57 protein-coding genes, 1 tRNA gene and 1 pseudogene (1 of these 59 running past the window's edge) are annotated in these 55,451 nt (G+C 67.9%); 26 read left to right on the forward strand and 33 right to left on the reverse strand.

All coding sequences use genetic code 11. The features are described 5' to 3' along the window. Both ACM2XV_RS00310 and ACM2XV_RS00315 read left to right on the forward strand, forming a co-directional pair. Positions 1-505 (forward strand): histidine phosphatase family protein (locus ACM2XV_RS00310; RefSeq protein ID WP_487025583.1); only part of this gene is annotated, 505 nt, incomplete at its 5' end. Continuing rightward, positions 502-1,275 (forward strand): SCO1664 family protein, encoded by a 774-nt coding sequence (locus ACM2XV_RS00315; RefSeq protein ID WP_487025584.1) that lies wholly within the window; start codon positions 502-504, stop codon positions 1,273-1,275. The genes ACM2XV_RS00310 and ACM2XV_RS00315, both read left to right, overlap by 4 nt. Before the next feature lie 24 nt (positions 1,276-1,299). Here ACM2XV_RS00315 and ACM2XV_RS00320 read toward each other — a convergent pair whose 3' ends face one another. Beyond that, positions 1,300-2,184, reverse strand: coding sequence for an oxidoreductase (locus tag ACM2XV_RS00320; protein ID WP_487025585.1), 885 nt, complete (start codon positions 2,182-2,184; stop codon positions 1,300-1,302). A 304-nt stretch (positions 2,185-2,488) separates the two neighbouring features. Between ACM2XV_RS00320 and ACM2XV_RS00325 the strand changes: the two genes are divergently transcribed. Then, a complete protein-coding gene (locus ACM2XV_RS00325) occupies positions 2,489-2,731 on the forward strand; it encodes a hypothetical protein (protein WP_487025586.1) in 243 nt (80 codons plus the stop codon). 94 nt (positions 2,732-2,825) lie between these two features. On the opposite strand, the gene ACM2XV_RS00330 is transcribed toward ACM2XV_RS00325, so the two are convergent. Continuing rightward, positions 2,826-3,404, reverse strand: a complete 579-nt coding sequence (locus tag ACM2XV_RS00330) for a TetR family transcriptional regulator (RefSeq protein WP_487025587.1) — start codon at positions 3,402-3,404, stop codon at positions 2,826-2,828. 77 nt (positions 3,405-3,481) lie between these two features. Here ACM2XV_RS00330 and ACM2XV_RS00335 point away from each other — a divergent pair, with 77 nt between their 5' ends. Further along, positions 3,482-3,904 (forward strand): hypothetical protein, encoded by a 423-nt coding sequence (locus ACM2XV_RS00335; RefSeq protein ID WP_487025588.1) that lies wholly within the window; start codon positions 3,482-3,484, stop codon positions 3,902-3,904. Between the two features lie 18 nt (positions 3,905-3,922). On the opposite strand, the gene ACM2XV_RS00340 is transcribed toward ACM2XV_RS00335, so the two are convergent. Next, positions 3,923-4,690, reverse strand: a complete 768-nt coding sequence (locus tag ACM2XV_RS00340) for an SDR family oxidoreductase (RefSeq protein ID WP_487025589.1) — start codon at positions 4,688-4,690, stop codon at positions 3,923-3,925. Positions 4,691-4,852: 162 nt separating this feature from the next. Here ACM2XV_RS00340 and ACM2XV_RS00345 point away from each other — a divergent pair, with 162 nt between their 5' ends. From ACM2XV_RS00345 to ACM2XV_RS00360, 4 genes are all read left to right on the forward strand, one after another. Continuing rightward, positions 4,853-5,734: a helix-turn-helix transcriptional regulator gene (locus ACM2XV_RS00345; RefSeq protein ID WP_487025590.1), complete on the forward strand. Its 882-nt coding sequence runs from the start codon at positions 4,853-4,855 to the stop codon at positions 5,732-5,734. 13 nt (positions 5,735-5,747) lie between these two features. Continuing rightward, the gene (locus ACM2XV_RS00350; protein ID WP_487025591.1) at positions 5,748-6,659 is read left to right on the forward strand and encodes a LysR family transcriptional regulator; all 912 of its coding nucleotides are present in this window, start codon (positions 5,748-5,750) and stop codon (positions 6,657-6,659) included. Between the two features lie 10 nt (positions 6,660-6,669). Then, on the forward strand, positions 6,670-7,392 hold the full coding sequence (locus tag ACM2XV_RS00355) for an SDR family oxidoreductase (protein WP_487025592.1): 723 nt from the start codon (positions 6,670-6,672) through the stop codon (positions 7,390-7,392). 100 nt (positions 7,393-7,492) lie between these two features. Next, positions 7,493-8,107 (forward strand): TIGR00645 family protein, encoded by a 615-nt coding sequence (locus ACM2XV_RS00360; protein ID WP_487025593.1) that lies wholly within the window; start codon positions 7,493-7,495, stop codon positions 8,105-8,107. A 39-nt stretch (positions 8,108-8,146) separates the two neighbouring features. Here the strand turns inward: ACM2XV_RS00360 and ACM2XV_RS00365 are convergent, their stop codons facing one another. Both ACM2XV_RS00365 and ACM2XV_RS00370 read right to left on the reverse strand, forming a co-directional pair. After that, positions 8,147-9,184: a zinc-binding alcohol dehydrogenase family protein gene (locus ACM2XV_RS00365; protein WP_344778346.1), complete on the reverse strand. Its 1,038-nt coding sequence runs from the start codon at positions 9,182-9,184 to the stop codon at positions 8,147-8,149. A gap of 90 nt (positions 9,185-9,274) precedes the next feature. Further along, the gene (locus ACM2XV_RS00370) at positions 9,275-9,697 is read right to left on the reverse strand and encodes a winged helix-turn-helix transcriptional regulator (protein ID WP_487025594.1); all 423 of its coding nucleotides are present in this window, start codon (positions 9,695-9,697) and stop codon (positions 9,275-9,277) included. 232 nt (positions 9,698-9,929) lie between these two features. Between ACM2XV_RS00370 and ACM2XV_RS00375 the strand changes: the two genes are divergently transcribed. The 5 genes from ACM2XV_RS00375 (at position 9,930) to ACM2XV_RS00395 (ending at position 16,397) form a co-directional block, all read left to right on the forward strand. After that, the gene (locus ACM2XV_RS00375; protein WP_487025595.1) at positions 9,930-10,949 is read left to right on the forward strand and encodes a LacI family DNA-binding transcriptional regulator; all 1,020 of its coding nucleotides are present in this window, start codon (positions 9,930-9,932) and stop codon (positions 10,947-10,949) included. A gap of 94 nt (positions 10,950-11,043) precedes the next feature. Further along, positions 11,044-12,405: an ABC transporter substrate-binding protein gene (locus ACM2XV_RS00380; RefSeq protein ID WP_487025596.1), complete on the forward strand. Its 1,362-nt coding sequence runs from the start codon at positions 11,044-11,046 to the stop codon at positions 12,403-12,405. A gap of 22 nt (positions 12,406-12,427) precedes the next feature. Next, on the forward strand, positions 12,428-13,342 hold the full coding sequence (locus tag ACM2XV_RS00385; RefSeq protein WP_487025597.1) for a carbohydrate ABC transporter permease: 915 nt from the start codon (positions 12,428-12,430) through the stop codon (positions 13,340-13,342). Continuing rightward, a complete protein-coding gene (locus tag ACM2XV_RS00390) occupies positions 13,339-14,223 on the forward strand; it encodes a carbohydrate ABC transporter permease (protein WP_487025598.1) in 885 nt (294 codons plus the stop codon). Before ACM2XV_RS00385 ends, ACM2XV_RS00390 begins: the two co-directional genes overlap by 4 nt. Then, positions 14,220-16,397 (forward strand): beta-galactosidase, encoded by a 2,178-nt coding sequence (locus tag ACM2XV_RS00395; protein ID WP_487025599.1) that lies wholly within the window; start codon positions 14,220-14,222, stop codon positions 16,395-16,397. Before ACM2XV_RS00390 ends, ACM2XV_RS00395 begins: the two co-directional genes overlap by 4 nt. Positions 16,398-16,706: 309 nt before the next feature. On the opposite strand, the gene ACM2XV_RS00400 is transcribed toward ACM2XV_RS00395, so the two are convergent. The 6 genes from ACM2XV_RS00400 to ACM2XV_RS00425 all read right to left on the reverse strand — a co-directional run bounded on the left by ACM2XV_RS00400 (position 16,707) and on the right by ACM2XV_RS00425 (position 21,546). Beyond that, positions 16,707-17,561 (reverse strand): DUF3037 domain-containing protein, encoded by an 855-nt coding sequence (locus tag ACM2XV_RS00400; RefSeq protein WP_487025600.1) that lies wholly within the window; start codon positions 17,559-17,561, stop codon positions 16,707-16,709. An 11-nt stretch (positions 17,562-17,572) separates the two neighbouring features. Then, entirely contained in the window at positions 17,573-18,337 is a 765-nt protein-coding gene (locus tag ACM2XV_RS00405) for a hypothetical protein (RefSeq protein WP_487025601.1), read from the reverse strand. Positions 18,338-18,385: 48 nt separating this feature from the next. Then, positions 18,386-19,045, reverse strand: coding sequence for a PD-(D/E)XK motif protein (locus ACM2XV_RS00410; RefSeq protein ID WP_487025641.1), 660 nt, complete (start codon positions 19,043-19,045; stop codon positions 18,386-18,388). A 186-nt stretch (positions 19,046-19,231) separates the two neighbouring features. Then, on the reverse strand, positions 19,232-19,954 hold the full coding sequence (locus ACM2XV_RS00415) for a hypothetical protein (protein ID WP_487025602.1): 723 nt from the start codon (positions 19,952-19,954) through the stop codon (positions 19,232-19,234). 27 nt (positions 19,955-19,981) lie between these two features. Then, positions 19,982-20,896, reverse strand: coding sequence for an SMP-30/gluconolactonase/LRE family protein (locus ACM2XV_RS00420; RefSeq protein ID WP_487025603.1), 915 nt, complete (start codon positions 20,894-20,896; stop codon positions 19,982-19,984). A gap of 29 nt (positions 20,897-20,925) precedes the next feature. Then, entirely contained in the window at positions 20,926-21,546 is a 621-nt protein-coding gene (locus ACM2XV_RS00425) for a TetR/AcrR family transcriptional regulator (RefSeq protein WP_487025604.1), read from the reverse strand. 67 nt (positions 21,547-21,613) lie between these two features. On the opposite strand from ACM2XV_RS00425, the gene ACM2XV_RS00430 reads away from it, so the two are divergent. Next, entirely contained in the window at positions 21,614-22,474 is an 861-nt protein-coding gene (locus ACM2XV_RS00430) for a 3-hydroxyacyl-CoA dehydrogenase family protein (protein ID WP_487025605.1), read from the forward strand. Between the two features lie 56 nt (positions 22,475-22,530). On the opposite strand, the gene ACM2XV_RS00435 is transcribed toward ACM2XV_RS00430, so the two are convergent. Together ACM2XV_RS00435 and ACM2XV_RS00440 are read right to left on the reverse strand one after the other, a co-directional pair. Then, complete coding sequence (locus ACM2XV_RS00435) at positions 22,531-23,031, reverse strand: DUF302 domain-containing protein (RefSeq protein ID WP_487025606.1); 501 nt, start codon at positions 23,029-23,031, stop codon at positions 22,531-22,533. Positions 23,032-23,040: 9 nt separating this feature from the next. After that, complete coding sequence (locus tag ACM2XV_RS00440; protein ID WP_487025607.1) at positions 23,041-23,805, reverse strand: aquaporin; 765 nt, start codon at positions 23,803-23,805, stop codon at positions 23,041-23,043. 255 nt (positions 23,806-24,060) lie between these two features. On the opposite strand from ACM2XV_RS00440, the gene ACM2XV_RS00445 reads away from it, so the two are divergent. Continuing rightward, a complete protein-coding gene (locus tag ACM2XV_RS00445; protein ID WP_487025608.1) occupies positions 24,061-24,882 on the forward strand; it encodes an alpha/beta fold hydrolase in 822 nt (273 codons plus the stop codon). A 130-nt stretch (positions 24,883-25,012) separates the two neighbouring features. Here ACM2XV_RS00445 and ACM2XV_RS00450 read toward each other — a convergent pair whose 3' ends face one another. From ACM2XV_RS00450 to ACM2XV_RS00465, 4 genes are all read right to left on the reverse strand, one after another. Next, positions 25,013-25,525, reverse strand: coding sequence for a GNAT family N-acetyltransferase (locus tag ACM2XV_RS00450; protein WP_487025609.1), 513 nt, complete (start codon positions 25,523-25,525; stop codon positions 25,013-25,015). Positions 25,526-25,626: 101 nt separating this feature from the next. Further along, positions 25,627-26,112, reverse strand: coding sequence for a hypothetical protein (locus ACM2XV_RS00455; RefSeq protein ID WP_487025610.1), 486 nt, complete (start codon positions 26,110-26,112; stop codon positions 25,627-25,629). Beyond that, the gene (locus ACM2XV_RS00460; RefSeq protein WP_487025611.1) at positions 26,109-27,086 is read right to left on the reverse strand and encodes a PrsW family intramembrane metalloprotease; all 978 of its coding nucleotides are present in this window, start codon (positions 27,084-27,086) and stop codon (positions 26,109-26,111) included. The genes ACM2XV_RS00455 and ACM2XV_RS00460 overlap by 4 nt, the downstream gene beginning before the upstream one ends. A gap of 29 nt (positions 27,087-27,115) precedes the next feature. After that, on the reverse strand, positions 27,116-28,303 hold the full coding sequence (locus tag ACM2XV_RS00465) for an NAD-dependent formate dehydrogenase (protein WP_487025612.1): 1,188 nt from the start codon (positions 28,301-28,303) through the stop codon (positions 27,116-27,118). Positions 28,304-28,528: 225 nt separating this feature from the next. On the opposite strand from ACM2XV_RS00465, the gene ACM2XV_RS00470 reads away from it, so the two are divergent. Continuing rightward, on the forward strand, positions 28,529-28,918 hold the full coding sequence (locus tag ACM2XV_RS00470) for a nuclear transport factor 2 family protein (RefSeq protein ID WP_487025613.1): 390 nt from the start codon (positions 28,529-28,531) through the stop codon (positions 28,916-28,918). A 23-nt stretch (positions 28,919-28,941) separates the two neighbouring features. Here the strand turns inward: ACM2XV_RS00470 and ACM2XV_RS00475 are convergent, their stop codons facing one another. Both ACM2XV_RS00475 and ACM2XV_RS00480 read right to left on the reverse strand, forming a co-directional pair. Then, a complete protein-coding gene (locus ACM2XV_RS00475) occupies positions 28,942-29,307 on the reverse strand; it encodes a nuclear transport factor 2 family protein (protein WP_487025614.1) in 366 nt (121 codons plus the stop codon). Positions 29,308-29,338: 31 nt separating this feature from the next. Further along, the gene (locus ACM2XV_RS00480) at positions 29,339-29,677 is read right to left on the reverse strand and encodes a nuclear transport factor 2 family protein (protein WP_487025615.1); all 339 of its coding nucleotides are present in this window, start codon (positions 29,675-29,677) and stop codon (positions 29,339-29,341) included. Positions 29,678-30,224: 547 nt separating this feature from the next. On the opposite strand from ACM2XV_RS00480, the gene ACM2XV_RS00485 reads away from it, so the two are divergent. Further along, positions 30,225-31,277, forward strand: coding sequence for a PAS domain-containing sensor histidine kinase (locus ACM2XV_RS00485; RefSeq protein WP_487025616.1), 1,053 nt, complete (start codon positions 30,225-30,227; stop codon positions 31,275-31,277). Between the two features lie 61 nt (positions 31,278-31,338). Continuing rightward, complete coding sequence (locus ACM2XV_RS00490) at positions 31,339-31,695, forward strand: response regulator (protein WP_487025617.1); 357 nt, start codon at positions 31,339-31,341, stop codon at positions 31,693-31,695. Here the strand turns inward: ACM2XV_RS00490 and ACM2XV_RS00495 are convergent. Then, on the reverse strand, positions 31,676-32,350 hold the full coding sequence (locus ACM2XV_RS00495; RefSeq protein ID WP_487025618.1) for a response regulator transcription factor: 675 nt from the start codon (positions 32,348-32,350) through the stop codon (positions 31,676-31,678). The two genes, ACM2XV_RS00490 and ACM2XV_RS00495, sit on opposite strands and share 20 nt — an antisense overlap. 166 nt (positions 32,351-32,516) lie before the next feature. Here ACM2XV_RS00495 and ACM2XV_RS00500 point away from each other — a divergent pair, with 166 nt between their 5' ends. After that, positions 32,517-33,536, forward strand: a complete 1,020-nt coding sequence (locus ACM2XV_RS00500) for a DUF4331 family protein (RefSeq protein ID WP_487025619.1) — start codon at positions 32,517-32,519, stop codon at positions 33,534-33,536. 25 nt (positions 33,537-33,561) lie between these two features. Continuing rightward, positions 33,562-34,677, forward strand: coding sequence for a Nickel transporter NicT (gene nicT, locus ACM2XV_RS00505; RefSeq protein WP_487025620.1), 1,116 nt, complete (start codon positions 33,562-33,564; stop codon positions 34,675-34,677). Here nicT and ACM2XV_RS00510 read toward each other — a convergent pair. Together ACM2XV_RS00510 and ACM2XV_RS00515 are read right to left on the reverse strand one after the other, a co-directional pair. Then, positions 34,643-35,998: an MFS transporter gene (locus ACM2XV_RS00510; protein ID WP_487025621.1), complete on the reverse strand. Its 1,356-nt coding sequence runs from the start codon at positions 35,996-35,998 to the stop codon at positions 34,643-34,645. The two genes, nicT and ACM2XV_RS00510, sit on opposite strands and share 35 nt — an antisense overlap. 72 nt (positions 35,999-36,070) lie before the next feature. Next, positions 36,071-37,063 (reverse strand): LLM class flavin-dependent oxidoreductase, encoded by a 993-nt coding sequence (locus ACM2XV_RS00515; RefSeq protein WP_487025622.1) that lies wholly within the window; start codon positions 37,061-37,063, stop codon positions 36,071-36,073. 358 nt (positions 37,064-37,421) lie between these two features. On the opposite strand from ACM2XV_RS00515, the gene ACM2XV_RS00520 reads away from it, so the two are divergent. Continuing rightward, a complete protein-coding gene (locus ACM2XV_RS00520) occupies positions 37,422-37,619 on the forward strand; it encodes a hypothetical protein (protein ID WP_487025623.1) in 198 nt (65 codons plus the stop codon). On the opposite strand, the gene ACM2XV_RS00525 is transcribed toward ACM2XV_RS00520, so the two are convergent. Beyond that, the gene (locus tag ACM2XV_RS00525) at positions 37,616-40,402 is read right to left on the reverse strand and encodes a helix-turn-helix transcriptional regulator (RefSeq protein WP_487025624.1); all 2,787 of its coding nucleotides are present in this window, start codon (positions 40,400-40,402) and stop codon (positions 37,616-37,618) included. The two genes, ACM2XV_RS00520 and ACM2XV_RS00525, sit on opposite strands and share 4 nt — an antisense overlap. Positions 40,403-40,574: 172 nt before the next feature. Between ACM2XV_RS00525 and ACM2XV_RS00530 the strand changes: the two genes are divergently transcribed. Both ACM2XV_RS00530 and ACM2XV_RS00535 read left to right on the forward strand, forming a co-directional pair. Then, positions 40,575-40,913 carry a winged helix-turn-helix transcriptional regulator gene (locus ACM2XV_RS00530; RefSeq protein WP_487025625.1) on the forward strand — a complete coding sequence of 113 codons (339 nt, stop codon included), beginning with the start codon at positions 40,575-40,577 and terminating at the stop codon, positions 40,911-40,913. Beyond that, positions 40,910-42,133 carry a beta-ketoacyl-[acyl-carrier-protein] synthase family protein gene (locus tag ACM2XV_RS00535; protein WP_487025626.1) on the forward strand — a complete coding sequence of 408 codons (1,224 nt, stop codon included), beginning with the start codon at positions 40,910-40,912 and terminating at the stop codon, positions 42,131-42,133. The genes ACM2XV_RS00530 and ACM2XV_RS00535 overlap by 4 nt, the downstream gene beginning before the upstream one ends. A gap of 33 nt (positions 42,134-42,166) precedes the next feature. Here the strand turns inward: ACM2XV_RS00535 and ACM2XV_RS00540 are convergent, their stop codons facing one another. The 3 genes from ACM2XV_RS00540 to ACM2XV_RS00550 all read right to left on the reverse strand — a co-directional run bounded on the left by ACM2XV_RS00540 (position 42,167) and on the right by ACM2XV_RS00550 (position 44,491). Beyond that, positions 42,167-43,180, reverse strand: a complete 1,014-nt coding sequence (locus ACM2XV_RS00540; protein WP_487025627.1) for an SLAC1 family transporter — start codon at positions 43,178-43,180, stop codon at positions 42,167-42,169. Continuing rightward, positions 43,177-44,184, reverse strand: a complete 1,008-nt coding sequence (locus ACM2XV_RS00545) for an aldo/keto reductase (protein ID WP_487025628.1) — start codon at positions 44,182-44,184, stop codon at positions 43,177-43,179. Before ACM2XV_RS00545 ends, ACM2XV_RS00540 begins: the two co-directional genes overlap by 4 nt. Before the next feature lie 109 nt (positions 44,185-44,293). Next, positions 44,294-44,491 carry a hypothetical protein gene (locus ACM2XV_RS00550; protein ID WP_487025629.1) on the reverse strand — a complete coding sequence of 66 codons (198 nt, stop codon included), beginning with the start codon at positions 44,489-44,491 and terminating at the stop codon, positions 44,294-44,296. Positions 44,492-44,643: 152 nt separating this feature from the next. Between ACM2XV_RS00550 and ACM2XV_RS00555 the strand changes: the two are divergent. Both ACM2XV_RS00555 and ACM2XV_RS00560 read left to right on the forward strand, forming a co-directional pair. Further along, positions 44,644-45,090 (forward strand): annotated as a pseudogene (locus tag ACM2XV_RS00555) (recombinase family protein); the annotation flags it as partial. A gap of 212 nt (positions 45,091-45,302) precedes the next feature. Beyond that, positions 45,303-46,145, forward strand: a complete 843-nt coding sequence (locus ACM2XV_RS00560; RefSeq protein WP_487025642.1) for a hypothetical protein — start codon at positions 45,303-45,305, stop codon at positions 46,143-46,145. 212 nt (positions 46,146-46,357) lie between these two features. Here the strand turns inward: ACM2XV_RS00560 and ACM2XV_RS00565 are convergent. Beyond that, a tRNA-Pro gene (locus tag ACM2XV_RS00565) sits at positions 46,358-46,431 on the reverse strand. Positions 46,432-46,666: 235 nt separating this feature from the next. Here ACM2XV_RS00565 and ACM2XV_RS00570 point away from each other — a divergent pair. Next, positions 46,667-47,281 carry a GNAT family N-acetyltransferase gene (locus tag ACM2XV_RS00570; protein ID WP_487025630.1) on the forward strand — a complete coding sequence of 205 codons (615 nt, stop codon included), beginning with the start codon at positions 46,667-46,669 and terminating at the stop codon, positions 47,279-47,281. A 62-nt stretch (positions 47,282-47,343) separates the two neighbouring features. Here ACM2XV_RS00570 and ACM2XV_RS00575 read toward each other — a convergent pair whose 3' ends face one another. The 6 genes from ACM2XV_RS00575 to ACM2XV_RS00600 all read right to left on the reverse strand — a co-directional run. Next, positions 47,344-48,903: a chitinase gene (locus ACM2XV_RS00575; RefSeq protein WP_487025631.1), complete on the reverse strand. Its 1,560-nt coding sequence runs from the start codon at positions 48,901-48,903 to the stop codon at positions 47,344-47,346. After that, positions 48,900-51,182: a glycosyltransferase family 2 protein gene (locus ACM2XV_RS00580; protein ID WP_487025632.1), complete on the reverse strand. Its 2,283-nt coding sequence runs from the start codon at positions 51,180-51,182 to the stop codon at positions 48,900-48,902. Before ACM2XV_RS00580 ends, ACM2XV_RS00575 begins: the two co-directional genes overlap by 4 nt. 319 nt (positions 51,183-51,501) lie before the next feature. Beyond that, a complete protein-coding gene (der, locus tag ACM2XV_RS00585; protein WP_344774631.1) occupies positions 51,502-53,016 on the reverse strand; it encodes a ribosome biogenesis GTPase Der in 1,515 nt (504 codons plus the stop codon). A gap of 14 nt (positions 53,017-53,030) precedes the next feature. Beyond that, complete coding sequence (gene cmk, locus ACM2XV_RS00590) at positions 53,031-53,723, reverse strand: (d)CMP kinase (RefSeq protein ID WP_487025633.1); 693 nt, start codon at positions 53,721-53,723, stop codon at positions 53,031-53,033. After that, positions 53,720-54,802: a prephenate dehydrogenase gene (locus tag ACM2XV_RS00595; protein ID WP_487025634.1), complete on the reverse strand. Its 1,083-nt coding sequence runs from the start codon at positions 54,800-54,802 to the stop codon at positions 53,720-53,722. Before ACM2XV_RS00595 ends, cmk begins: the two co-directional genes overlap by 4 nt. Then, positions 54,799-55,451, reverse strand: partial view of a pseudouridine synthase gene (locus ACM2XV_RS00600; protein ID WP_487025635.1) — the 3' portion only. 145 nt of this gene lie beyond the right edge of the window; the window shows 653 of its 798 coding nt (coding positions 146-798); its start codon lies beyond the right edge, outside the window — the gene reads right to left on this strand; its stop codon occupies positions 54,799-54,801. Before ACM2XV_RS00600 ends, ACM2XV_RS00595 begins: the two co-directional genes overlap by 4 nt.

Genomic DNA, 55,451 nt, shown 5'->3' on the forward strand with positions numbered 1-55,451 from the left:
CGTGCGCGTGGTCTCGAGCCCGCTGCTGCGCTGTCGGCAGACGGCGCGCGCGATCCTCGCGAGCCAGGCGGGCTCGCCCGAGGCGCCCGTCGAGCGCGGTCTCACCGAGGCCGACTACGGCGAGTGGCAGGGGCGCGCCCTGAACGAGCTCATGCGCGAGCCGCTGTGGTCGGTGGTGCAGTCGCGGCCTTCGGCGGCGACGTTCCCCGGCGGCGAGTCGATGATCGCCATGCAGACCCGCGCGCTCGACGCGGTGCGCCGCCACGACGACGCGGTCGAGGCCGCGTTCGGCCCCGGGGCGGTGTGGGCGGCGGTCTCGCACGCCGACATCATCAAGTCGGTGCTCATCGAGGCGCGGGGCCTGCCGTTGGACCGGTTCCAGCGGGTGGCCGTGGCGCCGGCATCCATCTCGGTCATCCGCTACGCCGCAGGCGGCGCGCAGGTGCTCGCGTCGAACACGAACGCCGACGATCTCGCCCGCGTGCTGAACGAGGCAGAGCGATGACGGATGCCTCGGCCGACGTTCCCGGCGGCGAGCTGCGGCTCCTCGCCCGCATCCCGTCCGCGTCGAACGCGGCGTTCCTCGGCGCGATCGGCGAGACCCGCGTCATCTACAAGCCGAGCGCCGGCGAGAGGCCCCTCTGGGACTTCCCCGACGGCGACCTCGCCCAGCGCGAGCGCGCGGCCTACCTCGTCTCGGAGGCGCTGGGGTGGCGCATCGTGCCGCCGACGGTCGTGCGCGACGGGCCGCTCGGCGAAGGCATGGTGCAGCTCTGGCGAGACCCGGCCGAGGTGCCGCGCGCCGTCGAGCTGGTCGCGCCGATCGCCGCCGCCGGAACGGGGCGGCGGCGGGTCTTCGACGTGATCGGCGACCCCGATTTCCCGGTCGCGATCGCACACGAGGACTCCCCCGCGCTGCGCCGCATCGCGATCTTCGACGTGATCGTCAACAACGCCGACCGCAAGGGCGGCCACATCCTCGAGATGGCCGACGGGCACCGCCACGGCGTCGACCACGGGCTCACCTTCCACATCGACGACAAGCTGCGCACGGTGCTCTGGGGCTGGGCGGGCGATGAGCTGGCGGATGCCGAGCTCGACGGCGTCTCCCGCGTGCGGGCGGCCCTGTCTGCCGAGCTCGGCGCCGCCCTCGCCGAGCTGCTCAGCCCCTACGAGCTCGAGATGCTCGACCTGCGCTGCGAGCTGCTGCTCGCCGAGGCGCGCTTCCCTGCCCCGACCGGCAGCTGGCACGTCGTGCCCTGGCCGCTGATCTGACGCGGTCGGGCGGCCCGCCTCGTCTCACCCGTCGCTTGTGGCCGCGAGCAGCGGCACGACGATCTCGCTGATGGGCGTCGGGATGCCCCGGGCCCTGCCCTTCCGCGCGATGACGCCGTTGCGGATGTCCCATTCGAGCGGCCGGCCGGCCTCCCGGTCGGCGAGGATCGAGGTGCCGAGATCGGCCGGCATCGCACGGAACCCGTCGAGGATCTCCTGCGGCACCTCGTCGCCGAGCCGGGCGCCCTCTGCTCGCGCGATGGCGAGGCACTCGCGCAGATAGGCGAGCGTGAGAGCGCCGACGTCGGCACGGCGGTACATGCCCGCACGGCGGCCGGTGAGCGCCATCAGCCCAGCGGCGGCGTTCTGCAGCAGCTTCCGCCAGGCCAGCGAGGTGAAGTCGGCGGCGAGCTCGATGGAGCACAGGCTGCCGTGCAGCGCCTCGCCGATCGGGCGCGCGGCCGGCAGGTCGGGCAGCGTGAGCCGCGCCTCCGCCCGCAGCCACACCGAACCGTCGGGCTGCGCCTGCGCGGGGAACCACACCACGGAGGGGACGACGGCCCGGGCGGCAACGCGCGCGCTGACGATCTCCTCCTGCTCCACGCCGTTCTGCAGCACGCAGACGACCGTGTCGGGCCCGCAGAGCGACGTGAGCCACGGGGCGGCGGCGGGCACCTGCGTCGCCTTCACGGCGAGGAAGACGAGGTCGAGCGGGCCGTCGACGCTCGCCGGGTCTGTTCGCACGGGCCCGGGCACCGCGATGCGGCCCGTCGGGCCGTCGAGCTCGAGCCCCTCGCGCGGGGTGCGGCCGCAGAGCAGCGGAGTGCGCCCGGTCTCGTGCAGCGCGGCGGCCACGGTGGTGCCGATGGCGCCCGGGCCGACGACGGCGATGCGCGGGCTCACAGACATCCGCTCGCCCTGCTTCTCGTAACTGAACTCACGTCGTCTAGATCACCACACGAATGCGAGCCGATCGCACTCGCGCGCAGAGAACTGGCACTCAAGGCCCGAGAGTGCTAATTTGGATCTCGGTCGGCCGGTCCGGGAGTTCGGGTCGACCAGCCGTCTGACGGGCCGAGTCCAGCTCGTGAGCAGCAGACGCCGCCACCGCCGCCGCGGTGCAGGGCGATCTGGCATCCGATGCGGACCGACCCGGGCTCCGGGCCGGCACCACAGCCGCTTGTCGAAGCCTGCCGCCAGTGAAGGAGGATGCGTGACGGCCCTCGCTCCCAACACCTCTCGGATGCCCCGCCCGAGCTCTCGGTTCCAGGGGCCGCCGATTCCCGTGCGCAGCCTGCCCGCCGAGCTCCTCGATGTCGACCTCGACGTGGTCCACCCCGCCGACGACCCCGACTTCGGCCCGAGCGATGACCTGCTGCTGCGGTGCAGCGCGGTGCTCGGCGGCATCATCGCCCTCGCACTGCTGGCCGGCGAGATCGTGACCTATCTATTCTGAGCTCGGCTCTGGGCGCGGGCGGCTCCGGCGGCGACGCGCATCGCGTCATCACGGCGGCGCTGCGCGAACGCACCGCGCACCGACAACGCGAAAGCTAGGCGCCGAGCGCGCGCGTCGCATTGGCGAGCTCACCCATGACGCGGCGGGCGACCTCGGCGAACGGCCGCGTGTTGCCCGGCTCGCCCCACTCGCTCGTCGACCGGGTGAACCCGAGCAGGGCGAGCTCGCCGGCCGCCGCCGCAACGACGTCTCCGACGCCGCGAGCGTGCAGCGCCGATGCGATGCCATCGGCGATGGCGCGCTGCTTCAGCAATTCCCTCTCGTGCAGGTGCGGGCTCGACGCGATCACTGCCGTGCGCTTCGGCGCAAGCTCGCGAAAGTCGTCGGTGAACCACACGTCGCCGAGACCAGCAAGCGCCGCCTCGACCGCGGCGAGTGGGGGCAGCTCACTCGGCGCTTCGCGAACACCGTCCGCGAAGCGTGCCGCCAATGCGTCCTGACCGCCGGAGAGGACGTCGCTCTTGTCTCGGAAGTAGCGGAAGAACCCGCTCCGAGCCAGGCCCGCGGCGGCAGCGATCTCGTCAACCGTCGTCGCATCGAAGCCCCTCTCGGCGAACAGTCTGATCGCAGCACGCTCCAGTCGACCGCGCGCATCAGGCTCCCAACGAGGCATGAGGCCAGCCTAGTCATAGGACCATGTCTCATGGCGGAGTATGGTGACAGGACATTGTCCTATCACTGAGGAGAGTCATGAGCGACACCGATCGCCCTCGCATCTTGAACATCGGGCTGCATCCCGACCTCGTCACCGAGCTCGAAGCAGCCCGCGAGAGGTTCCCGGCCGTCGACGCCGCGGAGGTCCGTCGCGGCCTCGAGGCCTCGCGCGCCGCCGTCGACGAACTGGGGCTGGAGTTCGACAGCTTCCTCGTCACGCACGGGATGCAGGTCGAGCGAGAACTCCGCCAGACGCTCCGCAGCCGCCAGTACGCGCTCATCGTGATCGGCGGCGGCGTGTGGCTGAACCCCGCGATGACGCAGCTGTTCGAGGTGCTCATCAACACCGTGATGAGCACCTCCCCGACCTCGACGCTCTGCTTCAACACCGGCCCCGATACAACGATCGACGCCGTCCGTCGCTGGTGGCCGGAGCCGGCGAAGCTGCCCGCGATCTAGCGCTTCCGTTCGGCCTGTTCAGCTGACCTGGCTGGTCGGCATCACGATGACCTCCTGCAGGTTGACGTGCGCCGGCAGCGCGACGAGGAAGCCGACGAGCTCAGCGATGTCCTCGCCGCGCAGATCCACCCCTGCCTCCGTCGACGCGGCCATGTGCGCGCGCACCGCGTCGTGGGTGACGTGCTCGATGAGCTCGGTGGCGACACCGCCCGGCGCGATCGACGCGACGCGCACGCCCTTCGGGCCGAGCTCCATCCGCAGGTGCGTGCTCAGGTGCGAGACGAAGGCCTTGGTCGCGGAGTACACGGCGAACTCGGGGAACAGGTTGTGCGCCGCGATCGACGAGGTGGTGATCAGATCGGCCGGATGCCCCGCGGCCGCCGTCTCGACGAGCTGGTCGACGAATGCGCCGATGGTCGCGACCGCGCCGGTCACATTGACGGCGATCTGCGCGGCCCACTCGGCCTCGCGGTGGTCGAGGATCGGGTTGGGCAGCATGATGCCCGCGTTGTTGAAGACGATGGCGGCGTTGCCGAGCTCGGCCTTGACGCGCGCCGCGGCGGCCTTCACCGCGTCGGCGTCCGCGACGTCCACGGCGAGCGCGAGAGCGGTGCCGCCCCCGGCGCGGACGTCCGCGACGATCGTGTCGAGTCGCTCGGCGCGGCGCGCGAGCAGGGCGACGGATGCCCCGCGGGCCACCAGCAGCCGGGCGGTCTGCTCGCCCATTCCCGAGGAGGCGCCGGTCACGACGGCGACACGGCCGGAGAGATCAGTGGCGAGAGCCATGAAGAGTCCTTTCAGAGAGGTCGGCGGGCGGGAATGCGCCCGCTCTCCACTTCAGCAGCGGGTTCGCGCGCAGACCACGCTTTCGCGGGCAGCCGTGTTCCTGGTACCGGCCGTACGCGTCAGACCCGGGCGGTGCTCACCCGAGCGGCGCACACTGGAGGCATGACGATGCCGAGCGGGCTGCGCGAGTTCCTCACTTCTCGACGCGCCGCCATCGATCCGGCATCCGTCGGCCTGCCGCGCTCCGCCGCTCCACGACGGAAACCCGGGCTGCGCCGCGAGGAGCTCGCGGCGCTCGCCGGGGTGAGCGTGGACTACATCGCGAAGCTCGAGCAGGGGCGCGTCGGCCAGGTCTCCGACCAGGTGCTCGACGCGATCTCGGATGCCCTGCGCCTCGACGAGCTCGAACGGCGCCACCTGCGCGCGCTCGCCGCGCCGAAGCCCCTCAGGCAGGCGGCGGCGCGCTCTCGGCCGCGGCTGGTCGCTCGGCCGAGCCTGCGGGCGCTCGTCGACAGCTCGCCGGGCCCCGCGATGATCCAGGGGCCGCGCATGGAGATCCTCGCGAGCAACACCGCGATGCGCGTGGTGCTCACCGATTGGGACGCCATGCCGGCGGCCGAGCGGAACATCGCCAGATGGCTGTTCCTCGCGCCCGAGGCGCGCAGCCGCTACGTCGAGTGGGAGTCCGTCGCGGCGACCACGGTGGCATCCCTGCGTGCGAGCCATGACCCACGCTCCCCCGACCCCGAGCTGGAACGCCTCGTCGGCGAACTCTCGCTGGCATCCCCCGAGTTCGCGACGTTCTGGGCCGACTACCGCCTGTTCAAGCACACGCACGGCACGAAGAAGTTCTTCCACGAGGCCGTCGGTGAGTTCACGCTCGCATACGACACCCTCGACATCCCCGACTCGGGCGGCCAGACGCTGTGCGTCTACACGGCGGCGCCCGGGTCGCCCTCCGAAGAGAAGCTGACGCTGCTGCTGAGCTGGGCGACGAGCACCACGACCGCCGCAGCCGCCGAGACGCAGGATTCGCCGATCTGAGACGATTGTCGGCGTGAGCGAGCTGAGCCTGCGACGGGTCGAGTACTTCGTCGCGGTCGCCGATGAGTTGAACTTCGGCCGCGCCGCCGAGCGGCTGCACGTCACGCAGCCCGTGCTCAGCCGGCAGATCGCGCTGCTCGAGCAGGAGCTCGCCGTGCAGCTCTTCGAGCGCTCGACGCGGGGCACCGCCCTCACCGCGGCGGGCGCCGCCCTGCTGCCCGACGCTCAGGCGATGCTGCAGTCCGCCGCCGCGGTCCAGCGGCGCGCTCGGCAGGCCGCGCGCGGAACGGACCGCCTGATCGTCGGGGTGATGCCCGGGCTCATCGCGACGCCGATTCTGCAAGGCCTGCGGGCGTCCTTCCCCGACCTCGAGGTCGACACCGTGCGCACGAGTTGGGACGACCAGGCCGCGACGATCCTCGACGGCCGCGTCGACCTCGGCCTCGTGCGGCTGCCCATCGACCCACGCGGGCTCACGGTCGAGCCGCTGTTCGCGGAGCGGCGGCTGGCGATGCTGCCCCGCTCGCATCCGCTCGCGGAGCGCGCGAGCGTCGACATCGACGAACTCGCTGAGCTGAAGCTGCTGCAGTCGCCGGATGCCGTGCCCGAGTGGCGCGACGCCAGACGGCGACGCGGGTTGCCGATAGTGGCGGATGCCTCGTACCCGCATGCCGTCGAGGTGAAGCTCGAGCAGGTCGCGCTGGGGCTCGGGGTCTCGGTCTTGCCGGCGTCGACCGCGCGGTTCTACTCGCGCACCGATCTCGTCGCGCTCGAGGTGCCCGGCCTCGGCCCGAGCGAGGTGGGCGCCGCATGGGCGACGCACCATCGCTCGCCGGCGCTGACGCGCGCGGTCGAACTCGCTCATGCCCTGCGGGCATCACTCACGACGGAAAGGGTCTTGGACGGGGAATCCGCCTCTCGCTGACGCTTGAGACATGACAGTTTCAGCCTCCTCCCGCATCGTCCTCATCGGCGCCACCAGCGGCATCGGGCTCGCCGTGGCGCGCCGCGCCGCGGAATCCGGCGCCCACGTGACCATCGCCTCCCGGCGGCCGGAGTCCATCGAGCGCGCACTCGGTGAGCTGCCCGCCGGAGTCGTCGGCCGCGCCGTCGACGCGAGTTCCAGTGCGGCGGTCGCCGACTTCTTCGACGAGATCGGCGAGTTCGACCACTTCGCCTACACGGCGGCCGAGAATCTCACCGGGCTTCCGCTCTCGGAGTACTCGGTCGAGAGCGCGCAGAACTTCTTCGCGCTCCGGCTGTTCCACGCGCTCGATGCCGTTCGCCTGGCGGTGCCGCATCTCACGCCCGGCGGGTCGATCACCCTGATGAGCGGTACCGCGGCGTTCAAGGGCGGCACCGGCTGGACGCTCGGCACCGCCGTCTCCGGCGCCGTCGCGTCGGCGATGCGCAGCCTCGCCGTCGAGCTCGCACCGCTGCGCGTGAATGCGGTCGCGCCCGGCGTCGTCCGCTCGCCGCTGTGGTCGCAGCTGAGTGAGAGCGATCGTGAGCAGATGTATGCCGGCCTGGCGGAGTCTCTGCCGCTCGGGCGGGTCGGCGAGCCCGACGACGTGGCGAAGGCATTCCTCGCGCTCATGGATCAGGACTACGTCACCGGCACGGTCGCGGTCGTCGACGGCGGAACGCTCGTCGGCTGAGTCGCGAGTCGCGGCGGCGGTCGCGTGCCGATTCGCCTGAAGACCGGATTCCCGTCAGAATGCAGGCAAGACGCCCTCAGCGCGGGAATCGGAGGACCCCATGGCAGACGACGCCGGCACGAACGCACAGCGTCCCGATGGAGCCCCCGAGCGCCGAGGCGCCCGCGACGCACCGCGCATCGAGCAGGTGCTCGAGTCGTTCCTCTTCAGCAGCCGATGGCTGCTGGCGCCGCTCTACGTGGGCCTGGTCGTGGCACTGGTGGTGGTCCTCATCAAGTTCGTCCAGGAGCTGTGGCACCTCCTGTCGCACCTGCCCGAAGAGACCGGAACCGACGTGATGCTCGGCATCCTCGGGCTTCTCGATCTCGCGCTTCTGTCCAACCTGGTCTTCATCGTGATCCTGGCGGGCTACGAGAACTTCGTCTCCCGGATCTCCGCCGCGCACGAGAACGAGGACCGCCCCCGCTGGATGGGCCACATCGACTTCTCCGGTCTCAAGATGAAGCTCATCGGCTCGATCGTGGCGATCTCTGCCATCGGACTGCTGCGGGACTTCACCGACATCGGGAAGTCGAGCGCGCTCGACGACACCGAGCTGACGTGGCGGGTGGTGTTGCACATCACCTTCCTCCTCTCCGGCATCGGGTTCGCTTTCGCCGATTGGCTGGCCGAGAAGCGCCAGGCGCTGACTCTCGTCACCCACTCGGAGGACTGAGGCTCTCGCCCTGCCGACGCCGCGGCGGAGGTGCCGCGCTCAGGCCGGGTCGGCTACGACGATCTTCCCGATCGCGCCGCCGGACTCCACGATGCGATGAGCTTCGCGAAGGCTTGCCGCGTTGAGCGGCGCGAGCGTCTGCGTCAGGGTCGTGCGGATCCGGCCCGCGTCGACGAGCTGAGCGAGTTGCTCGAGGGCACCGTGCTGCGCGCTCAGGTCCCAGTTGTAGCGGGCGCGCGCGAACATGAACTCCCAGTGCCACGAGATGGCCTTGTCCTTCAACGCGATGAGGTCCAGATCGCGCTCGTCGTCGATAGCGACGATGTGGCCGAATGGCCGGACGACTTTCGTGAACAACGGGATGCGCCCCTTGCTCTGCGCGGTGAACACGTAGTCGACACCGCCCGGCGCGGCCGCGAGCACCTGGCGGTCGAGATCGGGAGCGCGATGATCGACGATCACATCCGCGCCGAGCCCCTCGACCCAGGTGCGAGTCTCGGTTCGGGATGCCGTCGCGATCACGCGCACGTCGGTCAGCGCCTTGACGAGCTGGATCAGGATCGACCCGACGCCGCCGGCCGCGCCGAGCACGAGCATCGTCCCGGTCGAGTCCGCGCCAAGACGGAGCTTGTCGAAGAGAGCCTCCCACGCCGTGAGCGCGGTCAACGGCAGTGCAGCGGCCTCGGCGAATCCGAGACTCGTCGGCTTGTGGCCGACGATCCGCTCATCGACGAGTTGCCGGCGAGCGTATGAACCCGGCCGGTCGAGGCTTCCGGCGTAGTAGACCTCGTCACCCGAGCGGAAGCGCGTCACCTCGTCCCCCACTGCGACGACCGTGCCTGCGGCATCCCAGCCCAGCACTCGGTCCTTGTGCGCGCGATTGCCTGAGGCGCGGATCTTGACGTCGACCGGGTTCACCGAGACGGCCTTCACGTCCACCAGGACGTCATGCCCCGTAGGCAGCCCTGGCGCCGGAAGCGAGACGTCGACGAGGCTCTCCGGACCGTCGATCGATCCGCCTGCTCGAGACACCACGGCCGCGACGGCACCCGTGTCGATGATGTGATTCGTGGTCATTCGGACCGCCTTTCTGCTCTGGCATCCGCCCCGCGGCGCAGCCGCTCACGACACTAACCAGCAGAATGTGCTTACCCGCAAGGTGACCTACTATCCGATGGATAGTGCTCCTGCGCCCGCTCCGTCGTCGTCGCGTGCCGCGACCGTGCGGGCGTGCTCGTAGTGGGAATCCGCCCACTGGCGAAGGGCGAAGACCGGTCCGAGCGCGCTGTAGCCGACATCGGTGAGCTCGTACTCGACATGCAGAGGCACCGCGGGCAGCACGGTCCGATCGATGAGCCCGAACGCCTCCAGCCGACGCAGCGTGGCGGTGAGAACTTTGGGGGAAACGCCCGCGAGCCGCCGCTGCAGCTCGCCGAAGCGCACCGGCCCGTCGGCCAGCGCGCCGATCGCGAGAGCCGCCCACTTGTTCGCCACGACATCGAGCAGATCGCGGCACGGGCAGTCGGCCGAGTACACGTCGCCTCGCGTCTTCCTCGTCGGCTCGACAGCCGAGCCCTCATACGCCGTCATCGCACAACCTCCGCCCGGGAACCGCCGCTATTGGTTCCCGATGGATAGTAGAACGAGGCGGGCGCGACCTTGGCACCCTTCGGCGGTTCACGCGTGTCGGGAACGCGAGCCGGGACGCCCCGGCACCGAGGAGCGCCCGAGGCGCAGCGGCTGCACGTCCGGTCACATCGCGGTTGACTACGTAGTCATTCGATCCTATGGTGACACGAGACCCCCGCAAAGGAGCGCAAGTATGCCGTCCAATGGAGTGCGCCGCGTGTCGATGATGGACATCGCGCGGCACGCCGGCGTGTCGCAGAAGACGGTGTCGCGCGTCGTGAACGACGAGCCGAACGTCTCTCAGACGGCGCGTGAGGCCGTCCGCCAGGCGATCGCCGAACTCGGATTCCGGCCGAATGCAGCCGCCCGCGCGCTGGTGACGCGACGGAGCCGGCGGATCGGCATGGTGACCGTGACCACGACTGCGTTCGGGCCGGCGTCGATCCTCGAGGGCGTCGAGCGTGCGGCCCGGTCCGCGGGCTATGCGCTCAGCATCGCGCGCACGGTCGGCGAAGACCTCGATGACTATCACGCGGCCATCGAGCGACTCGTCGACGAGGGGGCCGAGGCGATCGTCTTGTCGGAGCCGTTCGACCTCGGTCATCCCGAGCTGCCGATCCCCGACGGCCTTCCTCTGCTCAGCTTCGACGCGCCGGACGCGAGATATCGTCGCGATGAGCTCGTGGTCGGCGCCGACGAGGTGATGGGCGCACGCAGCGCGACCGAGCATCTGCTGGCGCTCGGGCATCCTCGCGTGCACCACATCGCCGGCCCGCCGACCTGGGCTGCAACCGGGCGGCGCATTCGCGGCTGGCGCGCGGCGCTCGACGATGCCGGCGTCGACGCCCCGAGCATCACGTCCGGGGATTGGTCTCCCGCGGCGGGCTACGAAGCCATGCGCGAGCTGCTGCGCCGGGAGGCGGTGACCGCGGTCTTCGTCGCGAACGATTCGATGGCGATCGGCGCCATGCGCGCGGTCCAGGATGCCGGGCTCTCCGTCCCCCGAGACGTCAGCATCGCAGGATTCGACGACACCCCCGAGGCCGCCTATCTCGCCGTGCCGCTGACAACGGTCAGGCAGGACTTCGCAGAGGTCACCCGGCTCGCTATGCACCGCCTGTTCCGCACGATCGATGGCCACCCACCGACCGAGCGACACCGCCATATCCCCACCCAACTCGTCGTGAGGGAGTCGACCGCCGCTCCTGCGTGACGCGCGCGATCGTCGGTGTGCGCTCTTCGACGTGCGCTCTCCGCCCCGCGAATTGACTACGTAGTCACCCACCCGATCCAGACAAGGAAGTCCGATGACAGCACCACCCACCCCTCCCCTCGGCGCCACGCGACGCCAGTTCCTGCGCTGGTCCGCAGCGTCCGCTGCCGCGCTCTCGGTGCCGGGCCTGCTCGCCGCCTGCGCGGGATCGGGCGATGTCCGCACTCTGCGATCCGGCCGGGTCACCCTCGACTTCTGGACGCACGACGACGGTTATGTTCAGTTCTTCACGGACTCGATCGGCGTCGCCGACGCGGCCACGCGCTACCGCTACCGGCTGGACGTCACCAAGATCGGTGCCGCCGACCTGGTGACCAAGCTGCTTGCCCAGGCGGTGGCCGAGGCGGGAACGCCCGACGTGGCCGGCTTCGAGATCGGTAATTTCGCGCGAATGCTGCGCGGTGACATCACCGAGGAGCTTCTGGTCGACCTCTCGGCGATCCGCGACCGCTTCGGCGACGACCTCATCCAGGCGCGAGTGGCTCCGTTCAGCAAGAACGGCAAACTGTACGCGCTCGACTCGGATTCCCCCCTTGTCGTGCAGTACTACCGCGAGGACCTGTTCCGGCGGGACGGCCTCGCGCTCGAGACCCCTGAGACCTGGAGCGCGTTCCTCGACGACGCCGAGAAGGTCGCACGCAAGCGCGGAACCAAGTTCGGCGCGGTCGGCGTCGGCAGCGACTTGGGCCAGGTGCTGCAGGGCTTCCAGATCCCCCTGATGCAGAACGGCGGGAACCTCTTCGATGCCGACGGCCGGTTGGCGATTGAGACGCCGGAAGCGGAGCGTGCGCTCGCCTTCCTGGTGGACGGGATCCGGCGGGGCGTCTTCACCACCGTCACCGACCTCTATGGCGGAAGCATCCAGGCGGCGCTGAAGTCGGGGGAACTCGCCGCGATCGCGATGCCGAGCTGGTACGCCGCCTACGGCATCAAGCCCAATGTGCCCGATCAGTCCGGCAAGTGGCGCATTCGGGCGCTGCCGCGCTTCACGGCAGACGGCAGCCGCACCTCGGTCGGCGGCGGCACCGGATTCGGTGCGCTGCGCGGCAAGCCCAATACCCAGGCCGCGACGCAATTCATCGAGGCGATCTACCTCAGCAAGGAGCAGCAGGTCGCACGCTACAAGGCCCTCGGCTATCTGCCGACGCTGCGAAGCGTCTACAAAGACCCGGAGTTGCTCGGACTCGAGGACACATACTTCGGCGGGCAGCGCCTGTTCCAGGTGTACGCCGATGTCATCGACGAGATCCCGCCGTACTACCAGAGCGCCGACATGAGCATCCTGCAGACGGTGCTGAGCGGGTCGCTGCTGGATGCCTATCGCGGGCGCCGCACCCCATCCGAAGCGCTCTCGGAAGCCGCAGACGCCTTCCACGGCCAGACCCGGGCCGCATGACGGCCACGACCGGAGGAACTCAATGACTATCATCACCGGCGCCGCCGCCGGGCACCGACACCGCGACCCGGCCTCTGGCGGGTGGGCCCCCTATCTGTTCATCGCGCCCTTCTATGTGCTCTACGTGCTGTTCATGATCGTGCCCGTCGTCGCGGCGGTGTACCTGTCGATGACCGAGTGGGTCGGGCTCGGAAGGCCGTCCTTCGTCGGCTTCAAGAACTACGCCGACTTGGTGGCGGACACGAGCTTTCGGACGGCGCTCGGAAACTCCGGCATCTACGTGCTGGTCGCCGTCGTCATCGTGGTCCCCTGTGCGTTGCTGATCGCTCAGGCTCTGAATGCGCGGGGCCTGCGGTTGCGCGACCTGTTCCGCGTGACCTTCTTCGTACCGATGGTCCTCTCGCCCATCGTCATCGCGCTGGTCTACGGCCTCCTCCTCGACACGAACTACGGCATCGTCAATAACGTCCTGCGTGCTCTGTTCGGAGTCGGATCCGTGGATTGGCTCGGCGATCCCGGACTGGCGAAGGTGGTGATCTCGTTCGTGCTGCTCTGGCGCTGGGTGGGCTACCTCAGCATCTTCTTCCTCGCAGCACTGCAGGCGGTCCCCGCGGAACTCTACGAAGCCGCCGAGCTCGACGGGGCCGGGCCGATCCGGTCCTTTGCGACGGTCACCCTGCCCGCGATCAGGCCGGTGAGCTCCTTCGTCGTCGTGACCAGCTTCATCAGCGCAGCGCAGCTGTTCGACGAGCCGTACCTGCTCACTCACGGCGGGCCGGGCGAGGCGACGCTCTCGGTCGCGATGTTCATCTACCGCGCTGCCTTCGAGCGGCAGCAGTTCGGCTACGCCGCAGCCGCCGGCGTCGTGCTCTTCATCATCGTGTTCGCGGTGAGCCAGATCCTGAACCGCGCCCTCGCCATCGGGAGGACCCAGTGACCGCCATCACCTCACGCCGCAACGCATCGCAGCCCGCGCCCCGCATGGGCGGCCGCCGCCGGCGGTCGACAGGGGGAAGCATCGCGCTGTACGCGGCGCTCGTGGCATTGCTCGTCGTCTTCCTGTTCCCGCTGGCGTGGGCGGTCGCGAGTTCTTTCAAGCCTCGCGGCGACATCTTCTCGTCGACCTCACTCATCCCCGTTCCCGCGACGCTCGACAACTACAGCCGCCTGCTGTCCACGCAGCCGTTCTGGGGGTGGTTCGGCATCAGCGTCGCGGTCGCCGTGATCGCCACGGCGGTGTCGGTGTTCGTCTGCGCCCTCGCAGGCTACGCGTTCGCGAAGTTCCGCTTCGCCGGCAAGCGCGTCCTGTTCACCGTCATGTTCTCTTCGCTGAGCATCCCCTTCGCGGTGATCCTCGTTCCGCTGTTCATCCTCGTGGTCAAGAGCCACCTGTCGAACCCATGGTTCGCGCTCATCGTGCCGTGGGTTGCTCCCGCCTTCGGGATCTTCATGATGCAGCAGTACATCGTGCAGTCCGTGCCGGACGAGATCATCGAAGCGGGGCGGATCGACGGGAACACGGAGTTCCAGATCTTCCGTCGCATCGTGTTGCCGTTGCTGCGTCCGTCGCTCGGCGCACTTGCCGTGTGGAGCTTCCTGCAGAGCTACAACTCGTTCATGTGGCCGCTGGTGCTGGTCTCGAACTCCGACCAATACACCCTGCCGGTCGGCCTGAACACGCTCTTCCAGGCCGAGAACCGCGCATTCGACCTCGTGCTCGCGGGCGCCGTGCTCGCGAGCGTCCCCACCGTGCTCGTCTTCCTGCTGCTGCGCAAGCAGCTGCTTGAGGGACTGTCCGCGGGAGCAGTGAAAGGATGACCCCCCACCTCATGACATCGCCGCGCAATCCACGTCGTGCGTTCCCCGCTCTCGGCGAGAGGGTGCTGTTCGGAGCGGCGTACTACGCCGAATATCAGCCGGTCCCGCGTCTCGACGACGACCTCGACCTCATGCAGCGCGCCGGCTTCTCCGTCATCCGCGTCGGAGAATCGGTGTGGTCGACCTGGGAGCCGGATGACGGTGTCTTCGGCCTGGACTGGTTGCAGCCTGTGCTCGACGGCGCCCATCGCCGAGGCATCCACGTGATTCTCGGCACGCCCACGTACGCCGCTCCGATGTGGCTCGCGCGACGCTACCCCGAGATCAACGCGCAGCGCGCGACCGGACAGCCCATGGGCTGGGGCGCCCGACAGGAGATCGACTATGCGCATCCGGCCTTCCTGTTCCACGCCGAACGGCTGATCCGACGCATCTTCGCGCGATACGCGGACCACCCGGCCGTGATCGGCTACCAGGTGGACAACGAGCCCGGCAACGAGATCTTCCACAACCCGCAGGTCTTCCAGCGCTTCGTCGACCACCTGCGGCGCACCTACGGCGACGTCGAGACCCTCAACGCCGAGTGGGGGCTGACGTACTGGTCCCACCGGCTGTCGACGTGGGCCGATCTGTGGACTCCAGACCTGAATGCCCAGCCGCAGTACACGCTCGCGTGGCGCCGATTCCAGGCGGGGCTCACCACGGCTTTCATCGGCTGGCAGGCCGACATCGCGCGGGAATACGCACGCCCGGACCAGTTCGTCACCACGTGCTTCTCGTACGAGCGTCCGACCCTGCAGGACGAAGCGGTCGCCGCGCACCTCGATGTCACGGCGGGCAACGCCTACTACCGGATGCGTGACCGGCTGGCTCTGCCTGCCGGCTCGGCCCGAGGCGAGCAGGGCTGGACGACCGACGGCACCTGGGCGCTGTATGCCACCGCGGACCGCATGTACGGCTCACGACAGGAGCCGTTCCTCATCACCGAAACGGATGCGTCGTCGATCGGCATGTCCTGGCAGAACGAGCCCGCCTATGACGGGCAGTGGCGCCAGGCTGCCTGGGCCCTCGTCTCGCGCGGCGCCACGATGATCGAGTACTGGCACTGGCACAGCCTTCACTACGGGGCAGAGACCTACTGGGGCGGGGTGCTTCCGCACAGCCTGGAGCCGGGGCGGACCTACGAGCAGATCGCGGCGCTCGGCGCCGAGTTCCTCGCTGCCGGCGATGCGGTGGCCGGGCTCGAGCCCGATCACGATGTGACCGTGCTCTGGTCGAACGAATCGAAGTGGGCGCTGAGCGAACACCCGGCGCTCGGCGGGGGCCGGGGGCCCAACGAGCGGACCTTCCAGACGATCGTGGACGCGTACCTGCGCGGCGCCTTCGACGCCGGGCTCTCGTCTCGGATCGTTCACGCCGGGTCGCTTGCCGACGAGGATCCGGCCGAGTTCGCGGAAGCGCACTCTGTGCTCGTCGCCGCAGGGCTGACGATCCTCGACGACGCGACGTTGAGCTGGCTGCGCGACTACGCAGAGGCCGGCGGCCATCTCGTCGTCGGCATCAGGACCGGCTACGAGGATCACGAGGCGCGCGCTCGCACCCAGCGCAAACCTGCGTTGCTCTCGGCAGCGGCCGGCGCGTGGTACGACGAGATCGCGACGATCGACGATCCGGTTCCGGTTCGCGGGGCCGACGGGCTCTCGCTGCCTGACGATGCTGCGGCCGAGTGGTGGATCGACGGCATCCGGCCGACCGGTGCCCAGGTCCTCGCCGGCTACGAGCATCCGCATTTCGGTCGCTTCGCCGCCGTGACGACCCAGCGCGCCGGATCCGGCCGTGTGACCATGGTGGGCACGGTGCCGAACCCTCAGCTGGCGGCCGCCGTGCTGCGCTGGGCGACCTCCGGAAGCGGTCCGATCGACGCGGGCTCAGACTGGCAGGCACAGGCCCCGAGCCAGACGGTGACCGGCGCCCGCAACACCCGGGGCGAGCACTTGCGATTCGTGCACAACTGGTCCTGGACGCCGTCCGCCTTCACCCTGCCGTGCGGCGCGACTGACGTCGTCACAGGCACGTCGTTCCCGGCGGGGGCGACGATCGAGCTGCGCTCATGGGACGTGCGGGTGCTGCGCGAAGACGAGGGCGCCCCGGCGACGGACGAGCGGCACGGTTGACCGTGAAATGGAAGCGAGCGCGGGAGGCACCCGTCTCTCAGCCACGTGACCGCAGCCGGGTGTGCTGATGACCGCCTGAGCACGCGCGAAAGGGCCGGAATTCCGTGGAATTCCGGCCCTTTCGTTGGTCGGGCTGACAAGATTTGAACTTGCGACCCCCTGACCCCCAGGTGGTAGGAGTAGGTCTCATAGCCCGCCTGACCTGGGGTTTTCTGTTTCAGGAGTGCGATCTGCGCGTCACATCTTGCAGGGTTTGCAGGCTGTTGGTCACTTCATTGGTCCACTTCGCGAGGCGCACCAAACCTGCAACTACTGACCTGCGAGCACCGCCACGCGCGAATGAAACTCGTCCACGGAGTGAGCCGTGATGTTGTTCAACTGCCACGCCTCTTGCGCGGCCTCGAAGATGTCAGAACGCCACTGCCGTTCGCGGTCGGAGGTCGGCGGGTCGTAGACGACTTCGATCGGGGCGTCCGCTGGCAGCGTCGCGGTACGTGAACTGCCAAGTTGCAGGTTGGCCCCGTCGGCACGCAGCCGACTCACTAGGTAGTTCCAGGACTGGATTTCACGATCGAGGGGATCAAGCGACGCGACGTTGAACGCCCACACATTGGTCAGAGAGTTGGTCCGCCTATCGGAGCGCAATAGGTCGAAGCTCCCCCGTTGCTTCCCAATCCGCACCTTTGGCTGAACGAACAGGTCGTGGCCGATCACCAGGCCGCCTTCGAACACGAGGGTGTCGCGCACGTCCGCGCGGAGGGATTGCCGTGTCAGGCCCCGACGTCTGCGGGTGGGCTCGCGCTCCACGAGATGTGGGAAGAGCATCTCAACCCCTGCACGTGCCGACTCGACATCGATGGGGGCGGGATCGGAGAACTGGACGGAATTGGCCTGGCGAGAGCGCAGTTGTGCGATCCAGCCGCTGCCGACCGACTGCTCGCCGAACCCTACGCTGCCGTGGTGCTCGATGGTTCGGCGGAACCATGTGATCCAGTTGGTGAGTTCGCGCAGGTCGGAACTGAGGTTGCCGTGGTTTCGGACGTACCGCGGGTCGAAGCCGACAGCCCAGTCGCCGCCGTCTCGGCCGCAGACGAGACCGACGTTGGTGAACTCGCCCCGTGCGATGTTCGGGACGAATCGGATGATCCAGTACTGGTAGCTCACGAGGCACCTCCCTAGGAGTGTCGGCTCTGGTTAGCGGCAGCGCGCAGTCGCTCGGCTACGCCCTCTGTGCGTAGGAACAGTATGGACGCCAGCTCCGACAGTTCCTGCGGTGTGGTCTCCCACTCTAGCGGAACGCTGCTGGCGACAGCCTGGATCATCGCCAGGCTCAGGCCGTCGATCCGGTCTGCCGCTTCACGCAGTCCGCTCGCGGATGCAACGCCCGGGTCCAGGTCGAACTGCCAGGGTGTTGTGGCGATCTTCTTCAAGGCGTCGATCGTCCAGTCGGACTCGCCAGCGAGCCAGAAGCCATGGTCGAACGACCAGATGCTGTAGTCCTCTGTGGTCCGGTGCAGCCACTGCGGATCGACGCCCATGCATAGGTCCCACAGCGCGAGAATGTGAGCCTGTCGACGCCGGTTATCGTCCAGCCGAGAGTATGTGCCCCATTCTTCGGCGACGACTACGTCTTCGACGTTCAGTGAGCCGTGCCCGGTGCCCCCGCGCAAACGATGCCCCTCTGTGTACTCCCAGTTGAAGGCTCCCGGGATCTCGATAAGCACGTTGACAGGAACTGGAGCCTCGATGAGTCGGCCAATGCCGTAGGCGACTGCTTCAGCGACCAGTGTTCGGGAACCTTGCGGGTTGCGCGGCGGCTTGACCCAGTATTGCTGGCCGTCCGAGGCCAATCCGAGGAACGCCGCCGATCCCGAAGTCCCACGCCGTAGCGGCGCGACCAATGCCACCTTTGGTGGTGGGGAGAACTCGGGAAGGGTCACATTCGGAGCATATAGAGGGGCGCTGGCATCTCGTCGTAGGCATGCATGTCAGAGCCCAAGTATCATCTTGGCCACCTGATTTGCCCCCTCGAGGGGGTTCCCGGCGCTGATCGGACCATTAGTGGAGAGGTTCACCCGAAATCTCACCGAATCGTCCGCAACGTGTCGAAACGCGGCAACGTCGTGACGACGCAGGACACCGATCGCAGTGTCATCCATGTCGTAGGCGCGGAAGAAGGTCGTAAGGAACGGGATCGAGTACGTCGGATCGGCTGCATGCGTGGTGTGGTTGTAGCCGATCCACGAGCTCGCGCCATACTCGGCAACGTGGGCGATGAAACGCTCGATAACCGGAGACGATGCTCCGGTATCGGCCATGCGCATGGTGATGCGCCCAACGAGGCTGGGGACTGTGAAGCTGTTGCTCGCGTCGCTCTCGGCTCGCTGGAGGCCGATGCTCAGCAGGAACAGCCGGTGTTCGTCGCCTTCATCGTCGCGTTCGACCTGATGCACGCCCTCAACGAGGTGTGATGAAGCGTTGCCTGTCGTGGTCTTGACCTCGATCCCCGTGCCGCCAAGGATGAAGTCGCGTGAGGATCGCTGCCAGCCGCGCCAACCAGCGATGATCTCTGCGACGCGAGCGTCATCGGCTCGGCGGCATAGCGCCTCCAAGAGAAGCAGTTCACCTGCAAGTCCGAGGAGCGCCAGGAGACACGCCCTAGGCGACGACGAGTCGTTCGATTGACGTTCTGGCCGCTCAAGTCAATTGCTGGCGCACCGGCTGAGGCGCCTTTCCGCGACAGAAGACTTGCCCAAGCTGGATGAATGGTGGCCGGAACCCTCATGTCGCGGCCTGCATTCCGGGCGTCCGGAGGCCACGGGGCAGGTGTCGCGCTAAAGACGAACTGCGACATCGGCGATGTCGATCGCGACCCCGACTGGGACGTCAAGGGGCAGGTTGTCCTCGCCGACTGCGTACGCTCGCCGCTTGGTAGGGATGACGAGGCCGCCGAAGGTTCGGGGCTCTGTCGCATAGTTCGCCACCAGGCGGCCCCCGGAGACATCCGTCACATAGTCGTGGCGGCGGAGCAGCCCGTCAGGCCCGAAGTAGAACGTCTGCACAGCCGAGTGGCTTTCGACTTCAGCGGGGAAGGTGACTTCCAGCCGTCGCCAGGTCTCCCCGTTCTCTTCCCACGGGGAGATCTCACGGGTGGTGAACCCTTTCATGGTGAAGAGGAACGGTGTCGTGAGATACGTCCAGATCGCGTACCCGGCGAAATAGAGGAGCTGCAGTTCGTCCCACGGCGTCTGCAGGGTGTGGCCTGCGAAGGACTCGCGGGCTCGGTCTCGGCGCGTCAGCACATCTCCGCGTCCGTCCGTGATGGCGACGCTTCCCTGGTCATAGACGCCCACCAGGTCGTGCCCGGTGAACGGGCGGTACTCGACGTGCGGCTGGTGCGCCTCCACGTCGATCCGGACGTTCTTCAGCACGCCGGCCTGTTGCTTCCGCTCCCACATTGCACCGGTGATGGAAGCCTCGACGACCAGGTGGTCGACCCGATCCCAGCGCTCACGCCCGCCGTGCGCCACGAGGGCGGTCTCCAGCAGGTCACTCATAGTTTATCCTCTCGGTCGTGGTGGCGGTTAGCGAGCCAGGGCAATGCCTGTGGCGCCACCTGCCAGGGCGGCGATCAGACGGACGGCGCCGGAGCGCAGGTCGACCGCCCGGATAGAACCAGAGAGGTCGGAGACGTAGGCGACCTGCCCCGGCAGGTCGAGCGCCAGGCCGATCGCCTCGCCGAATCCGGACGCAACGATGGTCGGCTGCTCGCCCCTGGCGTCGGGCGCCGGGATCGGCGCCCGGTTAAGCGTGTTCCCCTCGGGCGGGTTGCCGCGGTCCGTCCAGTAGAGCACCTGGTTCTCGCGGTCGAGGTCGAGGTCGATCGGCTCCGGTAGGCGTTCCCAGAGCACCTCGATGTCATCGCGCGTGACGGCGGTCTCGCCGTCCGGGATCTCCAGTGCGGCACGGAGGATGCGCCCCTTGCCTCCGTCGGACGGGCCCTTCTGGGTCCAGTACAGCCACCCGTTCTCGGCGTCGACAGCGATGCCGACGCACTCCTCTTCGTCCAGGGGAAGCCCACGGTGGGCGGTGAGCACCAGCGGCGTCACGCCGGACCCGTCGCGCTCGCTGCGGTAGACGCCGTGACCCTCACGGTCGGTCCAGTACAGGCGGCCGGTGGCCGGGTCGGTGGCGAGTTGCTTGCCGGTGGTGAACGTGCCCCGCGGGACGACGATCTCCGCCTCGCCGCCAGTCATCGGCACCCGCTGGATCGAACCGTTGCGGTGGGTGAAAGGAGGCTCGCGATCCGGTGTGAGCGGGGTGTCAGGCACCCCCATCAGAGTGAAGTAGACGAATCCCTCGGCCTCGTCGACGACGATTCCATCGGGTGCCTCATCGATGCCCGTGATGAGGTCCTCAACTTCGCCGGTCTCGATGTCGATGCGATGCACGCCGCCGCGGATGATGTCGAGGGCGTAAAGCTGCGCCGTGTCAGACATGGGAGTCTCTCTTTCTACTCGCTGAATGGTCAATCGATGGAGATGGACGGATCCGGCTCGGAAACGCCGGCCAGGGCGGCCCGGAGGGCGTTCCGCCGGAGGACGTGCTCGGTGTCGTCGGCAAGCGGAAGCTGCAGCACTGCCCCGACGTGAGCCGCGATGACAACGCGTGCCGCGTCGGCCGGCGACATGATGAGCCGACGCCCTGCCGACGTGACGGTGTGCTGGATGAAGGGCTCGAGTCCGCTGCGCAGCGCTTCACCGTGCGCCCGTAGGCCCTCGGCGATTTCAGGCCGGGCCCGCGCTCGCGCGGCGAAGCTCGCCCGTATCGCATACCAGTCGGGGTCGGCGGGGATCACGTCGAGGAGTGCGCTGACTGCGTCGTCCAGTGATGCTGCGGCAATGCCGGGGCGCGGCGCCTGCGCCAACCGGACGAGCAGGTCGTCGGTACGCATCTCGTACACGGCGAAGAACACGTCTTCGACGGTGTCGAAGTTCGAGTAGAAGGCGCCTCGGGTGAACCCCGCCTTGCGACAGATGTCGTCGATTCCGACTGCCGTCGTCCCACGCTCCGCGAAGAGCTCTGCTGCGGATTCGAGCAGCCGGGCGCGCGTATTGGATCGCTTCCGCTGCGCCGGCGCTTCGGCCACTTCCGCCTCCCGTTCGATTCCAGTACAGTTTATACTGAATTCATTCTATATCGAAAGGGAGGCTGTCATGCCTTTTACACTCCCGACCCGCACGCATGAACGCCCCGTCGTCGTCATCGGCGCCGGCACGCTCGGCCGTCGCATCGCCACCGTGTTCGCGGCCGGAGGGAGCGACGTGCGCATCGTCGACACCAACCCAGCCCAGCGAGAGGCTGCCATCGCCTTCACCATCGAGCAGGTCCCCGCGCTGACCCGGAAGTCGGGGCGCGCGGCCGGTACGGTGACGGCTCATGATGAGGCCGGTCCCGCCGTCTCGGGCGCCTGGCTGATCATCGAGGCGGTCCCCGAGCGGCTGGAGATCAAGCGGCCGCTGTTCGGCGAACTGGATCGGACAGCCGACGGCGATGCGATCCTCGCCACCAACTCGTCGTCGTACGCGTCACGGCTGGTCGTCGACGAGGTGACGCATCGGGAGCGGGTGCTGAACATGCACTTCGCACTGCCGCCTCAGAACATGGCGGTCGAGCTGATGTCCGACGGTGAGACCGACCCCGCGATCATCGAGTTCTTGACCACCCGGCTTCAGGACTTCGATCTGCTGCCCTTCGTCGCCCGGAAGGAGAGCACCGGATTCATCTTCAACAGGATCTGGGCGGCCATCAAGCGTGAGTCGCTCGAGGTCGTCGCCGAGGGCGTCAGCACCTCGGAGGACGTGGACGCGATTATGGTCGCGAACATGGGGCTCACCGATGGGCCGTTCCGTCTGATGGATCGCGTCGGCCTCGACGTCGTCCTGGACATCGAGGAGCATTACGCTGCCGAGAACCCTCACCTTCCGACGGGCCCGCGCGAGCTCCTCCATCGATATGTCGACGCCGGAAAGCTCGGGGTGAAGTCAGGAGAGGGCTTCTACACCTACGGGCAGTAGGTGTAGGGACGACGTCGCCGGCCTGTGCTCAGGTCGGCGACGTGGGGCATTACCGCTCACACTGCCGCGCTGAGCAAGGCGATGACGCTGTCATCCAGATCGCGGGCGTGCTCGGCAGCCTCGGCTGAGAGGTCGCCACGCACCGCGCTGGTGAGGGTGTCGTAGCGCAGGTGGATACCGTCGGCCGCCTCGAAGAGGAGGATGGTCACGGGGGCGAACGCGCCGGCCGCGGGAGAAGTGCGAACCATCGACTCCATCGTCACTGGGTTCCCCGCGATGATGCGGACTTCCCGGAACGGTGTCGCCTCCGGGTCCTTGCCCACGACGCCCCCGAGGTCGAGCTCGAGGAACACCATCAGCCCGGAGGGACCCGCCTCAGCGGCCACGGCCCTCCTGAACTCGTCCCAATCGGTCAGTCTCGCGATGCGTCCGGCGAATGCGGCGAAGTCAGGACGCCCGAGGCCGGCATGCACAGCATCCAGCACACTCTTGAACGGCCTCCTGCTGACGAACTCGATCCGCTCCAGCGAAACGATGGTGCGTGAAAGACGTGACACGATCTCCTCCTATCTGACGGACCGGCCGGCGGCCGGACGGCGAGTGCCGAAGAGCGGCCCGTGGGACAGCCCGGCGATTACGGCCCCCACCAGCGGAGCGACGACACTCATCCAGAGCTGCGCGAGCGCGGTTGAACCGCCGTAAATCGCTGTTGCGATGCTGCGGGCGGGGTTGAAAGACCCGTTGGAGACGGGGATGGCGATCAGGGCAACGAGAAGCAGGGTGAGACCGATGGCGACAGGAGCAGTTGCCGGGTCGGAGCGTTCACCGGTTACCGCGAGGACCACCCACAGGAAGACGCAGGTGGTGATGACCTCGACGAGAAAACTGGACAAGAGCGGGAAACCGCCGGGCGACAGAGGCCCCCATCCCGTGGAAGCGAAGCCGTCGGCTTGCGCTTCGGCGAGGAATCCGTCCGGGCCGCCGGCCGCGATGACGACCACTAGCGACGATCCGATGAGGCCCCCTGCGAGTTGCGCCGCCAGGTATCCGGGAACACCTCGCCACGGGTGCCTGCCGGCGACGGCAAACCCGATGGTGACGGCGGGATTGAAGTGGCCGCCGGAGATCGGTCCGAACGCGTAGGAGCCGATGAGAACGCTCACGCCGAGCGCGAAGGCGACGCCGAAGAACCCGAGGTTCAGACCCCCGTGACCGTGGTCGAACCCGGCTCCGAAGATCGCGGCGCCCACGACGCTGAATACCAGAATGGCGGTTCCTGCTGCTTCCGCCGTGAGCCGGGCAGCTACGGTCGGACGTGCCACCGCGGTCATGGGTGCGGTTGTTCGGGTCATCTGTTCCTCGCTGTGTCGGTGTGATCGCCCCTGTTGGCGGGCCGGCCCGTAGTGGCGCCACTGTTGAGGATCGCAACGAGGTTCCCGGATCGGAATCGGTCATTTGACTGCATCGAATGACCGCATCGATCGCGGTTGAGTCGTTTGACTGATTCGTCGGTCACCGCTCGATTCGGAGAGTGGGGTGGACGCGAGACCGTCACATTCACACCCCACCTGGAAAGGAACAGGCACATGCCATACATCACCACCACCGACGGGACCGAGATCTACTACACCGACCAGGGCACCGGTCAGCCGATCGTGTTCAGCCACGGCTGGCCGCTGAGCTCTGACGCCTGGCAGGTGGAGCTGAAGGTGTTCGCCGACGCGGGTTACCGAACCATCGCCCACGACCGCCGCGGTCACGGCCGTTCGTCCAAGACGTACACCGGTAACGACATGACCCAGTACGCGAAGGACCTCGCCGAGCTGATCGAGCACCTTGACCTCCGCGATGTCATCCTCGTCGGGCACTCAACCGGTGGCGGTGAGGTCGTACGCTACGCGGCGCAGTTCGGGAAAGGCCGGGTCGCGAAGGTGGTCACCGCCGGCGCTGTGCCCCCGATCATGCTGAAGTCCGAGACGAACCCGGAGGGCACCCCGATCGAGGCCCTCGACGCTATCCGCGAGGGCGTGCTGAAGGACCGTTCGCAGTTCTACGAGGACCTGGCGGTGCCGTTCTACGGCGGCAACCGTGACGGCGCCAACCTGTCGCAGGGCCTCATCGACGACTTCTGGCGTCAGGGCATGCTGGTGAACCTCGCCGCCGCGTACGACTGCGTGAAGGCGTTCTCCGAGACCGACCAGACCGAGGACCTGAAGTCGATCGACGTCCCGATCTTCATCGCACAGGGCGACGACGACCAGATCGTCCCGATTGCGGCTGCGGCCGAGAAGTCGATCAAGCTCGTCAAGGACGGGACGCTGAAGGTGTACCCGGGCGCTTCCCACGGCATCTGGGGCGCCTACCAGGAGCAGCTCGACAAGGACATCCTCGAATTCATCAGGAAGTAGCTCGCGGGAACAGCGAAGAGCCGCACTCCTTCTGGGGTGCGGCTCTTCGCCGTGTCGGTGCTTCGCCGCAGCTGCTGGAGCTTTCGTTCCCTGTTGCCGGTACGAGCACAGCGCACCAACGCGGACTGAATCACCGGTGTACGCGGTACTTGAAGCCGATGTGCGAGCCGGTGAACCCGAGCCGTTCGTAGAACCGGTGAGCGTCCACCGTTTGCGCGTCTGAGGTCAGTTGAATCAGATCCGCACCGACGGCGGGGGCAGCTTGTTGGAGAACCCAGGTCATCATCGATGTTCCTATGCCAAGAGACCGCGCGGAACTGGCTACGCGAACTGCCTCTACGAGCAGCCTGGTCGATCCGCGGCGGGCCATGCCCGGGATCGTTGTGAGCTGAAGGGTACCTACGATCTGCTCTGCCTCGGTGGTGGCGACGATGATTTCGTTCGCGGCGTCGCTTCGGATGGCGTTGAATGCCTCCTCGTACGCGTTCCTGTCGCCTTCTGCTGCCAGGTCACCGCGTTCTGCGCTGATGCGGTCATCCGCTAGAAGGGCGATCAGCGAATCAAGGTCGGACTCCTCGGCCCGACGCAACCGGATGGGACGTCCCCCAACGGGACTCACCGGGAGAACGAGGTCACGGATCATGGGCACCAGCCTGGCACGCCGTGTGACCGGCCTGGTCAATTGGCCAGGCCACGCATCGGACGCCTGCGCACGTTCCGCAGCTGTCGCCGATCCCCCGGTTGTCAGTTCTGCACTTCGCCGGGGGCGTAGTCGCGGTACATCGGTTGCTGGTCGGTGAGGACGGGGACGTCCAAACGGAGCCCGGTGTGGCCCTGGTAGGTGAAGTACACCGGGTAGAGGGAGCCTGGTTCCGCGGTGAAGCCGTCGAAGATCACCGTCTGGGTGTTCTCCGCTCCGATCTGGACGACGCCTCCGACGGTGAGGTTCACCGTGCTGGTGGCTTGCGGCTGCCCGTGAGAGATCTGAAGGTGGATGTCCTGCTCGCCTTCGTTGACGAATGAGGCGACGAGGTTCGCTTGGTCGTCGTCAGCGATGAGCACAGCGTTCGCGACGTACACGGATCCGACTTGGCCGCTGACACCGTCGGAGGTTTCCCCGTTGGTTTTCGTCGACTGCGGAACCCAGAGGTCGCAGCTGGTGAGGACGGCCGCGATCGCGAGGGCGCCGGCGATCGCTGTGCTGCGACGGCGGAACTCGACGCTGTTCACTTCGCCTCCTCGACCTGCACGCGGTTGTCCCGGCGGCGGTAGTGCCGCAATGTCAGCCAGAGGGTGAGCACACCGGTGATGGACACGACTGCGATGCCGACGATGTACAGGACTGTCGTTGTCGCGGACACGGCCTCAGCGGTTCGGGCGAGGATGAACCCTGCTTCGAGCTCTTTGATCGCGCGGCCGTTGATGAGCACAGCGGCGACGGAGGCCAGCTCTGATGACGAGTCCCAGAGCGCGTGGAGAAGCGCTGCGCCTGCGTAGGCGAGGAGGACCCACCAGGACCAACGGAACCTCTTGCGGCCGGCGGCGACGCCGAAGATCACAGCTCCGAGGATGGCCGTCCACAGCACATGGCCGACAGGGGCGAGGATGGCTCGGACGACCTCGGTTTCCAGCAACGATGTCAGGTCGATTCCCTGGGAGGTGATCGCTGCGTTGAATGCGTAACCGGCGGATTCGAACGCGGCGAAACCAGCACCGATGGTCGCACCGAGCAGGGCACCCTGTTTCGCGGTCTTCGGCACCACCCGCCAGCCGAAGATCACCAGGAGGACGCCCTTCACGAACTCTTCGATCAAGCCGACGACGCCGTAAACCCAGAAGCTCTGCGACAGGTCGGCTTCGAGCAGGGATGCGCCGAGGACACCGAAAATGCCGCCGACGAAGAACGCGAGGATGAGCTGCAGGGTGCTGATATTGCCGGTGACTCGTTCGATGACGAACAACACCACAGTGCAGGGGACGAGGAAGCTGCCGACCAGGATCAGGGTCGGCACGAGGTTCGAGTTGCCCGTCACAGTGGTCACGACGACGGTGACCACCCACAGCGCCAGACCGACCAGCAGCGTCTTCCACCACCAGCCGTGGTGGTGGTGCGGGTGGTCATGGTGGCGTCGGCTGCGGTGCTTTCCGAAGTGTTCGTCGGTGGGAGGTGCCGCCGGCGGGTGGGTGTCTTTGGGGGTGCTCACTGCTCTCCTCCTCCGTGTGCTGGTCGGTCTCAGCGTCCGCTGCTTCCGGGGCTTGCTTCACCGTCGGCGGTGTACGATTTCGCGCCGGTTCCGGCGAGTTTCCCGCCGTCGACGATGAGGTATTCGTCGCGGATGGGTTCTCCGATGAGCCAGTCTTCGAGGATTTCGCGGGTTCCGGCGGCGTAGCGTGCTTGCGCGGAGAGGCTGGACCCGGACATGTGTGGGGTCATCCCTTCGTGCGGCATGGTCCGCCAGGGGTGGTCGACGGCGGGTGGTTGCGGGTACCAGACGTCGCCGGCGTATCCGGCGAGCTGTCCGCTGCGGAGCGCGCGGACGATGGCGTCTTGGTCGGTGATTTCGGCGCGGGCGGTGTTCACGATGTAGGAGCCGCGGCGCATGCTGTTGAGGACGTCGTCGTTGAACAGGTGGTAGGTCTCCGGGTGTAGCGGGGCGTGGATGGAGACGATGTCGACGTTGGCGGCGAGGCTGCGGGCGCTGTCGTGGTAGGTGAGGTTGAGCTGCTGTTCGATGTCGGCCGGGAGTCGGTGCTTGTCGGTGTAGTGGAGCTGCACGCCGAATGGGTGCAACCGTTCAAGGACGGCGCGGCCGATGCGTCCGGCGGCCATGACACCGACGTCCATCCCTTCGAGGTCGTATGACCGTCGGACGCTGTCGGCGATGTTCCAGCCGCCGTTGATCACCCACTGGTGCGCGGGGAGGTAGTTGCGGACGAGGGCGAGGATCTGCATGACGGCGTGCTCGGCGACGCTGATGCTGTTGGAGTAGGTGACTTCCGCGACGGTGATGCCTCGGCTGATCGCCGCGTCCAGGTCGACGTGGTCGCTGCCGATGCCGGCGGTGATCGCGAGTTTCAGGTTCGGCGCTTTCTGGATCCGTTCCGCGGTGAGGTACGCGGGCCAGAACGGTTGGGAGATGACGATGTCCGCGGTGGGGAGCTCCCGTTCGAAGACGGAGTCGGCGCCGTCTTTGTCGGAGGTGACGACGAGTTGGTGTCCGGCGCGTTCGAGGAAGCTGCGGAGGCCGAGTTCGCCTGAGACGGAGCCGAGGAGTTCTCCGGGTGTGAAGTCGATGGCGGACGGGCTCGGCAGCGTCTGGCCGCCTGGATACCCCGCGAGGGCCGGGATGCGGTCCCTTGCGTATTCCGGTGGATAGCCGGTCACTGGATCCGGGTAGAGCACGAGAAGCACCTTGACCATGTGGGTATCGCCTTCCTTTCGTGGGCGGGGCGGGCGCGTTGCCAGCCACTATCCGACGATTTCGCAGGCGCTCCTCGGTGCGAATCCGTCAGTTGACTCGAACGTGCCGCTTCGGGCGTTTGCCTCGATCGGGTATCGCAGTCGAGTCATCCGACTGATCCGCTTCCAACTGACATTCGGCATCGTGGCCTCGACGCTGACGGACACAGCGACCAAGGAGGCATCATGTCGGAGCGGTACCGCGATCTCGCTTCCCTCGGCATCACCCGCATCGAGAATGAGCTGCTTGTGCGTGACTTTCTCGAAGTCCTGAGCATGCGGGATGCCGCCGCTCTGGACCCGTTCCTTCACCCGGACGTGCGGTTCAACGGTTCATCGACGTCACAGGCGGCGGGCAAGGCAGCAGTGCTGCATGTCTGCGAGCAGCTGTTCGCCAACTTCCCCGTATACGAAGTTCAGGCGGTCGCAATGAGCAGCGTCGGCCGAGTCGTCCTCGTGGAGGAGGCGGTGCGCGTATCGATAGACGCCTCGTGCAACGCTCACTGGCTGATCGGTTTCGCGTCGTTCGAGGTCGTCGGATATCAGATCGTGAGCTGGCGTCAGCTGCACGGTTGATCCGAGGGCGTTACGAGTGCCTCTCAGCGCACCGGGTATAGCTGGTTCCAGGATTTGATCATGAACTCCTCGATCCGATAGCAGCTGATCACGGTCACTGGTTCCACCGCTCCGCCTTCCACCGGCATCGCCATCTCCTGCTCGCTGAGTACCGCGTCGTCCGTGACCAGCACCTGCAGCACCCGGATCGGAGCGGTCAGGGTGGCGCCGAACAGCGAACGGCACGCCCGCATGGCGCTCGCCCGCCCGTGGATCTCCCTCGCCAGTCCGGACGTGAACGTCACGTCAGGGTGCAGCAGCTGAGCGACCTCATCGAAGTTCCGATGCTCGATGCCATAAAGGAAATCCCGAACGATCAGTTCCAGCTCGAGGCGTTTGATCGCGGTCAACGTACGTGATCCCATGTTTGCCGCCCCCATCTCATGCGCTGATCTGCAGCCGGACAATTCGGACGCCGTCGTCGTCAAATGTGAACGTTATGGGCGTCTCACCGCCATCGACTGGCATGCGAGCGCGCATCGCGGTTCGGCTCGGTGACTCGGACACGAACAGCACGTCCGAGAGGGCGACAACCGTTCGCTGGAACTGTTCGAGGCACCATCCGTTCACCGCATCAGCACCGGTGACGAGTTGTCCCCCGTCATCGATGACCACGTCGGCATGAAGACAATCTCGAAACGCCTGAGAGTCCCGCTCGATGATTGCTTGCACTGCCCGTAGCACAGCGCCGGGGACCGTTTGCGACAGGATGCGAATCACCTTGCTCTCCTTCGACATCAACGCCTTCGGCAGCGGACCAGGTCGACTGTTGATGGCGCCTCCATTCGAGGCTCGCAAGCACCGAGGGAGTACGTCTTGAGTCGGATGACTCGGGACCAGACGCTCGAGATGTCGGGCGTAGGGAATACCCCACGACGGCTTCCCGCAAACGGGGAGCCGGCCCGATTGTCGGCGCCCGCCGCGGCCGCGACGCTTGAACCGCTTGCTTACATCAGCGGAAAGGAGCTCGCGATGCAGAATCTGGACGGGTGCGTGAACGGCCTGGAACCGAACTCGTATGTGACGCGGTGCGCGGACCCCGCAGAGGGCTGGGGGCACTACGTGAGCAACGCACTCGGCTCCGATACCGAGCCTGGACGAGGAACGTTCGTCCGCGCGGAGGAGCCGCACACCTCGGCGGGAAGCTACGTGGATACGCAACCTCCTCGCGGTCAATAGGGTCATTTTCCCGTGGAGCCCGTGGCGCCCGGTTCGCGACGATCGGATCAGACAACCCTTGTCGGCGCACTGAACGGGAGGAGCGGATATGCACGGCGAGTCGCTCCAGGAGTTCCCGCTCCTCATTCTCGAAGCGGTGCCTCAACCGGTGTGGGTGGTCGATGCCGCCGGGGACATCCTCTTCGCGAACCGGGCGGCCGTCGACGCCCTCGGATACGAAGACGGGTCGGAGCTCATCGGCCTGCCCAGCCACACGACGGTCCATCACTCGCATGGGGATGGTTCGCCCTTCCCCGCTGACCAGTGCCGGATGCTGCGGCCGGCGCTGACAGGCGTCCAAGAGCGCGGCGACGACTATTGGTTCGCCCGCAAGGACGGCACCCTTTTTCCCATCGCATGGTGGTCCGCGCCCATCGAGCTCGCGGAGGGTCGCGGCGTCGTCACCGCCTTCACCGACCTCACCGAGCGCCGCCGCGCTGAAGACTTGAAACGCGAACTCGCAGAGGCGAGGATCCGGGCCGCCGATTCTCGGGAAGCGCAGCGGCGCGTCATAGAGGCCACCGCGGAGGTGCGGCGCAGGACGGCCCAGGATCTCCATGACGGCGCGCAGCAAAGACTGGTGAGCCTCGCCATCCTTCTGCAACTCGCCTCCGAGCAGGTGGCTACCGCACCGGACGACGCGACGGCGCTGCTCAAACATGCTTCGGCGGAGACGAAGGCGGCGATCGACGAACTCCGGGAGCTCGCCGCCGGAATGTATCCGGCGACGTTGGCATCAGGCGGCCTTCCCGCGGCGATCGACTCGCTCGCCATGCGTTGCGCGATCCCCGTGGTGACCGATGTGCGCCTCGAGCGCCGACTCGACCCCGCCGTGGAGGCACACGCGTACTTCATCGTCAGCGAAGCCCTCACCAACGCCACCAAGCATGCCGCGCCCTCGCGCATCGACGTCGTTGCGCGAGCGGACCGCGCACTGGAATTGACCGTCGCAGATGACGGTGTCGGCGGTGTCGACGCACGGCGTGCCGGCACCGGGCTCACGGGGATGCGCGACCGCGTCACGGCGCTCGGCGGACGTCTGACGGTGACGTCCCCGCGAGGAGGCGGGACGACGTTGCGGGTGACGGTTCCGCTTGGCTGACGGAAGGTTGTGGGGTTGCCCCCATTTCAGTGCAGTCGGGCGGCAGGCATAGTTGTGTTCCATGTCGCTCAGCATCGTGATCGTGGACGATGATCCCGCCTTCCGTGCGGTGGCCTGCTCACTCCTGGCCGCACGAGGTTTCACCGTTCTGGCGCAAGCAGGCGACCTCTCCTCCGGCTTGACCGCGATCGCGGAACGCAACCCTGACGCCGTGCTTCTCGACCTGCAGATGCCGGACAGCGACGGCCTGACCGCGAGCCCGAGCATCCATCGCGTCAGCCCGGACGCGCGGATACTCCTCACCAGCGCCGGCGAACGCGTCCCTTCGGAGAGTGAACTCGCGACCGCTGGAGTGACGGCGTTCCTGCCGAAGGAACGACTGGCGACGACGGACCTGACTAGCCTGTTGTGGCCTTGAGGTAGCGAAGTACTGCGACGACTCGCTTGTGCTGTGCGGCGTCGGCTTCCTGCAGCTGCAGTTTGGTGAAGATCCCGGTGATGTGCCGCTCGACCGCCGGCACTGTCACGAACAGCGCCTCGGCGATGCCGCCGTTCGAGCGCCCCTCAGCCATCAGCGCCAGCACGTCCCTTTCGCGTGGAGTCAGTTGGTCCAACGGACCGGCGACGCGCTTACGCCCGACGAGAAGCCCGATCACGTCCGGGTCCAGCGCCGACTCACCGGCTGCGACCCGGTTGACGGCGTCGACGACGACTCCCGGGTTCGCGACCTTCTCCTTCAGTAGGTACCCGACCCCGCCGGCGCGATCGCCGACCAGCTCCAGCACGAACCGGTCGTCGAGGAATTGTGACAGCACCACGACACCCATCTGTGGATGCCGTGTGCGGATCGCCTGCGCGGCACGCAGCCCGTCATCTTCGAGCCCGGGGGGCATCTTGATGTCCGTGATGACGACGTCCGGGAGCGCCTGCTCGACCACCCGCAGCAGTTCGGGCGCTGTGTCCGCAGTGCCCACCACGGCGAAGCCGGCGCGCTCCAGCAGCCGGACGATGCCTTCGCGGACGAAGTACTGATCCTCCGCCACGACGACTGTCGGTGTTGTCACGTCCGTCACCTGACCAGGCTACTGAGATCACATGTAGGGATACCCCCACAATCTTCCGGGGGCGGCCCGCGGAAGATCTGGAGATCGCGCTACAGACCCGCGGCGGTGGCCCTCGAAGACTGGGACTGCCCCGCTGGGGCGATGTCAACCGCGACCATCAGAAAGAGGACCCACCATGTCCCACCACCTCGACTCCCCCCTCGCACGACAGGACGTGCGCCTGGACATCACCGACATGTACGTGTTCCGGGGCGAGACCGGCACCGCCCTTGTGATGGATGTGTCCCACTCGCTCGGTGAGCCCGCCGTTCCGGGGTTCCACCCCGAGGGCAAGTACGAGTTCAAGATCGACACCGACGGCGACCACGTCGAGGACGTCACCTACCGCTTCGTCTTCGACGAGCGGGACGCCGCGGGTAAGCAGCGCTTCGTACTGCGGAAGCTGACGGGTCCCGAGGCAGCGAACGACTTCGCCGATGGGCAGGTCATCGCCCAGGGCGTCCAGGGCGAGGAGGTCACCGGCTCCGACGGGGTCCGCGTGTGGACCGGGAAGGCCGGGGACCCCTTCTGGATCGAACCGACCGTGCTCCACGCGGTCGGCCACGCGTTCCAGGACGGGACGACCATCGACCTCGGCGATTGGACCCCGGGCGACGCCGTCAACCACTTCGCGGGCACCACCCTGTACGCGATCGTCCTCGAGCTGCCGGACGCGGAGATCCCGGCGGAGCGGATCAACGTGTGGTCGCTCGCCAGCCTGCAGACGGACGCCGGCGGCTGGCGGCCGATCAACCGCTTCGGCCTCCCGATGATCCACCCGCTGTTCACCCAGTACAACGAGAAGCTGGGCGACGACCTCAACGCTGGGCGCCCCGCCGACGACTTCGCCACCTGGGGCGAGACGGTCGCGGCGGAGATCGCCGGCGTCGTGCGGGCGTATGGCACGGCCGTCGACCCGGACGCCTACGGTCTCGCCATCGCTCACCGCTTCCTGCCGAATGTCATGCCGTACACCGTCGGCACCCCGGCCGCCTTCAGCTTCAACGGGTGGAACGGCCGGTCCCTCATCGACAACGCGCCGAATGCGATGTTCTCCCTGGCGGCGAACACCCCGGTGAGCCTCGGCATCGGCCGCGAGTCGGTGGACCCGAAGCCGACGGACGTGTTCCCGTACGTTCCGGTGGTCGCCGAGTAGCCGGCCCGGCGACAGGAGGAACGCGATGAGCACCCTCTCCTCCCTGAGGGCGGCCGGGCTCGACCCGGCCGCCCCCGCCCGCCAGAGATGGCGGATCGCGGGGATGGCGATCACGATCGTCGCCCTCCATGCCGGTGGTCTGCTGCTGCTCGCCGGTTCGCACGCTCCCGGCTCCACCGCCTCGCCGCTCGGCATCGGGATCGCCATCACGGCGTACACGCTCGGGCTCCGCCATGCCTTCGACGCGGACCACATCGCGGCCATCGATAACACGACGAGGAAGCTGGTAGGCGACGGCGGGAAGCCGGTGTCGGTCGGCTTCTGGTTCTCGTTGGGCCACTCCAGCGTCGTCCTCGCCCTGACGGTGGCCCTCGCGCTCGGCGCCCGGGCGCTCGCCGGACCGATCGAGGATCAGGGTTCGACGCTCCACCAGGTCACCGGCTTGATCGGCACATCCGTCTCCGGATTGTTCCTCTATGTGATTGCGGCGATCAACCTTGTCATGCTCCTCGGCGCCGTGCGGCGATACCGCGACGTCCGTGCCGGGCGGCTCAGCCCGCTCGAGGCCGACGAGAAGGCGCTCGCAACCGGTCCACTGGCGCGAGTCTTCGGAGCGGCCATGCACTCGGTGCGCCGACCGGGCCAGATGTACCCGCTCGGCGTGCTCTTCGGCTTCGGCTTCGACACCGCGACTGAGATCGGTCTGCTCGTCCTGGCGGCGACGACAGCGGCCTCCGGGCTGCCCTGGTACACCTTGCTGGCATTGCCTCTCCTGTTCGCTGCCGGCATGTCTCTGCTCGACACGGCGGACGGACTGCTGATGCGGTTCGCGTACGGCTGGGCGTTCGCGAAGCCGGGTCGCCGGATGATGTACAACCTGGGTGTCACGACGCTCTCGGTCGGCGTCGCGTTCATCGTGGGGACGATCGAGCTGGTCGGCTTGCTCGGTGAGAGCCTGCGACTGCAAGGAGGGGTGTGGAGCTGGGCCAGTGGCCTCGATCTGAACGCTCTTGGCTTCGCCATCGTGGCGGTGTTCGTGGTGGCGTGGCTGTCCGCCGTTGTCATGTGGCGACTGCGGACGCGTGGCGGTTCTGAAACTGAACGAGTCAGCGAGGGAGGAGGGCCTGCTCACTCGTTGTGAGCCTCCGCGTCTCCGGAATGAGCGCGAGAGCGATGAGGCTGACCGCGGCGGCAGCAGCCAGGTACATGCCCACGCCGCTGATGTCGCCGTCCGGCTGCCACAGGGCCAGCGCGATCGCCGGGGCGAAAGAGGCCCCGAGCACGCTCCCGAGGTTGTACACGATGGCAGACCCGGTGTATCGCACCTCCGGAGGGAAGAGCTCTGGAAGCAGCGCCCCCATCGGCCCGTAGGTGAGCCCCATCAGGATGAAACCCGCGACCAGGAACGTCAAGGTCGCCGCCGGCGTCCCGGTCACTCCGAACCAGGGCTCGAACAGCAGGCCGTACACCAGTATTCCCACGGTGATCGGCAGTAGCGACGACCGCCGCCCGTATCTGTCCGCGAGCCGACCCGCGATCAGGATCGCGATGCCGAAGAAGACGACGCTCACGAGCAGGAGCGCAAGGAACTCGGGGCGCTGGAACCCGAGTCCCGCCTTGTCGCCGGCGGCGGGCATGGCCGGGGCCGTCCCGTAGGCGAGGGTGAAGGTCGTTAGCAGGTAGAAGAGAACGTACGTCGCCACACAGGCGAATGTCCCCAGGACCAGCTGGCGCGCGTTGCGGCGGAAGACACGCCCGACAGGGATGCGCACCGTCCCTCCTGATTCGACGAGCGCGGCGAATACCGGAGTCTCCACGAGACGGACCCGGACATAGAGACCTACGAGGACGAGGACGGCGCTCGCCAGGAACGGGATCCTCCAGCCGAAGGCCAGAAACTCCACGGGCGCCGTTTCACCGGCCCGGGCCGGCATGGCGGCCGCGAGGAGGAGGAAGGCGCCGTTGGCGAGGATGAACCCGATCGGCGCTCCGAGTTGCGGAAAGCTGCCGTAACGCCCGCGGAGCCGTGCCGGGGCGTTCTCCACGGCGAGCAACGCCGCCCCGCTCCACTCCCCGCCCAACCCGACACCCTGGGCGAACCGGAGGACGGCCAGCGCCAACGGCGCCCACGCTCCGATGGCGTCGTACGTCGGAAGGCACCCGATCAGCACCGTCGCAGTCCCCATGATCAGGAGCGAGACGACGAGCGTCCGCTTGCGGCCGATCCGGTCCCCGAAATGCCCGAACACGACGGACCCGATGGGGCGGGCGATGAACGCCAGGGCGAACGTGATCAGCGACGCGAGCTGCGCGGCCACCGGGCTCTCGTTGGGAAAGAACAGAGCGGGGAACACCAGGACAGCCGCGGTCCCGTAGATGTAGAAGTCGTAGAACTCGATGCTCGTGCCGACCAGCGACGCGACGATGACACGAGATCGAGGGTTGCCTTCCATCGCTGACATCTGACCTCCTCGGGTGAGGGTATTGTGCTGAATTCTGGCGGTCGGCCGCCAGAGCCGAGCTGAAACGACGGGTCAGCCCGTCGATCTCGCAGCCACGATCTGTCGCACGGCCGGCGCCACTTCGCGGCCGAACAGCTCCACGCTCGCCAGCGCCTCCGTGTGCGTCACCCGCCCGCGGCCGATCGAGACGAGGATTCGTTGGGGACGCAGCGCGTCGTACAGGCGGACAAGCTGCGCCACAGCATCGTCCGGGCTTCCCACGATCGCCGTCGGGGGCACCGGGCGGCCCGGTAGAGCGACGGACCGCTGCGCATCCTCCTGGGCCTTCCGTTTGCTGACCGCGATGTGTCCCGGGACGAGCGCCTCGAGGCGCGGCGAGACGCGTTCGCCCTCGGGCGGTCGGAACATCTGTCGGTAGAGGTCCGCCAACGGTCGGTACGACTCCCACGTGCCGGCGTGCATCAACAGCGCCACCGGAATGCCGAGCTCGGCCGCCAGCTCCACCGGGCGCGGCGAGCGCCCGGACGTCACACCGATGGGGAGCCTCCCAACGGGGCGGGGGACCACCCGAGCGTCGTGTAGAGCAGGTCGGGAGTCGCCGGACCAGGTGACGCGAGCCTCCCGCCTGAGCTGCAGCAGCAGGCGCAGCTTCTCGTCGAACAGCCACTCATCGTCCGTGAGCCGGTGCCCGAACAGTGAGAACGCCTCGGGGAACGAATCACGCCCGACCATGAGGTCGACGCGACCCGCGGAGATGGCGTCGACGGTCGCGAACTGTTCCAGCACCCGCACCGGGTCGTCCGCGGCCAGTACGGTGAGCACGCTGACCAGGCGGATTCTGCTCGTCCGCTCGGCGATGGAGGCCAGCACCACGGCCGGCGCAGAGATGGCGAACTCTTCCCGGTGATGCTCGCCGAGACCGAATACGTCCAGGCCGACCTCATCGGCTTTGGCCGCGAGTTCGCCCAGCTCGCGCAGACCGCGGGCGACCCTCGCGGTGCCTCCCGGGTGGTCGGGGTCGTTGGTCACTTCGCCGAATCCGAACACGCCGAGTTCGATCGTCACCCGGTACCTCCTTGTCGCTCGTGTCTTGAATCATGGCCCTGCCGACGGCAGCGCCTCTTGAGACGGATGACCCTATTCGCGGCCGACCAGCGGTCGCGCCGGGTGGAGTCAAACGACGGAAGCGCAGGAGGAGCAGCCTGGGGGATCGTGGTCCCATGCCCTGATTCGGGAGGTGCGGCTGATGTTCGGCAGGCAAGTGACGCAACGAGTGCTCGGTCTCTTCTCCGTCCGTCCGCCCGCGGGAAGGCAGCCTTCGGCAGGCCGCGGACGACGCCCGGATCCGCTGGCGACGGTCATCCGAGTCCCCGACACGGGAGCCGGTGTCGACTGGTGGTGCACGCGCTTCCATGCTTCCGTCGTGGCATCGGCGGTCACTGGCGACCTGACGAGCGTGCTCCTCAGCTTTGGCCCCTCGTGCACCGCCGTGCTGATCGGCGGTCCGGGCGCGATGGAGTACTACGCCCCAGCCGAGTTGCGCGCCTCCCTCAGCGATCCGCAGCGTTCACTCGACCCGTGGGGTAACCCGCTGTCGATCGCCGACGGCCTCTCGATCTAACGGGGGGAGTCGGCTTCGCGTGGATCTGCGACCGTCAGCAGGGCATCGCGCAATGCCGCTCGGCTGGTGATGCCGAGCTTGGGGAAGACGCGGTAGAGGTGGCCGCTCACCGTCCGGGGCGAGAGATAGAGCCGCTCAGCGATCTGCTTGTTGCTCATTCCTTCGGCCGCGAGCTCGGCGATCGCCTGCTCCTGCGGTGTGAGCTGGATCGCATCGGGAGTGAGGAGTGCCCGCGAGTTCGGGTCGCGCGCGGCACGGAGCTCGTCCTTGGTGCGATTGGCCCACGGGACGGCGCCCATGCTCTCGAAGGCTGCGAGCGCTTCGTGAAGCACCTCTCGTGCTCGGACGGAGTTGAGATTGCGCCGCAGGCGCTCTCCGTACGCGAGCTGCACGCGTGCGAGGTCGAACGGGAAGCGACCGGCTCCGGGAGTGCGTACGGCATCCTCGAACAGCCCGAATGCCTCCTCGCCTTCCGTGACGAGCGCCTGCACTCCCAGGCTGACCAGCCTCATGCGTGGGGAGATCGCAGCGACGTCCGCGGCCACCAGGGCCCGTGCATGCGCTCGTGCCTCGTCCTCACGGCCGGTGCGCATTGCAGCCTCGACGAGGTCGAAGGCGACCCACATGGCGTGCGGGGAGTAGCGCGCCAGCTCTCCGGCCGGACTCATCTGCGTTGCGAACCGGTAGGCGCTCTCCCAGTCTCCCGCTGCCACGGCCGCAACCGTGCGGGCATGGAATCCGATCCGCTCCGTCCCCTTCGCGTTGCGCAGCGCAGCGACACGGCTGAGCTCGTCCGCCCACTCGTACGCTGCGGCGACCTCGCCACGCCCGGCGGCGAACAGGGCCTCATGAAGGAGGAAGTACCAGATGATGAAGTTGTAGCCATGTTCACGGCACACGGTGATTGCCTCGTCAGCGAGCTGCTGGCCCTCCTGCCAGCGGCCGGAGGAGTAGTCGTCGAGGCACAGGTGCATGTAGGCGCCGAGGCTGGAGCGGACGGCGCCGCCGTGCCGCCCGTCCTCGACTAGCCTCCACGCACTCGGCCGGCAGCCATAGAGCAGATCCGCGTACACCGAACTGGTGTTGACTCGGATGATCCGGTTTGGCTCGAACTCCTCGCGCTGCTTTGCGATCAGCTCGCGCAGATGCTCCCGATCCTCGGGCGTGCTTCTGGCGGTGTCGGGGAAGACGCGGCTCTGCACAAGTAGGAGCTCAGCGGGCTCTGGCCGCAACCTCCCGACGGCCGCGTAGAACCGCTCCCAGTAGTCTTCGCGCCCTGCCCACCAGCACAATAGGAGCAGGGTACTGAGCGCTTCAGCGAGCTCGTCGTTGTCGCCGCGCCAGCCGTGGTCGCCGGTCTCGATCGCTCCCAACAACAGCTGGAAAGCGGTATCGACAGTGCCGTCGCCGTTGACGATCATGTACGCGGCGGCAGCAGCAGCGTGGAGGGATGCCGTCAGGTTGGGATCGGCGCGGCGCGCGTCATCGAGCAGCTTGGATGCGTTGACGAGCTCTCCGGTGATATCGGCTCCGAGGTAGGCGGCCTCCGCCAGGCGGCGGGCCTCGTCGCGGGGGTTCGGGCTCAATTGCGCGGAGCGTGTCAGCGCGCTGATGGCCCGGGTCGCGTCCCCTCGCTGCAGAGCCCGCCGGCCGGCAGCCTCCAGGCGGCTCGCAATCGCTTCGTCCGGCTCGACCGCCGCTGCGGCCAGATGCCACGCCTGCCTTTCCGGATCATCTTCCAGGTGACGGGCTATCGCTCGGTGGACCTCGCGCATCTCCTCGCTGGTCGAGCGCTGGACGACGGCCGAACGCATCAGCGGGTGGTTGAAGCGGACGGTGCCGGTCTCCAGGTCGACCGTCACTAGGCCGACGCGCTCGGCAGGCGCGAGGTCGGAGAGCTGAAGGCCGGCCTTCGAGAGTTCGCGCAGGTTATCCCGCCCGTCCAGCGCGACAGTCAGAAGAGCCCGCTCCGTCGAGTTCTCCAGTTCGGCGATGCGGAACGCGAAAGTGGATTCGATTCGCGAGGTCAGAGGAAGAGCCTGCCCGTCGGTCAAGGTGGGCCTTGCCGCCACCACCTCCGCCAGTTCGAGGAGGGCGAGGGGATTGCCTGCCGACTCCTCGAGGAGGCGCTGCTTCACACGGGGCAGCATCTCAGGGTGCCTGCTGCGGACAAGCTGTTCCGCGGCGTCCTGAGAGAGCGGATGGACGACCGTCTCATCCAACCCGCTTCGCTCGAAGTAGCTGGCTTCACCGCTGCGGAAGGACGCGAGAAACACCACGTGTGTTCCGGCGAGCCGTCGCGCGACGAAGGCGAGGATGGCGGCGCTGGACCGGTCGACCCACGGCAGGTCGTCGACGATCAGCATCACCGGTTGTCTCTCCGCGGCACGCGTCAGAAGCGCGAGCGCGGCGTTGCACACCATGAGCTGGCTGGGAGCGGGACCGGCTCCGAGCCCGAGAGCGACGGTGAGCGCCTCTTGGAGGGTCTGCGGGAGCGCAGTGAGTTCGTCGAGGAGAGGCATCAACGTCTGGTTGAGGGCAGCGAAGCTGATTTCCGCCTCGAACTGGACACCTGACGTCCTCACGGTTCGCAGTCCGCTCTCGCGCGCGTATTCTGCGGCTGCTCTCAGCAGAGTGGTCTTGCCGACGCCCGCCTCTCCGACGATTAGGTGCGAGCCGCCGTTGACGGCGGCGTCATCGATGAAGGTGCGCAGCGCGGACATCTCCGCGTCGCGGCCGATGAGTTCCTGTCCGGGTCCAGGACCTCTGTATGTGGTCACCATCGCTTCTCTTCTGTCTGTGAATCCCGAGGCGGCGGAGCCGACGCCGCACATCGCTACGTGAGGTGGATTCACGTTATAACAACGATGTTACTCCTGAATTCGGATTCAGGAGTCAGATGGTCCATACTGTGACAATCGGGCGATTCAGACGCGAGTGAAGGACGGCAACCACATGAGCGAGGACAGCCTCTATCGCGGCGCGGACCTGTGCATGGCACGGGTCGGCGAGAAGTGGTCCCTGCTGGTCGTACGGGAGGTCCTGGCCGGGAACCAGAAGTTCTCCGAGATCAAGGACGCTCTCGGATTGAGCGGCGATGTGCTCAGCGATCGGCTGCAACAGCTCGTGAGCCGGGGAATCCTGCGCCGGGAAAACTACCAGGAACCCGGCGCCCGGCCCCGCGATCGGTACGTCGCCACCGAAGCGGGCACCGCACTGGTGCCCGTGCTCGAAGCGATGGACGCGTGGGGGCGCGTCTATGGCAGGGAATCCCTCAACAAGGAGAAGTCGTGAAAGACGCAGTCATCACCGGGATCGGGACCATCAACCCGCTCGGACCAACCGCCGGCGAGAGCTGGGACAACCTGCTCGCCGGCCGCTCAGGTGTTGCCGCTCTGCATCAGGAGTGGGCGCCCCGCCTGCCGACGCGGATAGCCGCCCAGATGGCAGAGGACCCCGCCTCCCGACTCGACCGCGTTTTCGCCAAGCGGCTCGATCGGGCTGAGCAGGCGGCCGTGGTGGCAGCCCGCGAAGCGTGGGCGGATGCCGGACTCGACGGCTCCGGCGCGGACCCCAACCGGGTCGCTGTGATCATCGGCACGGGGATCGGCGGCGTCGGCACTCTGATCGCCAACCAGGACGCCTTGCGCTCGGGAGGCCCGCGCCGCGTCAGCCCGCGCATGGTCACCATGCTGATGCCGAATGGCCCCGCAGCCGCGGTCAGCATCGACCTGGACGCACGGGCGAGCGCGATCACTCCGTCGAGCGCGTGCGCGACCGGCGCCGAGGCGCTCGCGCACGCGCTCGACCTCATCCGGTTGGGTCGCGCCGATGTCGTCATCGCCGGAAGCACGGAGGCATGCGTGGAAGAGGTGACGATGGCCGGGTTCAGCCAGGCTCGCGCCATGTCCACGCGGAACGACTCACCGTCCACGGCATCCCGGCCTTTCGACAAGTCACGGGACGGCTTCGTGCTGGGCGAAGGGGCGACCGTCTTGATCGTGGAGTCGGTGGAGCATGCCGCCGCCCGGGGCCGCACGCCTTATGGGCGGCTGGCGGGCGCAGCGATCACGTCCGACGCCCACGACATGGTGTCGCCGGAACCGAGCGGCGACGGCCAGATCCGGGCGATGCGCGCCGCTATCGAGGACGCGGGGCTGGTGCCGTCCGATATCGCCCACGTGAACGCACACGCCACCTCGACGCAGGTGGGCGATGCGATCGAGGCACGCGCCATCCGGGCGGTCTTCGGGGACTCCGCTTCTCCGGTTGTCTCTGCGGTGAAGGCGATGACGGGCCACATGCTCGGTGGCGCCGGATCTTTCGAGGCCCTGGCGACGCTCCTCGCCGTTAAGGACGATGTGGCGCCGCCCACTCCGACGCTTGAGGAGCCGGACGACGGCCTCGCGCTCGACATCACGACGACCGAGGCGCGTCGGATGCCGATCCACGCAGCCATCAGCAACTCCTTCGGGTTCGGAGGTCACAACTCGGCCATCGTCTTCACGAAGTGATCCTGACAGCGGCCCCCGCCGGAGCGTCACCGACTAGGCGGAGACACTCCGGCGTCCGGGTCTGCGTTTGGCGCCTCGCCAAGGGATAACGCGCGCAAGTGTGGCGACTCCGACCGCGAAGACCACCGCGGTGGAGAGCGTGACCGCTCCAACCGACAGCTCACGCCAGAGCGAGGGTCGGTTGTCGGAGAGCAGCCGGATCGCCAGATTCGCCCCGGCGCAGACCGGAAAAGTCAGCGCCCAGTAGCTCAGCGAGAAGGGCGCCCGGACATAGTCGCGCAGCATGAAGAGCTGCAGCAGACCCATGAGGACGAGCACCCCGATGATGGAGTCGAAGACCAGTCCGCTCTCGCTTCCCCTCGCGATGATCCAGGCGAGGCCGGCGGCCGCTGGCGGCGACATCAGGATTGACACGGAGGGCTGAGACTTCACAGGCAGCGGCGCTCCGGTGATCAACCGCGACAGGATCAATGTCCCAATCGCCACCCAGAAGAAGGCGCCGACCCCGAAGGCTGCCCAGGCCGCGGTCGTCAAACCTGCCGACGTCAGGCCGATGCTAGCCAGGAACGGACCGGCCACCACCGGTAGCAGGTAGCCGGGATGCAGGGCGCTGAACGGAACGTCGCCGATGATCCAATGCCTCAGCAGCGCCGCCGCGACGAGTGCCAGTGCGATCACGAAGATGAGCATGAGCGATCGCATCGCCGTCGGCGCAAGCTCCTCGTAGTGCACGGTCAAGAGGATGCCGATCACCGGGATGTACGCAGCGAACGGACCCTGACGGGGATGCCGCAGGTCTTCGAACAACCGGCGGGTGATCAACAGCTGTGCGAAATAGCCCAGGGTGAATCCGGCCCAGAGCACCGTCGATGCAGCGAAGAGCGATTCGACGACAGGCCCGACGGCGACGCCTGCCGAAGTGAACGCTGACCAGGCTCCCCCGAGCGCAGCGAGGCCGAGCGGGATCGCGAATACGTCCAGCGGGACCCTCCAACGGACCCGGCCCCGAGCGGCCGCGCGCCTACGACCCTCAGTAGGGCTGTTCACCGCTCGCTGTCCAACGTCGCCAGCTGCGTCGGCGCATACCGTTCCCCCGCGGCTGCGCCATCTGGTACCGCCTCGGCGATCTCGGCGAGCTCTCGATCATCGAGGTGCAAGTCGGCAGCGGCCAGTGACTCCTCCAATCGGTCGCGCCGCCGCGCCCCGACAAGCGGGACGATGTCATCGCCCTGTGCAGCCACCCACGCGATAGCCACCTGGCTCGTCGTCACCCCAAGTCGTGCTGCAACGCGCCCGAGCGACTCCACCAGCTCCAGGTTGCGCCCCAGGTTTTCCGGCTGGAACCGCGGGCTCGACGCACGGAAGTCGCCCGCCGAGAGGTTGCGGTCCGCCCTCCAGTGGCCGCTCAGCAGCCCACGAGACAGCACCCCGTACGCCGTGAGCCCGATCCCGAGCTCACGCAGCGCAGGAATGATCGCACGTTCCGGGCCCCTGGACAGCAGCGAGTACTCGATCTGGACGTCGGAGATCGGCGTGACGAGCGCAGCGCGCCGGATTGTCTCGGCACCTACCTCGGACAAGCCGATGAACCGGATGTACCCGGCCTGCTGCATCTCGAGCAGAGCCCCGAGAGTGTCCTCGAGCGGGATGTCAGGGTTAAGGCGTGACGGCCGGTAGATGTCGATGTAATCGGTGCCGAGGCGGCGGAGCGAGTAGGCGAGCCGGTCCTTCACCGCCGCCGGGGAGACGTCGTAAGGGACCGGTTGGAAGCTGCCGTCGGGGGCACGTCGCGCTCCGAACTTGACGCTGAGCACGACGTCTTCTCGACGCCGCTGCTGCAAAGCGCGGCCGATGAGCATCTCGTTGTGCCCCGACCCGTAGAAATCTCCGGTGTCGATGAGATTCACACCCCGGTCGATCGCCTCGTGAATCGTCGCGATCGACTCGGTCTCGTCCGCGGGACCGTAGAGGTCCGACATACCGAGCGCACCGAGTCCGATGAGTGAAACGGTGGGGCCGTTGGTGCCGAGCTTGCGTCGCGGGATGGTCATGATCGTGCTCCTTTCTCCTTCGCCTCCTCGAGGCTCTCGCCCCCGGGAAGCGGACACAATCGGGGCGGCATTACTCCGATCGGTGCTTAACCCACGGCAGCTTGTGGGGCTAACCCCAGGCAAATGCGGGGGCCGCGAACCGGTCCACGTCGCCCACGCCAGGAGTAAACGACCGGACGACATCCCGAACCACCTTCATCACGAAGACCCAGGCAGGGTCGCACTGCTTCAGTAAGGAGTAGCCGGTTGCAGCCACGACGGTGTCAGTCTTCTCGTCGGTAAGTTCGCCGTCGAGTCCGTCGCTCACTCGACCAAAGGCGACGTACGGGCGAGGCTGCCCGGGTGAACCCTCCGGTGCTTGGTAATGGACCTCACGAGGGACTGCCGGGCGAAATCGCGGCCAACACAGCGTAGGCGGGCATCTACCCCGCCTACCGGCGCATGCTTTACGGTGCCCGCATGAATGAGGTCCAAGCAGTCATATATGCCCGCATCTCCTCTGACCCCGGCCACGAGGGGCTCGGCGTACAGCGTCAACTCCAGGATTGCCGGAGGCTCGCCGTCAGCCGTGGTTGGGACATCGCTGACGAGTACGTCGACAACGACATCAGCGGATTCACCGGCAAGTGGCGTCCCGAGTACGAACGCATGCTCAACGACATCGCAGAGAAACGCATCGACCGCGTCATCGTCTGGCACCTCGACCGGCTGACCAGGCGACCGATCGAGCTGGAGCGTGCGATCGAAGTCTGCACGGCCGCCGGCGTCGACATTTCGACAGTAACCGGCGACGTTGGGCTGGGCAACGACGCCGGTCTGCTGGTGGCCCGTGTCATCAGCGCGGTAGCTGCTGCCGAGTCTGGACGTAAGTCGGCCAGACTCCGACGGGCGATGCAGCAGCAAGCAGAGATGGGCAAACCGAACGGTGGTGCCGCCCGGCCGTTCGGGTATGAGCAGGACAAGATCACAGTCCGCGAGACCGAGGCTCGCGTGATCCGGCAGCTCGTTAAACGCTACATCGCCGGCGAGTCAATGGGGACCTCCTCCGTCACAGCAACAAGCTCGGCCTCACCCCCGGCCTCGCGGACGCCGACAAAGAGTATTGGGCTGGGTCCACTGTGGAGCGGCTCCACGACCCCGCGTTCTCTCTGGGCTGGACACCCTCGACCGACTACCGGATTGACCGACTCCTGCCCAGTGGCGAAGAACACGGGGCGAAGTTCCTTGAAGGCAACGTCTACTGCCCAAGCACGCCCGAGGCTCATCTCAACGCGACGTTCGACTACTTCAACGGCGACATCGACAAGCCCACGTTCCTTGACCGCAAGGGCCAGCTAAGGGCGTTCAAGCTCCACGTCAAGGAGCGCAAGCCGAACGGCAAGATGATGATGCGTTGCCCTGCCCTAGGGCCCAGCCCGACGGTGACGTGTCCGCTTCGCGAGCTGGCTCAGACCGCAGCCAAGAAGGCTCGACCCTCCGTCGAAGAAGAAGACCTTCACCCCACCGAGTTGCTGGATGACATTTGCACCAAGCACAGCGTCGCAATGACCCTCGGCGAAGGTCGCAAGCATTTCCAAGGGTTCGACTACGGCCTCGAGCCGTGGGAAACGTTCCATCAGCACGCTCGCAACTCGGTGGAGTCCGTCAACGCGCAGATTAAGCGCGGCGGGACCCACGACCTCGAAAGCTCTTCTCGTAGGCGCGTGCGCGGCTTGGCGGGAGCGCAGTTGATGATGACGATGGTGATCACCGCCTTCAACCTCGACAAGATCGCTGCGTTCATCCACGATCAGCTCCACGCGGAGTCGACCGGCGGCCCGAAGCCGAAGAAGCCCCGGGCCCGCGACAACAAGTGGCACAATCCGTATATCAATACCTATCCGGAAGGCGCGCCTCTCCCACCGGACGCCAAGCCTCGACGGGGGCGCATTAGGGCGAGCAGCCCGCCAGCGCGGCGCTGATCAGCAGCCGCCCCACTACTGCCCAAGAGGGCAAAACCCGCGCGTAAAGACGGCGCGAGCCTGCCCAAAACGCGAAAACGCACAACCCACACCGGCCTCTGACCGCCCGATAAGCAGGTCGTCTGCCCAGAAAACGAGAAAACCGCTCCGGATCTCCGGAGCGGTTTTCTTGTTTGTGGGTTTCGTGATCAGTTTCACGAAGAACCCTTCCGTCGGGCTGACAGGATTTGAACCTGCGACCCCATGACCCCCAGTCATGTGCGCTACCAAGCTGCGCCACAGCCCGTGACGTGGATATTCAGTTGTGTCGAGCCGACCGGAAGAGGCCTAAACCCCTTATCCCCCAGTCAGGTGCGCTACCAAGCTGCGCCACAGCCCGTTGTCGACTGCGCCGAAGCGCGGACAACCCGATCATCATAACGTGCCGCCCCGGCCTCCGACGAATCGGCCGCGTCGCCGAAGGCGCCGACCTCGCCGCGACGCCGGGCGTCGATGTCAGTGGCCCGGGCTACCGTTTCGTCATGGCAGAGACGCTGAGCATCGCGACCCCACGCATCGTTCCGGCGAACGAGGCGAGCTGGTCCGACATCCAGTCGATCTTCGGCGACCGGGGCGACGCACACGGGTGCCAGTGCCAGTGGTTCAAGGTGAGCCCGCGCGACTACCGTGAGCTTCCCTGGCAGGAACTCGGGCAGCGCCAACGGGCCGAGACGAACTGCGACGACCCCGCTGCACGCACCACGACAGGGCTCGTCGCGTATCTCGACGGCGAGCCGGCCGGCTGGGTCGCCGCCGAGCCGCGCGTGAACTACGTGCGCATGCAGAAGCAGCGCATTCCGTGGCTGGGCCGCGATGAAGACAAGGGCGATGCGGATGTCTGGGCGGTCACGTGCTTCGTCACCCGCGCGGGCTTCCGCGGCCGCGGTCTGATGTCGGAACTCACCAAGGCGGCGGCCGAGTTCGCGCGCAGCCGCGGCGCGCGGGCGGTCGAGGGCTATCCGATCGTCACGGCGCCCGGAGAGCGGCTGAGCTGGGGCGAGCTGTTCGTCGGCGCGCGCAGCGTCTTCGAGGCCGCGGGCTTCACCGAGGTGAGCCGTCCGAGCGCGCGGCGGGCGGTGATGCGCATCGACTTCTGACCGGTGGGCACCTGTGCGGAGCCGCAGGAGTCAGCCGTCGATGCGCACCGCGCCGGCCGCGCCTATCCGGCGTCCGCGGTCAGCGCCGCCACCTGCTGCGGCGTCAGCGGCTGCCACGGCGACGGACTCGACGGGTCTCCCGACTGATGCGACGGGTCGTCGCCCTTCGTCCACCACTTCGCCTGGTAGGCGACGCCGTTCAGCATCACGTGGGCGCCGGCCGTGTAGCTCGTGCTCGGACTCCAGGTCGGGAAGGTCCCGGCGGCCACGGTCGGCTGCGGCGCGGGCGTCTCCCCCGGCAGCACCGGGCCGATCAACTGCCACGGCACCGCCTGCGAAGAGCCCGTCGGGTCGTCCGGCACATCGCCCTGCGTCCACCACTTGGCCTCATAGACCTCGTGGTGCCAGACCACCTTCGAGCCGCCCACATAGGCCGCCTCATCGTTCCAGATCGGGTACGGGCTCGTCGCCGGATCGTCGGCCGTTGCGCCCTGCGTGGGAATGGCGGTGGGCTTCGCGACGGCAGCGGCCGCATCGACGATCTTGCCGCCGAAGCCGCGCCCGAGCGTGGACGCGAAGCTCACGCCGCGCTGGGCGACGCCGCTGCAGGCATCCGAGACGACAGAGGTGTCCGGATAGTTCGCGCTGCAGCTCTGGTCGCGGTTCAGCGACCACATCGACATCCGTCCGACGCCGTTCTCCGTCGCGAAGGCGTTGAGCTTCCGCGCGTCGGCCAGCGTGAACACCTCTCCGGCCGTGTCGTTCTGCCCGATCATCGGGGTGGCGCCGACCTTGCCCCACAGCTGCTGCGACGTGAGCCGCTCGCCCTGACGCCGATAGAGCGCGTCGAGCTGGCCGTGCACCGCATTGAGCGAGCCCTTCGCGATCGCGGCCATGGTCTTCCCCGCCGACAGCTCGGTGCCGTAGTCCATGGTCATCGCGTTGACGCCCGCGACCGCGACACCGGCCCGCAGCATCTCGGTCACGACGCGCTGCGCGTCCGACTGCAGGCCGTCGGTCCCGACGGGAAGCGTGAGCCACACCGAGAGCTTGTGGCCCGCGGCGCGGCGCTCCTTCTGCAGCTTCGCGATCGCGTCGGCACGCCGGGCGATCGAAGCGCTGTCCGACAGCGCCGAGCCCTCGAGGTCGAGGTCGATCGTCGACAGCTCATAGCGGCTGACGACCGCGGCGTACGCCGATTCGAGCTCCGATGTCGTGGTGCAGGCGAGGGCCAGCTCGGTGCCGGCCTGACCGCCGAACGACACCGCGACGTCGCCGCCCTCGTGACGCAGTCGGCTGATGCGCCGATCGAGATCGAGGGCGGTGGATGCCGCACCCAGCGCGTACGCGCCACCCCAGCTCGGCGCGCAGTCGCCGCTGCGAGGCGCGACGACGAACGACAGCACGACGTTCTTCGCGCCGGAATCGGCGGCCTGCTCGAAGGCGTACTCGGGGGTGGCCGTCACATCGACGTACGGGGCGAACACGGGCGTCACACCGCTGCCCTGCGCCTGGGCCTTCCACGCCATGCCGCCCCAGACGGCCACCGTCACGACGGCGAGGCCGACCACGGCCGCGACCGTCACGCGCCACGGCGAGAGACGCATGTCGCCGGCGCTCATGCCGCCTGCCTCTCGTGGTGGGCCTCGTGGGAGTCGACCTCGGCCGCGAATTCCGTCTCGAACGCGATCGGCGCGGGGCGGCGCGCGTCGCCGACCTCGCCCGCACCGCGGTAGAGGACGAGGCGCCAGTCGGTGCCGCCCGTGGGCTTCGACTCGCCTGCGGCATCCGCCGTGGTCGCCTCGTTCGCTGCCGTCTGCGCGCGGGGCACGTACATCCAACGGGTGGCACCGGCCCAGGCATCCGCGAACATCGGCCCGATGCCGATGAAGGCGACGATCGCGTAGGAGGCGAACACGGCGTTCACCAGCGCAAACGCGGCGTTCGCCCAGTTCTGCGCGTACCAGTCGCGCCACAGCGTGAGCACCGAGAACGCGACGATCGCGGCGGGGGCGATCACATACAGGAACGGGGTCGCCGTGCGGTTCTTCACCTTCGGCGTGCGCGCGAACGGGATCTTCTTCGCCGTCACGGCCTGCTGCATCGACTTGAGCACCCCGGCGAGGTTCACCGGCAAGAGGATCAGGTTGAAGGCGTAGATGCGGAAGACATCCGTGCGCTTGTAGCCGCTGTAGTGCAGGTCGGAGGCCATGGCCGCGAAGTACGGCAGGGCGGCGAGCATCACGAAGGGGCTCAGCAGGCGGCTGTCGTACGGGTAGGCGAGCATGAAGAGCAGGCCGAAGCTCGCCCACGCGATCGACGCCATGTAGTTGAGGCGCAGCAGGAACTCGGTGGCGGGCACCTTCTTGCCACGGCGCTTCAGCTCGCGGCGCTGGCTGAACAGCTTCGGAAGGATCAGCAGGCCGCCGTTCGCCCAGCGCCGGCGCTGCACGACGAGTGAGCCGAAGTCGCTCGGGGTCGCGCTGTACGACAGGCGCTCCGGGTAGTTGGCGAGGGTCCAGCCGTGCACCGCGAGGTCCACGCTCGACTCGGTGTCCTCGATGACCGTGCGGTCCTGAATGAAGCGGCGCACCTCGACGCCGTCGACGTGCTCGATCTCGCGGATGTCGTCGAGCGCAGCGCGGCGGATCACCGCGTTCGCACCCACCCAGAACGTGGCGCCAAAGTGCGTCATGCCCTGGTGCAGGATGTGCTGCACGTCGGTGGTCGCCGCCGCGAGCCGCTCGAGACGGGTCGGCGCGCCGCGGAACGACGAGTACGGGGTCTGGGTCACGGCGACGCGCTCGTTCCCCGGCTGCTGCAGGAAGTAGACGAGGCGCAGGCAGTACTCGCGCAGCAGGATCGAGTCGGCGTCTAGCGTCAGCACGAACTCGCTGTCCGGCACGTCGAACGCGTCCTCGTCAAGCGGGCCGGCCTCGATGAGCGACCGACCCATCGGGGTCTCGATCGCGCGGTAGCGGCCACCCATGAGCCCGATGTACGCGTTCAGGTTCATCGCCTTGTTGGCCTCGTGAGAGAGCGAGGCCCAGGCCTTGCGCTGGAAGACCGACAGCTCTGCGGTGAACGTCCACTGCAGGCGGCGGTAGAGCTCGTCGAGGCGGGCGATGGGAAGGCGGGCGCCCTCGACGGATGCCGCGTGCAGGGCATCCCCGGTCTCCATCAGCTCTTCCGCGAGCCGCATGAGCACCTCGCTGACGAAGAACTCGTCGACGTGGTCCTCGTTCTTCTCGTCGATCGCCTGACCGTGCAGCCAGCCGGCGGCCCAGTAGTACTCGCGGGCCAGACGGCTCGCCTCCTCGGCCGACGCGAGCGCGTTCGCGCGGCGGTCGGCGGCGATGCGGTCGGTGAACTGGCGAACGGCACGGTCGACGTGCTCAGCCGGCTCGGCGAGCAGGCGCTCGATGCCGGCGACGGCTTCGTGCGTGCGAGCGAGCCGGTCGGCTGCCGCCTGCGACTTCGGCGCGGGGTCGTCGTCGAGCAGCAGCACGACGCGCAGCTCGGGGAACTCCTGCAGTGCCGCCGACAGCAGCGTCGCACGCACGACCTCGGGCTCTTCGGCATACGACGGCACGAGCACCGTGATGCCGGTCGGGTTCTCGGCGAAGTGGCGCTCGAGCTCGGCACGCGGCACCCGCGTGTGGCTCTGGAAGCGCTGGAACGCTCCGGTGCGCGCGACGAGGTACATCAGCGCCGAGAACGTGAGCAGCGTCACGATCACGACGTAGCCGATCGACTCCATGGTGAAGCGGAAACCGTGGTTGCCGTAGTCGAGGTACTGACGCAGCACGGTGGAGACGACGTAGGCAAGCCACGCGAGAACGGTGACGACGATGGCGATGCGGCTGCGAGCGAGTTTGCCGTCGCTCGGCTTCGGGTGCATGACGGGCAGGGGCGCGCGACGGCGCTCAGAGCCCCACTGCCGTTTTTGGGCAGGGTGATTTTGGGCATGGTGAGATGACACAGAGAATTCCCTCGGCTTCGGGTTCCAAGAGGAGCGGGTATGCCGGCAGGTTCGGGTTGCCGACACAGATCACGTTAAGCCGAGTGATGCTGAGAGCTCGTCATGCGCGTGTCCCCATTTCGGGCGCGTTACACGCGGCCACCCCCGAACGCGGCGCGCTCACGCCGAAGAAATCGCTTTCCCGCCCGGATCACCCCGCGATTTGGGGGTGCGGGCCTTCTGCGTGTCGCTGGGGGTTCTAGCGGCTGCGCCGCTCGCGCACGCGCATGTTGAGAACGATCGGGGTGCCCTCGAAACCGTAGAGCTCGCGCAGCCGGCGCTGGATGTAGCGCCGGTACCCCGGGTCGAGGAACCCCGTCGTGAAGAGAACGAATGTCGGCGGCCGGCTCGACGCCTGGGTGCCGAACAGGATGCGGGGCTGCTTCCCGCCGCGCAGCGGGTGCGGGTGAGCCGCGACGAGCTCCGCGAGGAACGCGTTGAACTTGCCGGTGCCGATGCGCGTGTCCCACGACTCGAGCGCGAGCTCGAGCGCCGGAACGAGCTTCTCGAGGTGCCGACCCGTCTTCGCCGAGATGTTGACGCGCGGCGCCCAGTCCACATGGGCGAGGTTCTGCTCGATCTCGCGCTCAAGGTAGCGGCGGCGGTCGTCGTCGAGCAGGTCCCACTTGTTGTATGCGATGACGAGGGCGCGCCCCGACTCGAGCACGAGGTCGATGATGCGCACGTCCTGCTCGCTGATCGGCTGGGTGACATCGAGCACGACGACGGCGACCTCGGCCTTCTCGAGCGCGGCCGAGGTGCGCAGCGACGCATAGAAGTCGGCGCCCTGCTGCAGGTGCACGCGTCGGCGGATGCCTGCGGTGTCGACGAAGCGCCACACCTTGCCGCCGAGCTCGATCTGCTCGTCGACCGGGTCGCGCGTGGTGCCCGCGAGGTCGTTGACGACCACGCGCTCCTCCCCCGCGGCCTTGTTCAGAAGCGAGGACTTGCCGACGTTCGGGCGGCCGACGATGGCGACGCGGCGCGGTCCGCCGACCTCGCGCTTCGCGACGGCCGAGACCTCGGGCAGCGCGCCGACGACGAGGTCGAGCAGGTCCGCGACACCCCGGCCGTGCAGCGCCGAGACGGGGTGCGGCTCACCGAGGCCGAGCGACCACAGATCGGCGGACTGCGGCTCGAGACGCGCGTCGTCGACCTTGTTGGCGACGAGGTAGACGGGCTTGTTCGTCTTGCGCAGCAGACGCACGACGTGCTCGTCGGTCGAGGTCGCGCCGACATTCGAGTCGACGACGAACATCACGGCGTCGGCGAGGTCGATCGCGACCTCGGCCTGCGCGGCGACCGAGGCGTCGATTCCGCGAGCGTCGGGCTCCCAGCCGCCCGTATCGACGAGGGTGAAGCGGCGCGACATCCACTCGGCCTGATACGAGACGCGGTCGCGCGTCACGCCGGGCGTGTCCTCGACGACCGCCTCACGACGGCCGAGGATGCGGTTCACGAGTGCGGACTTGCCCACGTTGGGGCGCCCGACGATCGCCACCACGGGCAGCGCCGGCAGATAGGTGATCTCGTCGACGTCCTCGCCGGCCGACTCGAGGACAGCGAGGTCCTCGTCGTCGAGCGCGTACTCGTCGAGGCCGCCGCGCAGCGCCGCGGTGCGCCGTTCCGCCGCCGCGTCGTCGAGCGCGGCGAGCTTCTCTGCGAGGTCGTCGCTGCCGACGGCTGCGTCGTCGAAGTCGTCGGTGTCGGCCATAGTGGTTCTCGTTTCTAGCGGAGGGAGTGTGTGCGGGACTGGATGACTGCGATGACCGCATCCACGGTCTCATCGAAGTCCAGCTCGGTGGAATCGACGGTCGTCACGCCGTCTGCGGCGGTCATGAAGTCCACGACACGCGAGTCGGCGCGATCACGCGCCTTCAGCTGCTCACCGACGGCCTCGGGCGAATGCCCGGTCAACTCGGCAGAGCGACGTCCCATTCTAACTTCTTCGCTGGCGGTCAGCAGAACGCGCACAGGGGCGTCCGGCGCGACGACCGTCGTGATGTCGCGCCCCTCGATCACGATGCCCGGCTTGTCGGTCCCGGCCGCGAGTCGGCGGAAGATCCCGGTCAGCGCGGCGCGCACCTCGGGCACGCGCGCAACGAGGCTCACCACACCGGTCACGGCGGGCTCGCGGATCGCCGCCGTCACGTCGTGCTCGCCCACGCGCACGGTGAAGCGATCGGGGTCCGTCGCCTCGGCGAGATCGAAGGTGGGCAGCGCAGCGACGACGGATGCCTGATCCTCGAGCTCCACCCCGGAGTGCTGCGCGTGCCACGCGAAAGCGCGGTAGGCCGCACCGGTGTCGAGGTAGGCGAAGCCGAGCCGGCGCGCGACGGCCTTCGACACGCTCGACTTCCCGCTGCCTGCGGGGCCGTCCACGGCGACCACGAGCGGGCCCGTCGTAGGGGTGGTGTTCATCCGGCGATCCTCCAGCCGCGTTCGGTCAGGTCTTCCACGGTGCGCGCGAGCGCCTCGGGCACGACGGCGATCTCGGCGATGCCGATCTGCGCGCCCGGCGAGTGCTCCATCCGGAAGTCCTCGATGTTGACGCCGAGCTCGCCCAGCTCGGCGAAGAGCCGGCCGAGCTGCCCCGGCTTGTCGTCGATGAGCACGACGACGCTCGCGAACCGCCGGTCCTGGCCGTGCTTGCCGGGCAGTCGCGCGACACCGGCGTTGCCGGCGGCGAGCGTCTCCGCGAGCGCCCGCCGGCTGCCGGGCTCGTCGATGTTCTCGAGCGCGGTGATCACCTCGCCGAGATCGTCGCGGTACGCGCGCAGGATCGACGCGACCGTCGCGGCGTTCGCCGACAGGATCTGCACCCACAGGGCGGGGTCGCTCGAGGCGATGCGGGTGACGTCGCGCACTCCCCCGCCGGCGAGCCCGAGCGCGGCATCCGTCGCCCCGCTCAGGCGGCGCGCGAGCAGCGTCGACACAAGCTGGGGCGCGTGCGAGACGAGGGCTACGGAGTCATCGTGCGTCGCCGCGTCCATCTCGACCGGGATCGCGCCGAGGTCGAGGGCGAGCCCCTCGACGAGCGAGACGGGGCCGCGGGCGAGCCCGGGCCGCGGGCACACGACCCACGGGCGGCCGAGGAAAAGGTCGGCGCGGGCCGAGATCGGGCCGCCGCGCTCGCGCCCGGCGAGCGGGTGCGAGCCGACGTAGCGCGCCAGGTCCGCCCCGAGCTCGATCAGCTCGGCCAGGGGTGCGCCCTTGACGCTCGCGACGTCGGTCACGACCGCGTCGGGGAACGCCGCGAGCTCGGCGGCGACGACCGTGGCCACGGCGTCCGGCGGCACGGCGACCACGACGAGCGCAGGCGAATCGGTCGGCTCCGGGTGACGCCCCGCGCCGTACTCCACCGCGAGCCGAGCGGCGGTGCGCGAGGCGTCCGTCACGACGACGTCGACCCCGCGCTGGCGCAGGCCCAGGCCCACGGACGCCCCGAGAAGGCCGGACCCGACGATGCGGACCGTCCCGCCCACTCGCGCTTCCGTCACATCCGGCCCTTCTGCTCCTCGGCCTCGCGTGCGAGGGTGAGCAGCTGGCCGAGTTCGATTTTAGTCAGCTCGCGGGTGCGGCCGAGCTTGAGGCTGCCGAGGTGCAGCGGCCCGAAGCTGCGCCGCACGAGCTCGATGACGGGGTGCCCCGCCGCCTCCATCATGCGGCGGACGATGCGGTTGCGGCCGGAGTGCAGTGTGAGTTCGACCATGGATGCCCCGTCGGCGGCGCCTCGCGTGATGAGCTTCCCCCGATCGATGCGGATCGGCCCGTCGTCGAGCTCGATCCCCGACTTCAGCTGCTGCAGGGTCTGCGGCGTCACGGTGCCCTTGACCTTCGCGATGTAGGTCTTCTCGACGCCGAACGACGGGTGGGCAAGCACCTGCGCGAGCGGGCCGTCGTTCGTGAGCACGAGCAGCCCGCTGGTGTCGTAGTCGAGCCGGCCGACGTTGAACAGCCGCTCCTCGTACTGCGAGACGAAGCCGCTCAGGTCGGTGCGGCCCCGATCGTCGCTCATCGAGCTGATGACCTTGGTCGGCTTGTTCAGCATCACGTAGCGCTTGCTCTGATCGAGCTGCACCGCGACGCCGTCGACGGCCAGCAGATCGCTCCCGGGGTCGATGCGGGCGCCGAGCTCGCGCACCTTCT

This window comes from Gryllotalpicola sp. CP2-P1 (assembly GCF_057512245.1).

What these genes read in the sequence shown, in the direction of transcription:
- ACM2XV_RS00315 (WP_487025584.1), top strand. Translation starts at nt 502, where the DNA reads ATGACGGATGCCTCGGCCGACGTTCCCGGCGGCGAGCTGCGGCTCCTC.
- ACM2XV_RS00320 (WP_487025585.1), bottom strand. Translation starts at nt 2,184, where the DNA reads ATGTCTGTGAGCCCGCGCATCGCCGTCGTCGGCCCGGGCGCCATCGGC.
- ACM2XV_RS00330 (WP_487025587.1), bottom strand. Translation starts at nt 3,404, where the DNA reads ATGCCTCGTTGGGAGCCTGATGCGCGCGGTCGACTGGAGCGTGCTGCG.
- ACM2XV_RS00335 (WP_487025588.1), top strand. Translation starts at nt 3,482, where the DNA reads ATGAGCGACACCGATCGCCCTCGCATCTTGAACATCGGGCTGCATCCC.
- ACM2XV_RS00340 (WP_487025589.1), bottom strand. Translation starts at nt 4,690, where the DNA reads ATGGCTCTCGCCACTGATCTCTCCGGCCGTGTCGCCGTCGTGACCGGC.
- ACM2XV_RS00345 (WP_487025590.1), top strand. Translation starts at nt 4,853, where the DNA reads ATGACGATGCCGAGCGGGCTGCGCGAGTTCCTCACTTCTCGACGCGCC.
- ACM2XV_RS00355 (WP_487025592.1), top strand. Translation starts at nt 6,670, where the DNA reads ATGACAGTTTCAGCCTCCTCCCGCATCGTCCTCATCGGCGCCACCAGC.
- ACM2XV_RS00360 (WP_487025593.1), top strand. Translation starts at nt 7,493, where the DNA reads ATGGCAGACGACGCCGGCACGAACGCACAGCGTCCCGATGGAGCCCCC.
- ACM2XV_RS00365 (WP_344778346.1), bottom strand. Translation starts at nt 9,184, where the DNA reads ATGACCACGAATCACATCATCGACACGGGTGCCGTCGCGGCCGTGGTG.
- ACM2XV_RS00370 (WP_487025594.1), bottom strand. Translation starts at nt 9,697, where the DNA reads ATGACGGCGTATGAGGGCTCGGCTGTCGAGCCGACGAGGAAGACGCGA.
- ACM2XV_RS00375 (WP_487025595.1), top strand. Translation starts at nt 9,930, where the DNA reads ATGCCGTCCAATGGAGTGCGCCGCGTGTCGATGATGGACATCGCGCGG.
- ACM2XV_RS00380 (WP_487025596.1), top strand. Translation starts at nt 11,044, where the DNA reads ATGACAGCACCACCCACCCCTCCCCTCGGCGCCACGCGACGCCAGTTC.
- ACM2XV_RS00385 (WP_487025597.1), top strand. Translation starts at nt 12,428, where the DNA reads ATGACTATCATCACCGGCGCCGCCGCCGGGCACCGACACCGCGACCCG.
- ACM2XV_RS00395 (WP_487025599.1), top strand. Translation starts at nt 14,220, where the DNA reads ATGACCCCCCACCTCATGACATCGCCGCGCAATCCACGTCGTGCGTTC.
- ACM2XV_RS00415 (WP_487025602.1), bottom strand. Translation starts at nt 19,954, where the DNA reads ATGAGTGACCTGCTGGAGACCGCCCTCGTGGCGCACGGCGGGCGTGAG.
- ACM2XV_RS00420 (WP_487025603.1), bottom strand. Translation starts at nt 20,896, where the DNA reads ATGTCTGACACGGCGCAGCTTTACGCCCTCGACATCATCCGCGGCGGC.
- ACM2XV_RS00430 (WP_487025605.1), top strand. Translation starts at nt 21,614, where the DNA reads ATGCCTTTTACACTCCCGACCCGCACGCATGAACGCCCCGTCGTCGTC.
- ACM2XV_RS00440 (WP_487025607.1), bottom strand. Translation starts at nt 23,805, where the DNA reads ATGACCGCGGTGGCACGTCCGACCGTAGCTGCCCGGCTCACGGCGGAA.
- ACM2XV_RS00445 (WP_487025608.1), top strand. Translation starts at nt 24,061, where the DNA reads ATGCCATACATCACCACCACCGACGGGACCGAGATCTACTACACCGAC.
- ACM2XV_RS00450 (WP_487025609.1), bottom strand. Translation starts at nt 25,525, where the DNA reads ATGATCCGTGACCTCGTTCTCCCGGTGAGTCCCGTTGGGGGACGTCCC.
- ACM2XV_RS00465 (WP_487025612.1), bottom strand. Translation starts at nt 28,303, where the DNA reads ATGGTCAAGGTGCTTCTCGTGCTCTACCCGGATCCAGTGACCGGCTAT.
- ACM2XV_RS00470 (WP_487025613.1), top strand. Translation starts at nt 28,529, where the DNA reads ATGTCGGAGCGGTACCGCGATCTCGCTTCCCTCGGCATCACCCGCATC.
- ACM2XV_RS00485 (WP_487025616.1), top strand. Translation starts at nt 30,225, where the DNA reads ATGCACGGCGAGTCGCTCCAGGAGTTCCCGCTCCTCATTCTCGAAGCG.
- ACM2XV_RS00490 (WP_487025617.1), top strand. Translation starts at nt 31,339, where the DNA reads ATGTCGCTCAGCATCGTGATCGTGGACGATGATCCCGCCTTCCGTGCG.
- ACM2XV_RS00500 (WP_487025619.1), top strand. Translation starts at nt 32,517, where the DNA reads ATGTCCCACCACCTCGACTCCCCCCTCGCACGACAGGACGTGCGCCTG.
- nicT (WP_487025620.1), top strand. Translation starts at nt 33,562, where the DNA reads ATGAGCACCCTCTCCTCCCTGAGGGCGGCCGGGCTCGACCCGGCCGCC.
- ACM2XV_RS00510 (WP_487025621.1), bottom strand. Translation starts at nt 35,998, where the DNA reads ATGTCAGCGATGGAAGGCAACCCTCGATCTCGTGTCATCGTCGCGTCG.
- ACM2XV_RS00525 (WP_487025624.1), bottom strand. Translation starts at nt 40,402, where the DNA reads ATGGTGACCACATACAGAGGTCCTGGACCCGGACAGGAACTCATCGGC.
- ACM2XV_RS00530 (WP_487025625.1), top strand. Translation starts at nt 40,575, where the DNA reads ATGAGCGAGGACAGCCTCTATCGCGGCGCGGACCTGTGCATGGCACGG.
- ACM2XV_RS00545 (WP_487025628.1), bottom strand. Translation starts at nt 44,184, where the DNA reads ATGACCATCCCGCGACGCAAGCTCGGCACCAACGGCCCCACCGTTTCA.
- ACM2XV_RS00570 (WP_487025630.1), top strand. Translation starts at nt 46,667, where the DNA reads ATGGCAGAGACGCTGAGCATCGCGACCCCACGCATCGTTCCGGCGAAC.
- ACM2XV_RS00575 (WP_487025631.1), bottom strand. Translation starts at nt 48,903, where the DNA reads ATGAGCGCCGGCGACATGCGTCTCTCGCCGTGGCGCGTGACGGTCGCG.
- ACM2XV_RS00580 (WP_487025632.1), bottom strand. Translation starts at nt 51,182, where the DNA reads ATGCACCCGAAGCCGAGCGACGGCAAACTCGCTCGCAGCCGCATCGCC.
- der (WP_344774631.1), bottom strand. Translation starts at nt 53,016, where the DNA reads ATGGCCGACACCGACGACTTCGACGACGCAGCCGTCGGCAGCGACGAC.
- cmk (WP_487025633.1), bottom strand. Translation starts at nt 53,723, where the DNA reads ATGAACACCACCCCTACGACGGGCCCGCTCGTGGTCGCCGTGGACGGC.